The 57671-nt window shown below is 56.0% G+C and carries 52 protein-coding genes (2 of these 52 cut by a window edge); 30 read left to right on the top strand and 22 right to left on the bottom strand.

Annotated features, from left to right (window positions below; translation table 11 throughout):
* Positions 1 to 990, top strand: partial view of an acyltransferase gene (locus DOU50_RS22735; protein ID WP_024909070.1) — the 3' portion only. It extends 6 nt beyond the left edge of the window; only the last 990 of its 996 coding nucleotides appear in the window; the start codon falls outside the window, past its left edge; the stop codon is at positions 988 to 990.
* On the opposite strand, the gene DOU50_RS22730 is transcribed toward DOU50_RS22735, so the two are convergent.
* The 4 genes from DOU50_RS22730 to xylA all read right to left on the bottom strand — a co-directional run bounded on the left by DOU50_RS22730 (position 983) and on the right by xylA (position 5384).
* Entirely contained in the window at positions 983 to 1903 is a 921-nt protein-coding gene (locus DOU50_RS22730; protein WP_148770376.1) for a GlxA family transcriptional regulator, read from the bottom strand. The genes DOU50_RS22735 and DOU50_RS22730 overlap by 8 nt on opposite strands.
* Entirely contained in the window at positions 1903 to 2442 is a 540-nt protein-coding gene (locus DOU50_RS22725) for a cysteine hydrolase family protein (RefSeq protein WP_148770374.1), read from the bottom strand. Before DOU50_RS22725 ends, DOU50_RS22730 begins: the two co-directional genes overlap by 1 nt.
* Before the next feature lie 103 nt (positions 2443 to 2545).
* Positions 2546 to 4000, bottom strand: coding sequence for a xylulokinase (gene xylB, locus DOU50_RS22720; RefSeq protein WP_148770372.1), 1455 nt, complete (start codon positions 3998 to 4000; stop codon positions 2546 to 2548).
* A gap of 61 nt (positions 4001 to 4061) precedes the next feature.
* The gene (gene xylA / locus DOU50_RS22715) at positions 4062 to 5384 is read right to left on the bottom strand and encodes a xylose isomerase (protein WP_086374966.1); all 1323 of its coding nucleotides are present in this window, start codon (positions 5382 to 5384) and stop codon (positions 4062 to 4064) included.
* A 371-nt stretch (positions 5385 to 5755) separates the two neighbouring features.
* Here xylA and xylF point away from each other — a divergent pair, with 371 nt between their 5' ends.
* The 4 genes from xylF to xylR all read left to right on the top strand — a co-directional run bounded on the left by xylF (position 5756) and on the right by xylR (position 10733).
* Positions 5756 to 6748 carry a D-xylose ABC transporter substrate-binding protein gene (xylF, locus tag DOU50_RS22710; RefSeq protein WP_148770370.1) on the top strand — a complete coding sequence of 331 codons (993 nt, stop codon included), beginning with the start codon at positions 5756 to 5758 and terminating at the stop codon, positions 6746 to 6748.
* A 72-nt stretch (positions 6749 to 6820) separates the two neighbouring features.
* Complete coding sequence (locus tag DOU50_RS22705; protein WP_063622828.1) at positions 6821 to 8362, top strand: xylose ABC transporter ATP-binding protein; 1542 nt, start codon at positions 6821 to 6823, stop codon at positions 8360 to 8362.
* Positions 8340 to 9521 carry a xylose ABC transporter permease XylH gene (gene xylH / locus DOU50_RS22700; RefSeq protein ID WP_024909063.1) on the top strand — a complete coding sequence of 394 codons (1182 nt, stop codon included), beginning with the start codon at positions 8340 to 8342 and terminating at the stop codon, positions 9519 to 9521. The genes DOU50_RS22705 and xylH overlap by 23 nt, the downstream gene beginning before the upstream one ends.
* Before the next feature lie 33 nt (positions 9522 to 9554).
* Complete coding sequence (gene xylR / locus DOU50_RS22695) at positions 9555 to 10733, top strand: D-xylose utilization transcriptional activator XylR (protein ID WP_021242460.1); 1179 nt, start codon at positions 9555 to 9557, stop codon at positions 10731 to 10733.
* Between the two features lie 39 nt (positions 10734 to 10772).
* Here the strand turns inward: xylR and DOU50_RS22690 are convergent, their stop codons facing one another.
* Complete coding sequence (locus DOU50_RS22690) at positions 10773 to 11597, bottom strand: protein bax (RefSeq protein WP_032645431.1); 825 nt, start codon at positions 11595 to 11597, stop codon at positions 10773 to 10775.
* A gap of 314 nt (positions 11598 to 11911) precedes the next feature.
* Here DOU50_RS22690 and DOU50_RS22685 point away from each other — a divergent pair, with 314 nt between their 5' ends.
* The 4 genes from DOU50_RS22685 to DOU50_RS22670 all read left to right on the top strand — a co-directional run bounded on the left by DOU50_RS22685 (position 11912) and on the right by DOU50_RS22670 (position 18691).
* Positions 11912 to 13942 (top strand): alpha-amylase, encoded by a 2031-nt coding sequence (locus DOU50_RS22685; RefSeq protein ID WP_148770368.1) that lies wholly within the window; start codon positions 11912 to 11914, stop codon positions 13940 to 13942.
* 241 nt (positions 13943 to 14183) lie between these two features.
* The gene (avtA, locus tag DOU50_RS22680; protein ID WP_148770366.1) at positions 14184 to 15440 is read left to right on the top strand and encodes a valine--pyruvate transaminase; all 1257 of its coding nucleotides are present in this window, start codon (positions 14184 to 14186) and stop codon (positions 15438 to 15440) included.
* A 305-nt stretch (positions 15441 to 15745) separates the two neighbouring features.
* A complete protein-coding gene (locus tag DOU50_RS23930; protein WP_228117547.1) occupies positions 15746 to 16864 on the top strand; it encodes a collagen-like triple helix repeat-containing protein in 1119 nt (372 codons plus the stop codon).
* A gap of 108 nt (positions 16865 to 16972) precedes the next feature.
* A complete protein-coding gene (locus tag DOU50_RS22670) occupies positions 16973 to 18691 on the top strand; it encodes a ShlB/FhaC/HecB family hemolysin secretion/activation protein (RefSeq protein WP_148770364.1) in 1719 nt (572 codons plus the stop codon).
* Here the strand turns inward: DOU50_RS22670 and DOU50_RS22665 are convergent.
* Both DOU50_RS22665 and yiaJ read right to left on the bottom strand, forming a co-directional pair.
* Positions 18675 to 19130, bottom strand: a complete 456-nt coding sequence (locus DOU50_RS22665) for a 4Fe-4S dicluster domain-containing protein (protein WP_061716192.1) — start codon at positions 19128 to 19130, stop codon at positions 18675 to 18677. The genes DOU50_RS22670 and DOU50_RS22665 overlap by 17 nt on opposite strands.
* Before the next feature lie 3 nt (positions 19131 to 19133).
* Positions 19134 to 19952, bottom strand: a complete 819-nt coding sequence (yiaJ, locus tag DOU50_RS22660) for an IclR family transcriptional regulator YiaJ (RefSeq protein WP_021242452.1) — start codon at positions 19950 to 19952, stop codon at positions 19134 to 19136.
* Between the two features lie 224 nt (positions 19953 to 20176).
* Between yiaJ and yiaK the strand changes: the two genes are divergently transcribed.
* The 8 genes from yiaK (at position 20177) to araD (ending at position 27773) form a co-directional block, all read left to right on the top strand.
* Entirely contained in the window at positions 20177 to 21175 is a 999-nt protein-coding gene (gene yiaK, locus DOU50_RS22655; protein WP_061716193.1) for a 3-dehydro-L-gulonate 2-dehydrogenase, read from the top strand.
* 10 nt (positions 21176 to 21185) lie between these two features.
* Positions 21186 to 21653: a YhcH/YjgK/YiaL family protein gene (locus tag DOU50_RS22650; protein ID WP_148770388.1), complete on the top strand. Its 468-nt coding sequence runs from the start codon at positions 21186 to 21188 to the stop codon at positions 21651 to 21653.
* A gap of 26 nt (positions 21654 to 21679) precedes the next feature.
* Complete coding sequence (locus tag DOU50_RS22645) at positions 21680 to 22606, top strand: DUF4862 family protein (RefSeq protein ID WP_090420423.1); 927 nt, start codon at positions 21680 to 21682, stop codon at positions 22604 to 22606.
* A gap of 44 nt (positions 22607 to 22650) precedes the next feature.
* Positions 22651 to 23970 (top strand): MFS transporter, encoded by a 1320-nt coding sequence (locus DOU50_RS22640; RefSeq protein ID WP_024909052.1) that lies wholly within the window; start codon positions 22651 to 22653, stop codon positions 23968 to 23970.
* Positions 23971 to 24065: 95 nt separating this feature from the next.
* The gene (locus DOU50_RS22635; RefSeq protein ID WP_148770362.1) at positions 24066 to 25571 is read left to right on the top strand and encodes an FGGY-family carbohydrate kinase; all 1506 of its coding nucleotides are present in this window, start codon (positions 24066 to 24068) and stop codon (positions 25569 to 25571) included.
* Positions 25568 to 26221, top strand: a complete 654-nt coding sequence (ulaD, locus tag DOU50_RS22630) for a 3-keto-L-gulonate-6-phosphate decarboxylase UlaD (protein ID WP_148770360.1) — start codon at positions 25568 to 25570, stop codon at positions 26219 to 26221. The genes DOU50_RS22635 and ulaD overlap by 4 nt, the downstream gene beginning before the upstream one ends.
* Before the next feature lie 2 nt (positions 26222 to 26223).
* Entirely contained in the window at positions 26224 to 27084 is an 861-nt protein-coding gene (locus DOU50_RS22625) for an L-ribulose-5-phosphate 3-epimerase (protein ID WP_148770358.1), read from the top strand.
* Positions 27078 to 27773, top strand: a complete 696-nt coding sequence (gene araD, locus DOU50_RS22620) for an L-ribulose-5-phosphate 4-epimerase (protein WP_148770356.1) — start codon at positions 27078 to 27080, stop codon at positions 27771 to 27773. The genes DOU50_RS22625 and araD overlap by 7 nt, the downstream gene beginning before the upstream one ends.
* A gap of 56 nt (positions 27774 to 27829) precedes the next feature.
* On the opposite strand, the gene DOU50_RS22615 is transcribed toward araD, so the two are convergent.
* Entirely contained in the window at positions 27830 to 28570 is a 741-nt protein-coding gene (locus tag DOU50_RS22615) for a MipA/OmpV family protein (RefSeq protein WP_048992844.1), read from the bottom strand.
* Between the two features lie 117 nt (positions 28571 to 28687).
* Between DOU50_RS22615 and DOU50_RS22610 the strand changes: the two genes are divergently transcribed.
* Positions 28688 to 29653 (top strand): LysR family transcriptional regulator, encoded by a 966-nt coding sequence (locus tag DOU50_RS22610; RefSeq protein WP_148770354.1) that lies wholly within the window; start codon positions 28688 to 28690, stop codon positions 29651 to 29653.
* On the opposite strand, the gene aldB is transcribed toward DOU50_RS22610, so the two are convergent.
* The 6 genes from aldB to DOU50_RS22580 form a co-directional block, all read right to left on the bottom strand.
* Positions 29650 to 31188, bottom strand: coding sequence for an aldehyde dehydrogenase AldB (aldB, locus tag DOU50_RS22605; protein ID WP_148770352.1), 1539 nt, complete (start codon positions 31186 to 31188; stop codon positions 29650 to 29652). The genes DOU50_RS22610 and aldB overlap by 4 nt on opposite strands.
* A gap of 86 nt (positions 31189 to 31274) precedes the next feature.
* On the bottom strand, positions 31275 to 33122 hold the full coding sequence (gene selB, locus DOU50_RS22600; RefSeq protein WP_148770350.1) for a selenocysteine-specific translation elongation factor: 1848 nt from the start codon (positions 33120 to 33122) through the stop codon (positions 31275 to 31277).
* Positions 33119 to 34504, bottom strand: coding sequence for an L-seryl-tRNA(Sec) selenium transferase (selA, locus tag DOU50_RS22595; protein WP_148770349.1), 1386 nt, complete (start codon positions 34502 to 34504; stop codon positions 33119 to 33121). The genes selB and selA overlap by 4 nt, the downstream gene beginning before the upstream one ends.
* Before the next feature lie 103 nt (positions 34505 to 34607).
* The gene (locus tag DOU50_RS22590) at positions 34608 to 35216 is read right to left on the bottom strand and encodes a glutathione S-transferase (RefSeq protein ID WP_148770347.1); all 609 of its coding nucleotides are present in this window, start codon (positions 35214 to 35216) and stop codon (positions 34608 to 34610) included.
* Between the two features lie 90 nt (positions 35217 to 35306).
* Positions 35307 to 36443: an HlyD family secretion protein gene (locus DOU50_RS22585; RefSeq protein ID WP_048992837.1), complete on the bottom strand. Its 1137-nt coding sequence runs from the start codon at positions 36441 to 36443 to the stop codon at positions 35307 to 35309.
* A 2-nt stretch (positions 36444 to 36445) separates the two neighbouring features.
* Positions 36446 to 36802, bottom strand: coding sequence for a DUF3302 domain-containing protein (locus DOU50_RS22580; protein ID WP_024906600.1), 357 nt, complete (start codon positions 36800 to 36802; stop codon positions 36446 to 36448).
* A gap of 657 nt (positions 36803 to 37459) precedes the next feature.
* Between DOU50_RS22580 and DOU50_RS22570 the strand changes: the two genes are divergently transcribed.
* From DOU50_RS22570 to trmL, 9 genes are all read left to right on the top strand, one after another.
* Positions 37460 to 39367 carry a PTS mannitol transporter subunit IICBA gene (locus tag DOU50_RS22570; protein ID WP_024906601.1) on the top strand — a complete coding sequence of 636 codons (1908 nt, stop codon included), beginning with the start codon at positions 37460 to 37462 and terminating at the stop codon, positions 39365 to 39367.
* Positions 39368 to 39467: 100 nt separating this feature from the next.
* Entirely contained in the window at positions 39468 to 40616 is a 1149-nt protein-coding gene (gene mtlD, locus DOU50_RS22565; protein ID WP_148770344.1) for a mannitol-1-phosphate 5-dehydrogenase, read from the top strand.
* Complete coding sequence (gene mtlR, locus DOU50_RS22560; protein WP_032645094.1) at positions 40613 to 41203, top strand: mannitol operon repressor MtlR; 591 nt, start codon at positions 40613 to 40615, stop codon at positions 41201 to 41203. Before mtlD ends, mtlR begins: the two co-directional genes overlap by 4 nt.
* Before the next feature lie 58 nt (positions 41204 to 41261).
* Complete coding sequence (locus DOU50_RS22555; RefSeq protein WP_048992832.1) at positions 41262 to 41624, top strand: YibL family ribosome-associated protein; 363 nt, start codon at positions 41262 to 41264, stop codon at positions 41622 to 41624.
* 337 nt (positions 41625 to 41961) lie between these two features.
* Positions 41962 to 43617, top strand: a complete 1656-nt coding sequence (gene lldP / locus DOU50_RS22550; protein WP_148770342.1) for an L-lactate permease — start codon at positions 41962 to 41964, stop codon at positions 43615 to 43617.
* A complete protein-coding gene (gene lldR / locus DOU50_RS22545; protein WP_023294814.1) occupies positions 43614 to 44387 on the top strand; it encodes a transcriptional regulator LldR in 774 nt (257 codons plus the stop codon). Before lldP ends, lldR begins: the two co-directional genes overlap by 4 nt.
* Positions 44384 to 45571 (top strand): quinone-dependent L-lactate dehydrogenase, encoded by a 1188-nt coding sequence (gene lldD / locus DOU50_RS22540; protein ID WP_023334042.1) that lies wholly within the window; start codon positions 44384 to 44386, stop codon positions 45569 to 45571. Before lldR ends, lldD begins: the two co-directional genes overlap by 4 nt.
* Before the next feature lie 181 nt (positions 45572 to 45752).
* Complete coding sequence (locus DOU50_RS22535; protein ID WP_148770340.1) at positions 45753 to 47093, top strand: MFS transporter; 1341 nt, start codon at positions 45753 to 45755, stop codon at positions 47091 to 47093.
* A gap of 45 nt (positions 47094 to 47138) precedes the next feature.
* Positions 47139 to 47612 carry a tRNA (uridine(34)/cytosine(34)/5-carboxymethylaminomethyluridine(34)-2'-O)-methyltransferase TrmL gene (trmL, locus tag DOU50_RS22530; RefSeq protein ID WP_109845874.1) on the top strand — a complete coding sequence of 158 codons (474 nt, stop codon included), beginning with the start codon at positions 47139 to 47141 and terminating at the stop codon, positions 47610 to 47612.
* Here the strand turns inward: trmL and cysE are convergent.
* The 5 genes from cysE to DOU50_RS22505 form a co-directional block, all read right to left on the bottom strand.
* Positions 47609 to 48430 (bottom strand): serine O-acetyltransferase, encoded by an 822-nt coding sequence (gene cysE / locus DOU50_RS22525; protein ID WP_008502718.1) that lies wholly within the window; start codon positions 48428 to 48430, stop codon positions 47609 to 47611. The two genes, trmL and cysE, sit on opposite strands and share 4 nt — an antisense overlap.
* Before the next feature lie 74 nt (positions 48431 to 48504).
* Positions 48505 to 49524, bottom strand: a complete 1020-nt coding sequence (gene gpsA / locus DOU50_RS22520) for an NAD(P)H-dependent glycerol-3-phosphate dehydrogenase (RefSeq protein ID WP_032650747.1) — start codon at positions 49522 to 49524, stop codon at positions 48505 to 48507.
* The gene (gene secB / locus DOU50_RS22515) at positions 49524 to 49991 is read right to left on the bottom strand and encodes a protein-export chaperone SecB (RefSeq protein WP_003860835.1); all 468 of its coding nucleotides are present in this window, start codon (positions 49989 to 49991) and stop codon (positions 49524 to 49526) included. The genes gpsA and secB overlap by 1 nt, the downstream gene beginning before the upstream one ends.
* A gap of 32 nt (positions 49992 to 50023) precedes the next feature.
* Positions 50024 to 50275, bottom strand: a complete 252-nt coding sequence (gene grxC, locus DOU50_RS22510) for a glutaredoxin 3 (RefSeq protein ID WP_008502715.1) — start codon at positions 50273 to 50275, stop codon at positions 50024 to 50026.
* Positions 50276 to 50286: 11 nt separating this feature from the next.
* The gene (locus DOU50_RS22505) at positions 50287 to 50718 is read right to left on the bottom strand and encodes a rhodanese-like domain-containing protein (RefSeq protein WP_023309913.1); all 432 of its coding nucleotides are present in this window, start codon (positions 50716 to 50718) and stop codon (positions 50287 to 50289) included.
* Between the two features lie 247 nt (positions 50719 to 50965).
* Between DOU50_RS22505 and gpmM the strand changes: the two genes are divergently transcribed.
* Genes gpmM through DOU50_RS22490 form a run of 3 tightly spaced genes read left to right on the top strand, consistent with a single transcriptional unit; the run spans position 50966 to position 54739 of the window.
* Positions 50966 to 52510 (top strand): 2,3-bisphosphoglycerate-independent phosphoglycerate mutase, encoded by a 1545-nt coding sequence (gpmM, locus tag DOU50_RS22500; protein ID WP_148770338.1) that lies wholly within the window; start codon positions 50966 to 50968, stop codon positions 52508 to 52510.
* Positions 52511 to 52543: 33 nt separating this feature from the next.
* On the top strand, positions 52544 to 53803 hold the full coding sequence (gene envC / locus DOU50_RS22495; RefSeq protein ID WP_265589658.1) for a murein hydrolase activator EnvC: 1260 nt from the start codon (positions 52544 to 52546) through the stop codon (positions 53801 to 53803).
* Positions 53804 to 53806: 3 nt separating this feature from the next.
* Entirely contained in the window at positions 53807 to 54739 is a 933-nt protein-coding gene (locus DOU50_RS22490) for a divergent polysaccharide deacetylase family protein (RefSeq protein ID WP_148770334.1), read from the top strand.
* Positions 54740 to 54773: 34 nt separating this feature from the next.
* Here the strand turns inward: DOU50_RS22490 and DOU50_RS22485 are convergent, their stop codons facing one another.
* The 3 genes from DOU50_RS22485 to DOU50_RS22475 form a co-directional block, all read right to left on the bottom strand.
* Positions 54774 to 55688: a capsular polysaccharide synthesis protein gene (locus DOU50_RS22485; RefSeq protein WP_228117546.1), complete on the bottom strand. Its 915-nt coding sequence runs from the start codon at positions 55686 to 55688 to the stop codon at positions 54774 to 54776.
* A gap of 15 nt (positions 55689 to 55703) precedes the next feature.
* Positions 55704 to 56552, bottom strand: coding sequence for a glycosyltransferase (locus DOU50_RS22480; protein ID WP_024906613.1), 849 nt, complete (start codon positions 56550 to 56552; stop codon positions 55704 to 55706).
* Positions 56553 to 56623: 71 nt separating this feature from the next.
* On the bottom strand, positions 56624 to 57671 hold the 3' portion of the coding sequence (locus tag DOU50_RS22475; protein ID WP_322742068.1) for an O-antigen ligase family protein. Its footprint extends 212 nt past the window's final position; 1048 of the gene's 1260 nt are visible here — the last part of the coding sequence; its start codon lies beyond the right edge, outside the window; the stop codon is at positions 56624 to 56626.

Below are 57671 nucleotides of genomic sequence, written 5' to 3'. Positions count from 1 at the left end.
TCAAAAATTAACTGGATTGATAACCTGCGAGGAATAGCCTGTCTGATGGTGGTCATGATCCACACGACGACCTGGTATGTCACGAATGCGCACAGCATCAGCCCCGTTAACTGGGATATCGCCAATATTCTCAACTCTGCGTCGCGCGTCAGCGTGCCGCTGTTCTTTATGATTTCCGGCTTTCTCTTTTTTGGCGAGCGCAGCGCGCAGCCGAGGCACTTCATCCGCATCGCGGCCTGCCTGGGGTTCTACAGTGCCGTTGCCTTGCTCTATATCACTCTGTTCACCTCAATAAACGCCGGACTATCGCTGAAATACGTGCTGCAAAAACCGGTGTTCTACCACCTGTGGTTCTTCTTCGCCATTATCGTTATCTATCTGGTCTCCCCGCTCATCCAGGTAAAAAACGTCAGCGGTAAAATGCTGCTGGCCCTGATGGTGGTGGCTGGCATTATTGCCAACCCGAATACGCTCTCACAGAAAATCGACGGATTTGAGTGGCTGCCGGTCAATCTCTATATCAACGGCGATACTTTTTACTACGTGCTTTACGGCATGCTGGGGCGTGCCATCGGGATGATGGATACGCAAAAACGCGGTCTGAACTGGCTCTGCGGGGCGCTGTTTATCGCTGGGGTGGCGGTGATTTCACGCGGGACGCTGCACGAGCTGCAGTGGCGCGGCAATTTTGCCGATACCTGGTATCTGTATTGCGGGCCGATGGTCTTTATCTGTGCCGTCTCGCTGCTCACGCTCGCCAAAAACACCCTGAACGCGCGTCCCCTGCCCGTGCTGAGTCTTATCTCGCAGCACTCTCTCGGGATTTACGGTTTTCACGCGCTGGTGATCCACGCGCTGCGCACGAGAGGCATTGAGCTAAAAAGCTGGCCGGCGCTGGATATCGTCTGGATTTTTGCCGCCACGCTGGCGATCAGCCTGCTGCTGTCGATGCTGCTGCAAAAAATCGACGCTCGCCGCTTCGTCAGCTAATGCTTCGCTGCCGGGCGCGATGATACTGGCGCGGGGAGGAAAACCCTGCCGCCAGTGAAGCCTGCTCCACGCCGCGCCCCTGCAATAGCCACTGCTCCGCTACCGCCAGACGCAGTTGCTCCAGATAATCGCGAACGCTAATCCCTAAATGTGACTGAAAAAGCCGGGTGAGATGGCGCGGGCTGACGTGCGCCAGCGCGGCGATATCAGGCAAGCTCCACGTTTTTTGTGGCTCGGCCGTGAGCGCATCCTGCGCCCGATGAATCGCCGGATGAAGATGACTGCGGTAGCGTAGCCACGGGGAGAGCTGGGGATCGTCACCGGAACGGCGGAACCAGACCACCATCTCGCGCGCCACGGCCAGCGCCTTTTCGGGACCGCACAGGCGGTTAATCATATGCAGCGCCAGATCGATGCCAGACGTGATCCCCGCGCTGGTCCAGATGTTCTCATCCTGCACAAAGATGCGGTTTTCTTTAATCGTCGCCGTGGGAGCTGCGGTGCGTAAACGGCTGATAACGTCATGGTGGGTGGTGCACTGCCGATTGTTCAGCAGGCCCGACTTCGCCGCCAGTAAGGCTCCGGAACAGACGCACATCACCGTGATATCCCGGCGCTGAATGACCGGCTGCAGGCGCATCAGCCAGTGCTGGATCTGTAACGCCTGTGGTGTCGAAAACTGAGTGCGGGAGTCGCTCACGCCGGGCAATACCAGCAGGCTCCCCTCAGGAAGCCTTTCCGGTAGCGGCTGGATACCGCTCATCGTCAGGCCTATCGACGTCGGAACGTCCGGTTGCGGCCCAATGTAATGCAGACGAAACGCGTCGCCAGCCAGCACAAAGGTCTCTGCCGGGCCCGTCATATCTAATGACAGCACCCCGGGCAACATGACGAACCAGACGTCGATGCTCATTACAGTGACTCCAGCGTCTCCGCTACCGTTTTAATTTCGGCAAAACGCCCGGACAGTACCGTTTCGGTACGGTGGCGAATTTCCGCTGCACTCAGGGTAATGCCCCTGTACGTCATGGGGAACGTCAGCGTGGCCTCGCTAACAAAGGTCACAGCATAACCCAGATCGGATGCCACCCGGGCGGTGGTTTCGCAGCATTGCTCAGTGCGAATGCCGCAGATAATCAACTGGTTGATATCACGTTCACGCAGCCAGCGATCGAGCCCGGTATCCGTGAAGGCATTATGGACGTGTTTCTGGAAAACCACATCCGGCTGATGACGCAAAAAGGCCATGGGTTTAACAAAGCCGCTTTGCAGCGTGAAGGGGCCGTCTTCATCTACATGGAAAATATCAACGACCGGAATACCGCGCGCCTGGCAGCCTTCAATCAGCCCCAGCATCGCCTGCTGAAAGGCAGGAATGTCGTCCTCCTGCCAGTAATTGCGATGATGGAACGACTGCTGAGTATCAATATTGATGAGTGCAGTGCGTGACATGGTGGATCTCCTCGCCAGTGGGTGTGACACCATACTGGCAAGGAAATAAAGGCACGCACAGACCAAAAAAGGACATCCTCGTGCCGCGGTCGGACAAGCGTGTTTACGACATCAGCGGCAGCAGCAGCTGGTAGATTTTGCGGAACACGTCGCGCCTTTCCGCGTACCGCGCATGGTTTGCCGCGTCAGGGAAATGCGCCTGCTCAAGGGTAAGCTGCGGCAGCAGTTGCGAAAGCGGTTGTTCCGGATGAATGGCTATCTGCGCCAGACGCGCGGCGCCGAGCGCGGGGCCAACATCCCCTCCCGTACGAAAATCCAGCTGCAACCCGCTGATATCCGACAGCATTTGTCGCCAGTAAGGGCTTCGCGCACCGCCGCCAATCAGGGTGACGCTTGCGGGTTTCAGGCCGCAGTCATGGACCACGTCCATCCCGTCGGCCAGCGCATACCCCACCCCTTCCAGAACCGCACGCGCCAGTTCTGCCGGGCCATGCTGATGGGTTAAGCCAAAGAATACCCCTTTCGCTTCCGGGTTGTTGTGCGGCGTACGTTCTCCAGAAAGATACGGTAAAAACCAGACGGCACCCGCAGCGTCATCCGCCTGCTGTGCTGCGGCAATCAACGCAGGAACATCAGCCATCCCGGTCAGCTTCGCCGCCCAGTCCAGGCACGACGCTGCACTCAGCATCACCGACATCAAATGCCATTTTCCCGGAAGCGCATGACAGAAACTGTGCACAGCGCTTTCGGGATTACTGCGATAGCCGTCGCTGACGGCAAAATAGACGCCAGAGGTTCCCAGAGACAGCATCGCCTGCCCTGCCTCAACCATGCCGACGCCCACGGCACCCGCAGCGTTGTCACCGCCCCCGGCAACCACCGGTACGGCAGGCATATTCCAGCGTTCCGCAACGTCTGGCAGCAGTGTGCCTGTTACCTCGCTTCCTTCGAACAGCGCGGGCATGTGTTCACGGGTCAGGTGGCAGGCATCCAGCATCGCCTCGCTCCAGTCACGTTTCGCCACGTCGAGCCACATCGTGCCGGCGGCATCGGACATGTCGGAAGCAAAATCGCCCGTCATACGAAAGCGCAGATAGTCTTTCGGTAGCAGGACTTTCGCCACCTGCCGGAAAATATCCGGCTCGTGTCGCTGCACCCACAGCAGCTTGGGGGCGGTAAAGCCGGGCATCATCAGGTTGCCGGTAATCTCACGAGACGTGGGTACGCGCGCCTCGAGAAGCGCACACTCTTCCGCACAGCGGCCATCGTTCCAGAGAATGGCGGGTCGCAACACGCAATGTTCGCTATCCAGCAAGGTAGCACCGTGCATTTGACCGGCAATCCCCAGCGCTTTCACGTCACGCAGAGAATGCTGTTCACCTAACGCCTTGATTGCACGATCCGTTGCCTGCCACCACTGCTCCGGGTCCTGTTCCGACCACAGCGGATGCGGACGTGAAACCTGCAGCTTTTCCGTCTGCGTTGCTAACACCTCGCCCTGTTCGCTTAACAGGATGGCTTTCACACCCGATGTGCCAAGATCGATCCCGATATACATTACGGTGACTCCTTTAACAGAAATGCCCGGTGGCGCTAACGCTTACCGGGCCTACGTGCTGTTATTTATCGAACAGGTAGTGATTGACCAGATTTTCCAACAGCTCCTGGTGCCCGCTCTGGTGCTGCGGTGCCAGCTGATGTTGTTCAGCGTACTTCGCGATGTCCGCAAGTGATAACTGACCTTTCAAAATTTGCTGGCCCAGCTCACTGTTCCAGCCGCTGTAACGCTTCGCCACGCGTTTATCGAGCTCGCCGTCTTCAATCATACGTGCCGCCACTTTCAGCGCCAGCGCCATGGTGTCCATCGCGCCAATGTGGCCGTAGAACAGATCGTATTTGTCGGTGCTCTGGCGACGCACTTTGGCGTCAAAGTTCAGGCCGCCGGTAGTGAAACCACCCGCTTTGATGATTTCGTACATCACCAGCGCATTCTCTTCCACGCTGTTCGGGAACTGGTCTGTGTCCCAGCCCAGCTGCGCGTCGCCGCGGTTAGCATCGACCGAGCCAAAGATGCCCAGCGCAATCGCAGACGCGATCTCGTGGTGGAAAGAGTGGCCCGCCAGTGTGGCGTGGTTGGCTTCAATGTTCACTTTGATTTCTTTTTCCAGACCGAACTGCTTCAGGAAGCCATACACCGTCGCCACGTCGTAGTCATACTGATGCTTCGTCGGCTCCTGCGGCTTCGGCTCAATCAGCAGCGTGCCGCGGAAGCCAATTTTGTGCTTGTGGTCGACAACCATCTGCATAAAGCGGCCAATCTGCTCGCGCTCCTGACGCAGGTCGGTGTTCAGCAGCGTTTCATATCCTTCACGGCCACCCCAGAGGACATAGTTTTCGCCGCCCAGCTGATGCGTGGCATTCATTGCCGTCACCACCTGCGTGGCCGCCCAGCTAAACACTTCCGGATCCGGGTTGGTTGCCGCACCCGCGCCGTAGCGTGGGTTAGTGAAGCAGTTTGCCGTGCCCCACAGCAGTTTCACGCCGCTTTGCTGCTGCTTTGCAGCCAGTACATCCACCATCTGCGCAAAGTTGTTCAGATACTCTTTCAGCGATGCACCTTCCGGTGACACGTCGACGTCATGGAAGCAGTAGTACGGCACGTTCAGCTTGTGGAAGAACTCAAACGCCACATCGGCTTTGCGCTTTGCCAGTTCGATGGCCTCACCCGGCTGCTGCCATGGGCGGTCAAAGGATCCCACGCCGAACATATCGGCACCGTTCCAGCAGAAGGTATGCCAGTAACAGGCGGCAAAGCGCAGATGATCTTCCATGCGCTTACCCAGCACCAGCTCATCCGGGTTGTAGTGACGAAATGCTAAAGGATTGGTCGTTTTCGGGCCTTCGTAACGAACACGATCGAGTTGGTCGAAATAAGCTTGCATATTGAGCTCCATAATCAGGGTATGCGGCGAGTCGTTGATACAGGAGTAATAGTGAATAGACATTTTGGGTTGCTCAATTACGTTATTTCACACTGCTATTGAGAGAATGCACAACTGTGCGCTGGCTCGCAAAATAATGCGCAGACAAACTATTTTTCGGCGCGGATTCCAGAATCAAATGTAATTAAGACGTTACGTATTTTAAAATCCGATCGCGGTCATAAATTCAGAAATAAACCAAATATCGTAATGAGAAGATAAAAATCTGTAATTGCCAGCCCGCCTTTCCGCGTTAAAAATTTGCTGCGTCTCAGCAGTGAATGTTTCTTTTATCTCAGCAACACATACCCCTACAAAAAGGCCTACTAATTATGAAGATAAAGAACCTGCCCCTAACGCTCTGCACTACGCTCCTGCTTGCCAGTTTTGCCGGTCATGCCAAAGAGGTCAAAATTGGCATGGCGATTGACGACCTGCGTCTGGAGCGCTGGCAAAAAGATCGCGATATCTTTGTAAAAAAAGCGGAATCCCTCGGCGCAAACGTGTTTGTTCAGTCGGCTAACGGCAACGAAGAAACGCAAATGTCGCAGATCGAGAATATGATTAACCGTGGCGTCGATGTGCTGGTCATTATCCCCTATAACGGCCAGGTATTAAGTAACGTGGTAAAAGAAGCCAAACAAGAAGGCATAAAAGTGCTGGCTTATGACCGCATGATTAATAATGCGGACATTGATTATTATATTTCGTTCGATAATGAAAAAGTCGGCGAATTACAGGCACAAAGCCTGATCGACAAAGTGCCTCAGGGCAATTATTTCCTGATGGGCGGCTCTCCGGTGGATAACAACGCCAAGCTGTTCCGCGAAGGGCAAATGAAGGTCCTTAAACCGTACATCGACAACGGGAAAATTAAAGTGGTTGGCGATCAATGGGCCGACGGCTGGCTGCCAGAAAACGCGCTGAAGATTATGGAAAATGCGCTGACGGCCAACAACAACAAAATTGATGCGGTTGTGGCCTCCAACGATGCCACCGCAGGCGGTGCGATTCAGGCATTAAGCGCCCAGGGGCTGGCGGGTAAAGTCGCCATTTCTGGACAGGACGCCGATCTGGCTGGCGTAAAACGCATTATCGCAGGCACCCAAACCATGACGGTCTACAAACCGATTACCGAGCTTGCCAATACGGCGGCGGAAATCGCCGTGGAACTGGGCAATGGCAAGCAACCTAAAGCAGACGCAACGCTGAATAACGGGCTTAAAGACGTTCCGGCTCGCCTGCTCACCCCTATTGAAGTCAATAAAGAGAACATTGACGCCACCGTCATTAAAGACGGCTTCCACAAGAAGAGCGAACTGTAATCCGGCGCGGCCCCTGCTTTGCAGGGGCGCATCACGTTGTACTGTTCTTCCCTCGGTTTATGTGGAGCAGTTATGCCTTATTTACTTGAAATGAAAAGCATCACCAAGCGCTTCGGCACGGTGAAAGCCGTCGATAACGTCAGTCTCCGGTTGAACCCCGGCGAAGTCGTTTCGCTGTGTGGCGAGAACGGCTCAGGCAAGTCAACGTTGATGAAAGTGTTGTGCGGAATCTACCCGTATGGCAGTTACGAAGGCGAAATCGTTTTTGCTGGCGAAGTTATCCAGGCGACTCACATTCGTGATACCGAACGTAAAGGCATCGCCATCATCCACCAGGAACTGGCGCTGGTGAAGCATCTCACCGTGCTGGAGAACATTTTCCTTGGGGCCGAAATTTCCCGCCACGGCGTGCTGGATTACGACACCATGACGCTACGTTGTGAAAAGCTGCTCGCGCAGGTGAGCCTCAGCATTTCACCGGACACCCGCGTGGGCGACCTGGGACTGGGGCAACAGCAGCTGGTTGAAATCGCTAAAGCGCTCAATAAACAGGTCAGGCTGCTGATCCTTGATGAGCCCACGGCCTCGCTCACCGAACAGGAAACTGCGGTACTGCTCGATATCATTCGCGATCTGCAAAATCACGGCATCGCCTGCATCTACATTTCGCACAAACTGAACGAGGTTAAAGCCATTTCGGACACCATCTGCGTGATCCGCGACGGGCAGCACATCGGCACGCGTGAAGCCGCGGGCATGAGTGAAGATGACATCATCACCATGATGGTAGGACGCGAGCTGACGGCGCTCTACCCGAATGAGCCTCACACCAAAGGTGATGAAGTGTTGCGCGTGGAAAATCTGACTGCGTGGCACCCCGTTAACCGCCACATCAAGCGTGTGAATAACGTCTCGTTTTCTCTGCACAGCGGAGAAATTCTCGGTATCGCCGGGTTAGTCGGTGCCGGGCGCACGGAGGCCGTACAGTGTCTGTTTGGCGTGTGGCCAGGGCGCTGGGAGGGCACGATTTATATTGACGGCCAGCCGGTGAAAATCGACAACTGCCAGCAGGCGATCGCCCGCGGCATTGCCATGGTGCCGGAAGACCGCAAAAAAGACGGCATCGTGCCGGTTATGGCGGTGGGGAAAAACATTACGCTGGCGGCGCTCGATCGCTTCTCCGGCGCGCTGAGCAGCCTGGACGATGCCGCCGAGCAGCAGTGCATCCTTCAGTCACTCACCCGGCTGAAGGTCAAAACCTCCTCACCGGAACTGGCCATTGGCCGCCTGAGCGGCGGCAACCAGCAGAAGGCGATTCTGGCGCGCTGCCTGCTTCTCAATCCACGCATATTAATCCTTGATGAGCCGACGCGCGGAATTGATATCGGTGCCAAATATGAAATCTACAAACTGATTAATCAGCTTGTACAGCAAGGGATTGCCGTCATTGTCATTTCGTCTGAGTTACCCGAAGTGCTCGGCCTGAGCGACCGTGTGCTGGTCATGCACGAGGGAAAACTGAAAGCCAACCTGATTAACCAGAACCTGACGCAGGAGCAGGTGATGGAAGCCGCTTTAAGGAGCGAACGTCATGTCGAAAAGCAACCCGTCTGATATCAAAGTCGCCGTTCCGACGCCCGGTGCGTTCGCAGGGCTAAAAGCGCTGAACCTGCAGGTTTTCGTGATGATCGCGGCGATTATCGTCATCATGCTGTTCTTTACCTGGATGACCGATGGCTCGTACTTAAGCGCGCGTAACGTCTCCAACCTGCTCCGCCAGACCGCCATCACCGGCATTCTCGCCGTGGGCATGGTGTTCGTGATTATCTCCGCGGAAATCGACCTGTCGGTTGGTTCGATGATGGGGCTCCTCGGCGGCGTGGCGGCGATTTTTGACGTCTGGCTCGGCTGGCCGCTGCCGCTGACCGTGGCGGTCACGCTGGTATTGGGGCTGGTACTGGGAGCCTGGAACGGCTGGTGGGTAGCCTACCGTAAAGTGCCGTCGTTCATCGTCACCCTGGCAGGGATGCTGGCCTTCCGCGGGATCTTAATCGGCATCACCAACGGCACTACCGTCTCCCCGACCAGTGCAGCCATGTCGCAGATTGGCCAGAGTTATCTCTCAGATAGCGTGGGTTTTACCCTCGGTGTGATTGGGTTACTGGCCTTTGTTGCGTGGCAGTGGCGTGGACGTATGCGCCGTCAGGCGCTGGGGCTGGCGTCGCCAGCATCCACGTCGGTAGTGGGACGTCAGGCGCTCACGGCGGTCATTGTGCTGGGCGCCATCTGGCTTTTAAACGACTATCGCGGTGTCCCGACCCCTGTCCTGCTGCTGGCGCTTTTACTGCTGGGCGGCATGTTTATGGCCACTCGCACCGCGTTTGGCCGCCGTATTTATGCCATTGGCGGCAACCTTGAAGCGGCCCGCCTCTCGGGTATCAATGTCGAGCGCACCAAGCTGGCGGTCTTCGCCATTAACGGCCTGATGGTCGCTATCGCCGGATTGATCCTCAGCTCGCGTCTCGGAGCCGGCTCTCCCTCCGCCGGTAACATCGCCGAGCTGGATGCTATCGCCGCCTGCGTTATTGGCGGCACCAGCCTCGCAGGGGGTATCGGTAGCGTGGCGGGTGCGGTCATGGGGGCATTTATCATGGCGTCGTTGGATAACGGGATGAGTATGATGGACGTCCCGACGTTTTGGCAGTATATCGTCAAGGGGGCCATTCTTTTACTGGCAGTCTGGATGGACTCGGCCACCAAGCGACGGGCCTGATAACCGTATTGTGACTTAATTGGGAAGTGAGCCATGTTTGAAAAGCGTCACCGCATTACGTTGTTATTCAATGCCAACAAAGCCTACGACCGTCAGGTGGTGGAAGGCGTGGGTGAATATTTGCAGGCGTCGCAATCCGAATGGGATATTTTTATTGAAGAAGATTTTCGCACCCGTCTGGAGAACATCAAAGACTGGCTGGGCGATGGCGTCATCGCGGACTATGACGATCCCGTCATCGAGCAGTTGCTGACCGACGTCGACGTCCCGATAGTGGGCGTCGGCGGCTCCTACCATTCGCCCGAACACTATCCGCCGGTCCACTATATTGCCACCGATAACCATGCCCTGGTCGAGGCCGCCTTTCTCCATTTAAAAGAGAAAGGCGTCCATCGCTTCGCGTTTTATGGTTTACCCGCCACCAGCGGCAAGCGCTGGGCTGTTGAGCGTGAGCACGCGTTTTGCCAGCTGGTCGCGCAGGAGAAGTATCGCGGCGTGGTGTATCAGGGGCTGGAGACCGCGCCGGAAAACTGGCAGCACGCGCAAAACCGCCTGGCGGACTGGCTGCAAACGCTGCCGCCGCAAACCGGTATTATTGCCGTAACGGACGCCCGCGCGCGCCACGTGCTGCAGGTCTGCGAACATTTACACATTCCGGTGCCCGAAAAACTGTGCGTGATTGGCATTGATAACGAAGAACTGACCCGCTACCTTTCCCGCGTGGCGCTCTCCTCCGTTGCCCAGGGCACGCGTCAGATGGGCTATCAGGCGGCAAAGCTGCTGCATCGCCTGCTGGATAAAGAATCTCTGCCGCTTCAGCGCCTGCTGGTGCCTCCTGTTCGCGTCGTAGAACGTCGCTCAACCGATTATCGCTCCTTAAGCGACCCGGCCGTCATTCAGGCCATGCACTATATTCGCAACCACGCCTGCAAAGGGATTAAAGTCGATCAGGTGCTGGATTCGGTGGGCATTTCGCGTTCGAATCTGGAGAAGCGGTTCAAAGAAGAGGTGGGCGAAACCATTCATGCCGTTATCCATGCTGAAAAGCTGGAGAAAGCACGCAGCCTGCTCATCTCCACGTCACTGTCGATCAACGAAATCTCGCAGATGTGCGGTTACCCGTCCCTGCAATATTTCTATTCGGTGTTCCGCAAAGAGTATGACACCACGCCGAAGGAGTATCGGGATCGCCACAGCGAGGTGCTGATTTAGAAAAGAAAACGCCTTCCAGTGGAAGGCGTTTTTTTGAGATTACATATGGGCGGCGATTAAGCGCTGGTTATCCTGGTACATGGCGAACAGATAGTTGTTATAGCTCTGTCCCTTCGTCGAATAACCTTTCAGCTTGTGGATCATCGTACTTGCCGTCACTTCCTGGTCCGCTTTACGCAGCTGAGCGCGTGATTTACGGAACGATGAGTAGGCCGGGTGCGTATTCAGATTCACTACGTAGGCGCTGACGGAATCTTTCACAGATTCAAACTGCGAATAGCCTTTCACCTTGCCAGGGGCATTGTTACAACGACCTTTCACGCACTTCATGCCGAAAAGGTTGTTGTTGCTACGCGCAAGCTTAGAAGTCCCCCAGCCGCTTTCGGCAGCAGCCATGGTCGCAACCATGCTGCCCGGGATGATATCCACACGCTCAAGAAGAGCATTCCACGGCACACGACGGGTGTTACCGTTCCAGCTCAGCTTGTAGCGCTGCGTGATATCTTTCAGACGCGCGCGCTCTGACGGCGACCAGCGGCTATCGTACTGTTTGGAGATCAGCCAGTTACGATCCGCAGTAATCGCGGCATTTTGACTCGTGATGTAAGGCATTACCGTCCGGAGAAACGCTTTTTTCCTTGGTGTTCCGGAAGGGTATTTTCGCAAATCAGGAAGTGAACTACTCTTTGCACTATTGCGAGAATACTCTTGTTTACTGCTAACCTTACTACTTGTCGTCTTTATTACGTGGGCTTTCTTACTCGTTGTATCCGTGTGCGTCTTCGCAAGCACCTCACCCGAAAATGCCGTGGTGAGTAACATGAGTATCGCAGCCCCATATCGTCGAATGGGAGTCGATATCATTAGGTCTCCTGGTCGGATGTAATCATCCCAACACCTTATTTTTTTCACAAATTTGAGAGCGGAATCTCAAATCATATCAAAAATAGACTTCAAGAGCACGTATAGAAATAGTCCAATTCCGAAACTATGTCACCTGAAACTTGCTCATAAAAACATCATTTCTGAAAATATGTGTGCGTTCTCGCAGATAACTGCCTAATTTTGCGCAAGATCACTCATCCTCACGCATCCTCCCGGCAGAAAGCGACAGGGGATGAGTTTTTCCCCTCTGCCTGCTGGCACACTGGTCAAAAATGCCGCGACAGGAAAAAGGAATGAAACGCACCGCATTAGCCTTTCTGATGTTACCCGCACTGGCATATGCCGACTGGTCATCGCCGGGGTTTAGCGCATTTAGCGCCGAAGGCACCGGAGTCTTCACCAGCCAGGCAAAGCTTGCGAAGGGTACGCGTCCTCTTACGCTGAGTTTTGACAAGACGTGCTGGCAGCCCACAGGCGCGATAAAACTCAATGAGATGCTGTCGCTCAAGCCCTGTGACGGCACACCGCCGCAGTGGCGACTTTTCCGCGACGGCGACTACCAGATGCGGATTGATACCCGCTCCGGCACGCCCACCCTGCTGCTGACGATTCAGAGTGCCGCAGAACAGCCGGTTGCAAACGTCATCCGCCAGTGTCCGAAGTGGGACGGTAAGCCGCTGACGCTGGACGTCAGCCATACCTTCCCGGAAGGCTCCGTCGTGCGCGACTACTACAGTAAACAGACGGCGACCGTACAAGATGGGAAAATCACCCTGCAGCCAGCCGCCAACAGTAACGGCCTGCTGCTGCTTGAGCGCGCCGAAACCGACAAGCCGGCACCGTTTAGCTGGCAAAATGCCACCGTCTATTTTGTACTGACCGATCGCTATGTGAATGGCGACCCGAGCAACGACAACAGCTATGGCCGCCATAAAGACGGCATGCAGGAGATTGGCACGTTCCACGGTGGCGATCTAAAGGGGCTGACCAGCAAGCTCGATTACCTGCAGCAGTTGGGGGTGAATGCGCTCTGGATAAGCTCCCCGCTTGAGCAGATCCACGGCTGGGTAGGCGGCGGAACCAAAGGTGATTTCCCGCATTACGCCTATCACGGCTACTACACCCAGGACTGGACAACGCTCGACGCCAATATGGGAACTGAAGATGATTTACGCCAGCTTGTCGACGAAGCGCACAAGCGCGGGATCCGCGTTCTTTTCGATATCGTCATGAACCACGTTGGTTATGCCACGCTGGCAGACATGCAGGAATATCAGTTTGGTGCCCTGTACCTGCAGGGTGATGAGCTGAAAAAGACGCTGGGAGAACGCTGGACGGACTGGAAGCCGGGCGCAGGCCAGACCTGGCACAGCTTTAACGACTACATCAACTTTAGTGACAAAGCCGCATGGGAAAAATGGTGGGGTAAAAAGTGGATCCGCACCGACATCGGTGATTACGATAACCCCGGCTTCGATGATTTAACCATGTCGCTGGCATTTCTGCCGGATCTGAAAACGGAATCCACGACGCCTTCCGGATTGCCAAACTTTTACCAACACAAGCCCGATACCCACGCGAAGGCCATCAAGGGATATACCCCGCGCGACTACCTTACCCACTGGCTCAGCCAGTGGGTCCGTGACTACGGCATCGACGGTTTCCGGGTGGATACGGCTAAACACGTTGAGCTTGCGGCCTGGCAACAGCTGAAAGACCAGGCAAGCCAGGCGCTGGCCGCCTGGAAAGGCGCGAACCCGGACAAAAAGCTCGACAACGCACCGTTCTGGATGACCGGGGAATCCTGGGGCCACGGGGTGATGCAAAGCGATTATTACCGCCACGGTTTTGATGCGATGATCAACTTTGACTATCAGGAGCAGGCGGCAAAAGCGGTGGATTGCCTGGCCGATATGGATCTCACCTGGCAGCAGATGGCGGAGAAGCTGCAAAGCTTCAACGTGCTGAGCTATCTCTCATCACACGATACGCGTCTGTTCCGCGAAGGAGGCCAGCGCGCGGCGGAGCTGCTCCTGCTGGCACCGGGCAGCGTGCAGATTTACTACGGCGATGAATCTGAACGTCCGTTCGGGCCGACAGGCTCCGACCCGCTGCAGGGTACCCGGTCAGATATGAACTGGCAGGACGTCACGGGCAAGCAGGCCCTAACCGTCGCCCACTGGCAAACGCTGGGTCAGTTCCGTGCCCGCCATCCGGCGATCGGTGAAGGCAAACAAACCACGCTGTCGCTGAAAGAGGGGTATGGCTTCGTGCGCGAGCACAAGGGCGATAAGGTGATGGTGGTATGGGCGGGTAATCAATAATTATCCCCCTCACCCTAACCCTCTCCCCGCAGGGGAGAGGGAACCGTACGGCGCCGTCTTTTCCCCCTCGCCCCTTTGGGGAGAGGGCCGGGGTGAGGGGAAAAGCACCAGAACTATTCACTACCCAAATCCACTCCCGCCCTATAAAACAACAAATCCGACCACATCACCCGATTTGCACCAGCACGGTGCTAGCGTTATGGTTACCCACTTTCAAAATAAGCTCGACAGATCACCTGCTATGACGTTTTCACTTTTCGGCGACAAATTTACCCGCCATTCAGGCATTACTCGCCTGATGGAGGACCTCAACGACGGGCTGCGCACACCGGGCGCAATCATGCTCGGCGGCGGAAACCCGGCTCAAATCCCGGAGATGACGACCTATTTCCAGACGCTGCTCGCTCAGATGCTGGAAAGCGGCAAAGCAACCGATGCGCTTTGCAATTACGACGGCCCGCAGGGTAAAACCGAGCTGCTGGCACTCCTCGCCGAAATGCTGCGTGACGAGCTGGGTTGGGATATCGAACCACAGAATATTGCACTGACAAACGGCAGCCAGAGCGCGTTTTTCTACTTGTTTAACCTGTTCGCAGGACGTCGCGCCGACGGCACCACCAAAAAAGTGCTGTTCCCGCTGGCACCGGAGTATATCGGCTACGCCGATTCCGGCCTGGAAGAGGATCTGTTCGTCTCCGCGCGCCCGAACATTGAGCTGCTGCCGGAAGGCCAGTTCAAATATCACGTCGATTTTGAACACCTGCATATTGGCGAAGAGACGGGCATGATCTGCGTATCGCGCCCGACTAACCCAACGGGCAACGTGATCACTGATGACGAACTGATGAAGCTGGATGCGCTGGCAAATCAGCACGGCATCCCGCTGGTGATCGATAACGCCTACGGTGTACCGTTCCCGGGCATTATCTTCAGCGAAGCACGTCCGCTGTGGAACCCGAACATTGTCCTGTGCATGAGCCTCTCTAAGCTGGGTCTGCCGGGCAGCCGCTGCGGCATCATCATCGCCAATGAGAAAATCATCACCGCCATCACCAATATGAACGGCATTATCAGCCTTTCTCCGGGCGGCATTGGCCCGGCGATGATGTGCGAAATGATCAAACGCAAGGACCTGCTGCGTCTGTCGAATGACGTGATCAAGCCTTTCTACTACCAGCGCGTTCAGGAGACGATCGCGACACTTCGTCGCTACTTGCCGGAAGAACGCTGCCTGATCCACAAGCCGGAAGGGGCAATTTTCCTGTGGCTGTGGTTTAAGGATTTACCTATCACCACCGAACTGCTTTACCAGCGCCTGAAAAAGCGCGGCGTACTGATGGTGCCGGGCGATTATTTCTTCCCGGGTCTGGATAAGCCGTGGCCGCATACCCATCAGTGCATGCGCATGAACTACGTCCCCGATCCGGAAAAAATCGAAGCGGGTGTTAAAATTCTCGCCGAAGAGATCGAAAAAGCCTGGCGCGAAGGAAATTGTTAAATAATAAGGCTCTTCAAATGAAGAGCCTTATTTTTCCGTGATCTGAATCTTATATTAAGGATATATCCTGTAGCGTTTAATTTATCATCTCTCTTGAGTTTCCTTAGGAATATTCCTTTAATTTATGCTCACTAACTTCTCCGCCAATAATTAAGCATCAGTTAAAGATCTTAACTTATTGTTATTTTGAAATAACCACCTGCAACACCGCAAAATACCTTATTAAGTCACTTTCATGCATATTTAAAAATACTGCATATACTCACTAATACGCCGCTCGGCGTTCTTTTGCGTGGAGTATTCATATGCTACCTAATAATGTTAGTCGCATCAGCGCTATTGCTGTTGCGGTACTGCTCGCGTTCTCTCTTTCTGCCTGTAGTGGAAGCGGTGGCGGCTCTCATCACTCAACGGCCAAAAATAACCCTGCGACTGGAAGCAGCAGCGGCTCAGGTGATGGAAGTGGCTCGACCGCGAGCAATGGCGGTTCGGGCAGCAACGGCTCGGGTACCGGGACAGGCGCGGGTGGCGGAACGGGTTCTGGATCAGGATCGGGCTCAGGAGGCAATGGCAGCGGAGGAACCGGAACAGGCAACACGGGCGGTGGCGGAACCACTACCGCAGGCGCAAATACCATACTGGGTGATGCCGGTAAAACAGTAACCAGCGTCGGCTCTACGGTGGATGGTCTTGGAAGCCAGCTGCCGACAAATAATCCCGTCACGTCAACCGTTTCAACCACCGTCAGCGGTGTTGGCAGTGCTGTGTCCACCGTGGGGACAGGCGTCACGACTGGCGTTGGCGATCCAAACAACGCGAACGGTGTGGGCACAACGGTCAAAGGCGTGACCACGTCGGTCACCTCCCTTGGCAATACCGTCTCAACGGTAGGCACGGGCCTGGCGAGCTCCACTTCCGGAACACCGGTCAGCGGTGTAACTGGCCTGACGGGCAGCGTGGTCAACAGTACCGGGCAACTGGTCAGTAACACCGGCACGGGTCTCACCAACACGGTAAGCAGCCCTGCGGTCACTCAGGTAACAACCGATACCACGACCGTGGCTAACAAGACGCTGGGCGGAGTACAGGGCGTGACGCAAAGCGTGGGCACCACGACGGGTCTCGGCACACCGGTCAACGGTCTGCTGACCCAGGTGGGTAACACCGTGAGCGGCGTGGGGGCCAACGTCAGCAACAGTAATAGCGGGCTTAACGGCGCGGGTCAGGTCGTCCAGAACGTCGGCCAGACGGTGACGGATAGCGGCACGCTGGTTAAACCCGCCACCTCGACGACCGGAGGAGGATCAGGCGCTCTCACAGCTAATGCAAACGTGGCGGCCACGAACAACAGTCTGGGTGCAACGGTCAATACGACCCTCAATACCCTGACGTCGGGCGTTACGGCCACCGCAACAACACATTAACCACCGGTCAAACAGTAATCTGCTTATTGTCATTCTGCGCCCCTGGTTCAGGGGCGCTTTATACGGCGACACTCCCCCTAACCGGGAATGATGAACAGGGATAGCGCGATGAAACACCACTTCCTTTTTTCGCTGACGGGGCTGGTTGTGCTGAGCATGGCCCGCGCCGATACACTGCCCTCTATTATTAACCCTGATAACCCGGCGCAAGTTTCGCGTAACGTTGCCCCAGAACAAACTGAGGCTGTCCCCCAGCCGAAAGTCAAAATAGAAAAACCGCAGTCAACGCTGACGCCTGAAACGCCCATTACCATTCATCACATTCAGTTTATTGGCGGAACGCGTTATCCCTTGCAGGAATTGCTTCAGCCCTTCAGGCCGTACGCCGGAAAAACCGTGCCGCTAAAAACGCTCACGGGGCTGGTAAATGATATTACGGCGCTCTATAAGGCCGACGGTTTTCCGCTCTCCTATGCCTGGCTGCCGGATGATAATTTCCAGCAGGGCAATATTAAAATTGTTCTGGTTGAAGGGTATGTCGCTCACAGCGACATCACCAGTAATAACCCTCATATCGCCGAGCGTCTTAAACGATTGTCAGAAAAAATCATGGCGGAAAAACCGCTGTCACAGGATACGTTCGATCGCTATAGCCAGCTGATGACCCGTACCCCTAACGTTCCGGTCACGGCCAATGCGCAGCTGCCAACCAATATCTATGGCGCGGCGGCGATGCAGATAACCGGTAATCAGGAGCGGAGCTGGAATATCGCTTCCACCATCGATACCCGTAAAGGGCAAGATTTAATGATGCTGAACGGCACGCTCAGCAACATGACAAGCTATGGCGATCAGCTTGGTGTGGCCACGCTTGTACCGTTAGATAGCAACACGCGAAAAAACTATGTCGGTCTCAACTGGCAGCAGTTTTTAAACGATGAAGGGCTGACCATGCAGCTAAAAGGCAGCTATTACCGTGAAGATCCGCGAGATTTTTCTCCCCTGCTCTCTTTGCCGAACAATATCAAAGTCGATTCGAAGCAAAAAACAACGCAATACAACGGGGGCGTGACGTTTGGCTATCCCCTGCTGCTGACGCAAAAATCACAAATTAATCTGACCGGCGGTTTTGATTACACCGACCGCCAGGATGATTATGCCCTGCAGGCCAGACTGCAGGGCAAAACCTATAGTCTGAACTCCGTCAACCAACACGCGCGTTATCCCGCGCTGGAAGTGGGCATTAATGGTGCACATCAATTCACAACCGCCAGCATCAGCGGCAGGCTCAACGTCCGTCAGGGTATTGATGCGATGGGTGCGGATATCGTCTCAGCTCCTAAACCCGATATGAATTTTACGCTCACAAAAAGCTATCTGGACGCTGCCTGGCTGTTTGCCGACAAATGGCGGCTATCAACGTCCTGGGAGGGAGACTGGTCAAATAACACGTTGCCGGAGCCCGAACGCGTTAGCTTTGGTGCCCAGCGCTTTGGCCGTGGATACCAGGACAGTGAAGCAAGCGGTGATTACGGCTATGGCGGGCAGGTAGAACTGCGCTATATCCAGATGCGAAAAGAGAGCACCTGGCTTGCCACAATCCAGCCCTACATCCTGGCCGATACCGCGCAAACCTGGTTTAACACCTCCGGTTTGCCTCATCAACGGCTCGGGTCAGTGGCGACCGGGGTGATGATAGGCGATACGCGCCACTATAGCGTCACGGTGGAGGCGGCAAGACCCGTCGGGGATGTTCCGACAGACAGTCGCAACAGAGACTGGCGCTACAGTCTGACGTTCACGTGGAATTTCAATAAAATGCAGTAAGCTTTTCAGCCCGAATACTGGCAGGATCAACGCAGCGCAGCGCGTGGGTTGGACAGGCCTCCACGCAGGCCGGTCCGCCTTCGCGATGCGCACATAAATCACATTTCAGCGCCTGCGCTCTATTTCCCTCCAGACGAACCTGCATCGCCCCAAACGGACAGGCCACCACACAGCTTTTGCACCCAATGCAGCGCGTCTGCTCAACGAGCCAGGTGCCCGCCGTACGGCTGATGGCATGGGTTGGGCAGACGTTAGCACAGGGCGCGTCCTCGCACTGATGGCAACCCACCGCCGTAGTGTAGGCGTCCCCCTTCACCACCCGAAGGCGGGAGGTGAAAGTCTGTGCGGTGAAGTCGTCCTGATGCGCAACCGCGCAGGCCACTTCGCAGGTGCGGCATCCGATGCATTTTCCCGCATCCGCCATGATAAATCGGTTCATCAGTTACGCCTCGCGCACGTTAAAACCCAGCTCTTTTGAGATAGCCTCTGCCGTTTCGCGCAGCGGTTTGAGCAGGTTCTTCTCACCCACCTGCTTCATGCGCGACGTCGACAGCGAAATGGAGATCGCATACGGGACGCGGCCGTGGATATCAAACACCGGCACGGCAATACAGGAAACGCCCAGCTCGTTCTCTTCTTTGTCCATCGCCATGCTGCGATCGCGAATTTCCGCCAGCTCATCATACATCGCGCTCAGCTCAGTGATGGTGTTGCGCGTCAAAGGTTGGATCTGTTCCTGATGGCTCTCCCAGTAGCTCGCCACGTAATCCTGATGACCAAACGCCATGTAGATCTTGCCCATTGCGGAGCAGTAGAGCGGCATATGCTGGCCGATATAGGCGCGCGTGCGCAGCATACCGGTTGTCGGTTCGAGCTTGTAAATCAGGATCGCGTGGTCGTCTTCCCGGCTGGAGAAATTCACCGTCTCGCCGGTCGCAATGTTCAGCGCTTCGAGGTGCGGAGCGGCCACGTGAATGATATTCAGCGACGACAGCGCCTTTTGCCCGACGGCGATAAATTTGGTGGTCAGGCGATAGCTGCCCGCCGCGGGTGCCGGGGTCACGTACCCGCACGACTGTAGCCCCTGCAGCAAGCGGTGCACGGTGCTCTTATTCAGCCCCGCCAGTTCCGATAAATGCGCAAGTGGACACCCGTTCGGATAGTTGCTGAGGATCTCAATCAGCATCAGGCCGCGAAACAAGCTCTGGCTGCCTGCTGGCCTCTCTTTCTCTTGCGTCATTTCGCTCTCTTTCATGCTCATTACATGGCTCCTGTTTAGCGCGTCCTGATGGTAGCGCAAAGTGTGGGTCAGTTCACGATCTCAACAGAAAAAACACAACCAGTTGATTTTAATCGATTTTGAAAAACATGAATGTCGTTGATCTGACAAAATTTGATCGCTATATTTGAAATCAGATTTCGCATAGTGAAATTTAGCGATAAAAAAGCACTCGCACTTGCCCTTAAAAGAACAGGAGAACAGGGATGAAAGTGACTTTCGAAGAGTTGAAAGCGGCGTTTAATCGGGTTCTGCTCGATCGCGGCGTGAAAGCGGAAACCGCAGACGCCTGCGCCGACATGTTCGCTCGCACCACGGAGTCCGGCGTCTATTCGCATGGTGTGAACCGCTTCCCGCGCTTTATTCAGCAGCTTGATGCAGGCGATATCATTCCCGACGCCCAGCCCAAACGGGTGATGACATTAGGCGCCATCGAACAGTGGGATGCCCAGCGCTCCATTGGCAACCTGACGGCGAAAAAGATGATGGATCGCGCCACCGAGCTGGCGTCCGACCACGGCATTGGTCTGGTGGCACTGCGTAACGCGAACCACTGGATGCGCGGCGGCAGCTACGGCTGGCAGGCGGCGGAGAAGGGCTATATCGGCATTTGCTGGACCAACTCGATTGCCGTGATGCCCGCGTGGGGATCAAAAGAGTGCTGTATCGGCACCAACCCGCTGATCGTGGCTATTCCCTCTAACCCGATCACCATGGTCGACATGTCGATGTCAATGTTCTCCTACGGCATGCTGGAGGTGAATCGCCTGGCCGGGCGCGAGCTGCCGGTCGACGGCGGCTTTGACGACGAAGGTAACCTCACCCGAGAGCCGGGCGTGATCGAGAAAAACCGCCGCATTCTGCCCATGGGCTATTGGAAAGGGTCCGGCTTATCCATCGTGCTCGACATGATCGCCACCCTGCTCTCCAACGGATCTTCCGTCGCGGAAGTGACCCAGGACAACAGCGACGAGTATGGCGTGTCGCAGATCTTTATCGCCATCGAGGTGGATCGCCTGATCGACGGTCCAACCCGCGATGCCAAACTGCAGCGCATTATGGACTTCGTTACCACCGCGCAGCGGTCAGATGAAAACGTTGCCGTCCGCCTTCCGGGGCATGAATTCACGCGCCTGCTGGAAGAGAACCGCCGCGACGGCATCACCATCGACGACAGCGTGTGGGCGAAAATCCAGTCTCTGTAAGGAGTGGGCCATGATATTCGGACATATTTCCCAGCCAAATCCGTGTCGCCTGCCGCAGGCGATTGAAAAAGCGCTTAATTTTCTGCGCACGACGGATTTCACCACCCTGGCGCCAGGCGTAGTAGAAATTGAAGGTCGCAACATTTTTGCTCAGGTTCTCGACCTGACGACAAAGGAACCGCACGAGAACCGCCCGGAAGTGCACCGCCGCTATCTGGATATTCAGTTTTTGGCGTGGGGTGAAGAGAAAATCGGTATCGCTATTGATACCGGCAATAACGAAATAAGCGAATCATTGCTGGAACAGCGCGATATTATTTTTTATCACGACAGTGAAAATGAATCGTTTATCGAAATGATACCCGGCAGCTATGCCCTATTTTTCCCGCAGGATGTACACCGTCCTGCCTGTATTAAAAACAAGGAAACTGCAATTCGTAAAATTGTGGTGAAAGTGGCAATCAGCGAATTAGATTAATTTTCTGATAAATACAGGAATGCGAAATGACCAACACCGGTTTTATTATTGGTGCGTACCCCTGCGCACCCTCGTTTCACCAGAAAGGGGAACAAGAAGAACAAACCTTCTGGCGGGAACTTTCCGACACGCCGAATATTCGCGGGCTGGAACAGCCGTGCCTTGAAAATCTTCATCCTCTTGGCGACGAATGGCTGTTCCGCCATACGCCGGGTGAATGGCAAATTGTGGTCACGGCAGTGATGGAAACCATGCGCCGCCGCGGTATCAACAGCGCATTTGGCCTGGCGTCAGCCGACGAAACGCAGCGTAAAGCATGTATAGACTTTTACCGGCATCTGCACCAGAAAGTTAACGCCGTGAACGCCCGTTATCCGGGCAAAGTGATAGCCCTGGAAATGCAGGCAGCCCCGCAGGCGGGCAATGTTTCCGTCGAACAGGCCACCGAGGCGTTTTCCCGCTCCATCCGTGAAATTACAGGCTGGGACTGGGGCTGCGATCTGGTGCTGGAACACTGCGATGCCATGAACGGCCCGGCACCGCGCAAGGGTTTCCTGCCCTTAGAGCAGGTGCTGGAGGTGGTGAAAGAGACGGATATCAGCGTCTGCATCAACTGGGCGCGTTCGGCCATCGAAGGCCGTAACACCACCCTTCCGCTTGACCATGTGCAGGCCGCGCTCAATGCCGGGAAACTGGGTGCATTGATGTTTTCGGGCACGACCACCCACGGGGAGTACGGAGAATGGCAGGATCTGCACGCGCCGTTTTCCTCATTCTGTGCCGACAGTTTGATGACAACTGAACACGCAAAATCACTCTTTACTGCGGCGAGCGCCGCAACGTTGAAATTCTCCGGTATTAAATTACTGGAAATAAATGCTAATGCTGATGTCAGCCATCGCATCGCCATTTTACGCGACGGTATCAGCGCAATGAATAAAGCAACGCAATAACAATAAGAAAAATTTATTCCGGTTACCTTACTGAGAGATTAACTATGAATATTTCTACTCATGCTCTACATGCGGACATTCCGCGCCAGCGCTGGCTAAGAATCATTCCTCCCATTCTTATCGCCTGCATTATTTCATATATGGACCGCGTGAATATCGCATTTGCGATGCCGGGTGGTATGGATGAAGAATTAGGTATTACCGCAACAATGGCAGGCCTGGCGGGTGGGATCTTCTTTATCGGCTACCTGTTCCTGCAGGTTCCCGGCGGCAAGATTGCCGTGCACGGCAGCGGCAAGAAGTTTATCGGCTGGTCGCTGGTTGCCTGGGCGGTGATCTCTGTGCTTACGGGTCTCGTGACGAATCAGTATCAGCTGCTGGTGCTGCGCTTCTTACTCGGCGTGGCGGAAGGCGGGATGCTGCCCGTTGTGCTCACCATGATCAGCAACTGGTTCCCGGACGCCGAGCGCGGTCGCGCCAACGCGATTGTGATCATGTTCGTGCCCATCGCCGGGATCATCACCGCCCCGCTGTCGGGCTGGATCATCACCGCGCTCGACTGGCGCTGGCTGTTCATCATTGAAGGTTTAATGTCCGTCGTTGTGCTGGTGCTGTGGGCGTTCACCGTGTACGACCGGCCGCAGGAAGCGCGCTGGATTTCAGAGGCGGAGAAAAACTATCTGGTGCAAACGCTGGCGGCGGAGCAGCAGGCCATCGCTGGCAAAGAGGTGAAAAACGCGTCGCTCGGCGCAGTGCTGTCCGACAAAACCATGTGGCAACTGATCGCCCTGAACTTCTTCTATCAGACCGGGATTTACGGCTACACGCTCTGGCTGCCGACCATCCTGAAAGAGCTGACGCACACCAGCATCGGTCAGGTGGGCATGCTCGCCATCCTGCCTTACATCGGGGCCATTGCGGGCATGTTCCTGTTCTCCACGCTCTCTGACCGCACCGGCAAGCGCAAGCTGTTTGTCTCCCTGCCGTTGATTGGCTTCGCGCTCTGCATGTTCCTCTCCGTGGCGCTGAAAGAGAGTACCTGGCTGGCCTATGCCGCACTGGTGGGCTGCGGGTTCTTCCTGCAATCCGCCGCGGGCGTCTTCTGGACCATTCCGGCGCGACTGTTCAGCGCAGAGATGGCGGGCGGCGCGCGCGGCGTGATCAACGCCCTGGGCAACCTCGGTGGCTTCTGCGGCCCGTATGCGGTTGGGGTGCTTATCACCCTGTACAGCAAAGATGCGGGCGTCTACTGCCTGGCCGTTTCACTCGCCCTGGCGTCGCTGCTGGCTCTGCTGTTACCGGCGAAATGCGATGCCGGAGCAGAGCCTAATCCCACGGTGACTCCACACAAGCGTGCGGCCTGATGCCCTCACCCCAGCCCTCTCCCACAGGGAGAGGGAGAAAACCGAACCGTAGGCCGGGTAAGCGAAGCGTCGCCCGGCCAATAAGTGAGATGAAGATGAGTGAAAAAGAGCCCTTCTGGCTGGGTATCGATTGTGGCGGTACTTATCTGAAAGCCGGTTTATACAACAGCCAGGGCAAGGAAGTCTGTATCGAACGTCGCTCCGTCGCCACGCTCAGCCCGCGAGCGGGCTACGCCGAGCGGGATATGCATGAGTTGTGGCAGCACTGCCACGCTACCGTCGCCGCGTTGCTCAAACATTCAGGCGTAAACGGCAACCAGATTAAAGGCGTCGGCATTTCTGCTCAAGGCAAGGGACTGTTTCTGCTCGATAAACAGGACCAACCGCTGGGTAACGCCATACTCTCCTCCGATCGCCGTGCGCTGGAGATTGTGCAGCGCTGGCAGCAGGACGGCATTCCCGAAAAACTCTACCCGCATACGCGCCAGACGCTGTGGACCGGGCACCCGGCCTCGCTTCTGCGCTGGGTCAAAGAGAATGAGCCGCAGCGCTATCAGCAGATTGGTAGCGTAATGATGGCGCACGACTATCTGCGCTGGTGCCTGACCGGCGTGAAGGGCTGTGAAGAGAGCAACATCTCCGAGTCCAATCTCTACAACATGAATACCGGGAAATACGACCCACAGCTTACGCGCTGGCTCGGTATCAGCGAGATTGACGGCGCCCTGCCGCCGATTGTCGGTTCAGCAGAAATCTGCGGGGAAATCACCGCTCAGGCAGCCGCCCTTACCGGTCTCGCGGCGGGCACGCCCGTCGTGGGTGGACTTTTTGATGTGGTTTCCACCGCGCTCTGCGCCGGACTGCAGGACGAGCACACGCTGAACGCCGTGCTGGGCACCTGGGCCGTCACCAGCGGTATCGCCAGTGCGCTTCGCAACAACGAACCCTTCCCGTATGTCTATGGCCGCTACGTGCATCCGCAGCAGTATATCGTTCACGAAGCCAGCCCCACCTCGTCCGGCAACCTTGAGTGGCTCACCGCACAGTGGGGTGACATGTCGTTCAGCGAGATCAACCACGCCGTCGCCAGCCTGCCGAAAGCCGAAAGCGATGTGTACTTCCTGCCGTTCCTCTACGGCAGCAACGCCGGGCTGGAGATGACCAGCGGCTTCTACGGGATGCAGGCGCTACACACCCGCGCGCACCTGCTACAGGCGGTTTATGAGGGCGTGGTGTTCTGCCACATGACCCACCTCAACCGCATGCTTGAGAGCTTTACTCAGGTGCAGGCGCTGCGCGTGACGGGTGGCCCAACCCATTCGGACGTGTGGATGCAAATGCTCGCGGACGTCAGCGGGCTGGCCATTGAGCTGCCGCAGGTGGAAGAGACGGGGTGTTCCGGCGCGGCGCTGGCGGCGATGGTGGGTACCGGTGTGTTCACCGACTTCCACTCAGCACAGCGTGCACTCAAACATGACATCCGGGTCATCGAGCCCGACATGCGCGCCCATGCGGCCTATCAGCGCAAGTATCACCGCTATCAGCTACTGATTTCAGCACTACAGGGCTATCACGCCCGAGTTAAGGAGAACAACCTATGAGCCGACCATTACTGCAGCTGGCACTCGACCATACCTCTCTTCAGGCCGCGCAGCGTGATGTCGCGACGCTTGCCGATCACGTCGATATCGTCGAAGCGGGCACCATTTTGTGCCTGACCGAAGGACTGAACGCCGTGCGCGCCCTGCGTCAGCAGTGCCCGGATAAAATCATCGTTGCGGACTGGAAAGTGGCCGACGCCGGAGAAACGCTGGCAGAACAGGCGTTTGGCGCGGGCGCGAACTGGATGACCATCATCTGCGCCGCCCCGCTGGCCACCGTTGAACGAGGCCACGAGGTGGCCCTGCGCCGCGGCGGTGAAATCCAGATGGAGCTCTTTGGCAACTGGACGCTGGACGATGCGCGCGCGTGGCATCACGTCGGCGTGAAACAGGCAATCTACCACCGCGGGCGCGACGCACAGGCGAGCGGTCAGCAGTGGGGTGAAGCGGATCTCGCGAAAATGAAAGCGCTCTCCGACATCGGTTTACAGCTTTCGATTACCGGCGGTATCACCCCCGCCGACCTGCCGCTGTTTAAGCAGATCAACGTTAAAGCCTTTATTGCCGGGCGCGCGCTGGCAGGCGCCGTCAATCCGCCGCAGGTGGCGCAGGCATTCCATTCGAATATTCGCGACATCTGGGGAGCGTAACCATGCGTCAGCATCCGTTAGGGATTTACGAAAAAGCGCTGCCAAAAGATCTCTCCTGGCCCGAGCGGCTGGTACTGGCGAAAAGCTGCGGGTTCGATTTTGTCGAGATGTCGGTCGATGAAACCGACGAGCGATTATCGCGCCTCGACTGGAGCACCACGCAGCGTGCCTCTCTGGTTGAAGCGATGCTGGAAACCGGGGTGTCTATCCCGTCCATGTGTTTGTCTGCCCACCGTCGCTTCCCGTTTGGCAGCCGCGATGAAACCGTGCGCCTACGCGCCCGCGAAATCATGACCAAAGCCATCAGGCTGGCGCGTGACTTAGGCATTCGCACCATCCAGCTTGCGGGTTATGACGTGTACTACGAAGAGCACGACGAAGGCACGCAGCAGCGCTTTGCCGACGGGCTGGCGTGGGCGGTAGAGCAGGCCGCCGCCGCGCAGGTGATGCTGGCGGTGGAAATCATGGATACCGCGTTTATGAACTCCATCAGCAAATGGAAAAAGTGGGACGACATGCTCGCCTCACCGTGGTTCAGCGTTTATCCGGACGTTGGCAACCTGAGCGCATGGGGCAACGACGTCACCGCCGAGCTGACGCTGGGCATTGACCGCATTGCGGCTATTCACCTGAAAGACACCCAGCCCGTCACCGCGCAAAGCCCCGGACAGTTCCGCGACGTGCCGTTTGGCGAAGGCTGCGTCGATTTCGTTGGCGTCTTTAACACGCTGAATCAACTGAACTATCGCGGCGCGTTTCTGATTGAGATGTGGACTGAAAAAGCAAAAGAGCCGGTGCTGGAGATTATCCAGGCGCGCCGCTGGATTGAAGCCCGTATGCAGGAAGGAGGCATGACATGCTAGAACAACTCAAAGCCGAGGTACTGGCAGCAAATCTGGCGCTGCCCGCCCACCAGCTGGTGACGTTCACCTGGGGCAACGTCAGCGCGGTTGACCGTGAAAGCGGCATGATGGTGATTAAGCCCTCCGGCGTGGAGTACGACGTGATGACGGCGGAGGATATGGTGGTGGTGAATATCGCTACCGGCGAAGTGGTCGAGGGAAATAAAAAACCCTCTTCAGACACGCCCACCCATCTTGCGCTGTACCGTCGTTATCCGGAGATTGGCGGCATCGTGCATACCCATTCGCGACATGCCACTATCTGGTCCCAGGCAGGACAGGATTTACCCGCCTGGGGCACAACGCACGCGGACTATTTCTACGGGGCGATCCCCTGCACGCGCCTGATGACCGCGGCAGAGATTGCCGGAGAATACGAATACCAGACGGGTGAAGTGATCATTAAAACCTTCGAGGAGCGCGATCTCAGCCCGATGCAGGTCCCGGCGGTGCTGGTCCACTCCCACGGCCCGTTTGCCTGGGGTAAAGACGCTGCCGATGCGGTCCACAATGCCGTCGTGCTGGAAGAGTGCGCCTATATGGGCCTGTTCTCTCGCCAGCTCGCACCACAGCTTCCGGTTATGCAGCAGGAGCTGCTCGACAAGCATTATCTGCGCAAGCACGGGGTGAATGCCTATTACGGCCAGTGATGCACTTTACAGATCGTAGGCCGGGTAAGGCGAAGCCGCCACCCGGCTTTACCCCATCAGAAACGCCAGGTCAGGCCGGTCATCAGCGCGAAGCTGTCGTCGCGGTCGATCATCGGGCTGTTCTTCACGTCGTCAGGCAACACGGTGTAGACCGCGCTGGCGTTGAGGTACAGCTTCTGGGTTAACTGATATTTAGCCGCCAGGCCAACGTATGGCGTCCAGCTATCACCAGCGGTGTATTGATCCAGTCCTGAGCGGCGAGACTCGCTGCCGGATACGCCATAGTAGTAGTCGTTATAGCTTTCGTCGCTGTAGAACACACCAACAGAAGGCGTCAGGGTCAGGCGCTCCATCCTGATTGGACGGAAGTAAGATACCTCGCCGATCACGCCACCGCTTTCATCCATGGCATCACCAGAGACCGCCACTTTGATCGAACCCCAGCTCTCATGACGGTAGTACGCGCCGCCGAGGAAGGCAGACGCTTTACGCTCATCCAGCTGCTTCATCTGATGGTCGTCGTTGTCATCAGGATCGAAATGCAGCGGCATCCACGACGCGGTCAGACTGAATTCATTTTTTGCGTCTTTCCACAGGATCCATCCGCCAGTGGTCTGACGAACATAGAAACGATCGCCTTCATAGCTAATTAACGGTACTGCGGTAGTATTTTCGTTATAGCCTTTGTAAGGAGACTCATTAAATACAGCCCCCGCTCCAAGTGAAAAGTCACCGGCCATTGCTGAGGATGTTGCAAATAACGTGGCAGCGATGAGTAAATTGTATTTAATAGTCATTACATGTAATCCATTAAAATGCCAAACAAGCGAGGCGCATAATAATGGTTACAAATTTGCCAATGCAACGCTGCGGTTTATATAATATTATATATAAAATCATATAGATGGGTGCGCATGATGAATAAATTACAGCTAAAGCCACGCGAATTAAAAATTATATCCGTCATCGCAGCCACCCACAGCATTGGTGATGCCGCGGCCCTGCTGGGCATGGCGCAGGCCAACGTCAGTAAATATCTGTCTGATTTTGAAACGCGGGTTGGACTGAAGGTGTTTGAGCGCACCACGCGCCAGCTGGCCCTGACCCAGTTTGGTGAAGCGTTACTCCCTTACGTTAATGCCACGCTGGATAAGAACAGTCAACTCGTTAATTTCATTGCTGATTATAAGCATGAAAAGCGCGGAAAGGTCACAATCTATGCCCCCACAGGTATCGTGACCTATCTCGCGCGCCACGTGATCCATCAGATAGAAGACATCGGTGACATTCGCATCTCCCTGAAAACCTACAATCTGGACCGCAATGAATTTTCAGAAGGCGTTTCCTTTCCTGATGACTGCGACATTTTAATTACCTATGCGCAACCGAAAGACGAAAGCCTGGTCGCCAGCGTGTTGACAAAATATTCCGTTACGGCATTCGCAACCGTTGATTATTTAAATAAACATCCCTTAACGGGACCTGAAGATTTAATTAACCACTCCTGCATTCTTATTGATTCCATGCTGGTCGATGATGCGAACATCTGGCGTTTCCGCGTGCACGGCAGTGATAACGTGCATGACTACCGGGTGACCGGTAATTATATTTGCGACAATACGCAGACGGCCCTGGAGCTGGCAAGAAATAATCTTGGGATTGTTTTTGCACCCAAAGAGAGTCTGAAGAAAGAATTAACGCAGGGAATGCTGGTCCCCTGCTTCCCGCATCAGGAGGAGTGGTGGCTCGATCTGACGGCCATCTTCCGCAAACGTGAATACCAGCCCTGGCGTGTGCAATACGTCCTGGACGGCGTTCTGAACTGCCTGCGCCAGCAAATTGCTCAGGCCGCCCATGGACGGCCTGAGCTGGGCGATTAGAACAGCCCCAGCGGTTTATCGGAGTAGCTGACCAGCAAACATTTCGTCTGCTGGTAATGCTCCAGCATCATCTTGTGGGTTTCACGCCCGATGCCCGACTGCTTATAACCGCCAAAGGCCGCGTGCGCCGGATAGGCGTGGTAGCAGTTGGTCCAGACGCGCCCGGCCTGAATGCCGCGGCCCATTTTATAGGCCAGATTACCGTTGCGGCTCCAGACGCCTGCCCCCAGGCCATACGGCGTGTCGTTGGCAATCTCCAGCGCCTCCTCCATCGTTTTAAAGGTGGTCACGGCCAGCACCGGTCCGAAAATTTCCTCCTGGAAGACGCGCATGTTGTTCTGACCGAACAGGATCGTTGGCTCAAGGTAATACCCTTCCTGCAGATCTCCTCCCAGCACTTTACGGCGTCCGCCGGTCAGAATATCCGCCCCTTCTTTCTTGCCGATGTCGATATAGTTGAGGATAGTCTCCAGCTGTCCGTGTGAAACCTGCGCGCCCATCTGCGTGACGTTATCGAGCGGATTACCGCTGCGGATAGACTCCACGCGGCGAATGGCCCGCTCCATAAAGCGCTCATAGATGGACTCCTGCACCAGCGCGCGGCTTGGGCAGGTGCAGACTTCGCCCTGGTTAAACGCAAACAGCGCAAACCCTTCCAGGGCTTTATCGAAGAAGGCATCCTCTTCCTCCATCACGTCCTCGAAGAAGATGTTCGGGGATTTCCCGCCCAGCTCCAGGGTCACCGGAATGATGTTTTGCGTAGCATACTGCATGATCTGCTGGCCCACTTCCGTCGACCCGGTAAACGCCACTTTAGCGATCCGTTTCGAGGTCGCCAGATATTCCCCTATCTCACCGCCAGCACCGTTGACCACGTTAATCACGCCCGGCGGCAGAAGATCGCCAACGATTTCCATCAGCAGCAGCACCGAGAGCGGCGTCAGACGCGCCGGTTTCAGCACAATACAGTTCCCGGCCGCCAGTGCGGGCGCCATTTTCCAGCTCGCCATCAGTAGCGGGAAGTTCCACGGAATAATTTGCCCGACGACGCCCAGCGGCTCGTGGAAGTGATACGCCACGGTGTCGCTGTCTACCTCGCTTATTCCGCCCTCCTGAGCGCGAATACAGGAGGCAAAATAGCGGAAGTGGTCGATGGCCAGCGGCACGTCAGCCGCCATCGTTTCCCGGATCGGCTTGCCGTTATCCCAGGTTTCCGCCGTCGCCAGCAGCTCAAGATTTTGCTCCATCCGGTCGGCGATTTTGAACAAAATGGCCGCGCGGTCCTGAACGGAGGTATGAGCCCATTTCTCTTTCGCTTTGTGCGCCGCATCCAGCGCCAGGTCGATATCACGCTTACCGGAGCTGGCAATCTCGCACAGCGGCTGGCCGGTAACCGGGGTCAGGTTGGAATAGTATTCGCCGTCGACGGGAGCGACCCAGTCGCCGCCAATAAAGTTGTCATAACGGGGCTTCAGCTTGAGGGGAAAACCATACTCGCCGGGCTGGATACGCGATGAGGGAGGATTGTTTGTCATGACCGTCTCCTTGCTGTTGGTGTACAACAAGGGTAGTTCCGGCTGGCGATTTTCTCGCCAGCCGGTAACGGTGTTTACGACGGAGGTCACGGAGTTTCAGGAAATAACAACGAATCTCGCAATAAATGATCGTTCCCGCGACGGCGGGTAAAGCCGATGCGGTTGAAATACTCCAGGATCTGGATCGCCAGCTTGCGGCCCACGTTCAGCCGGTCGCGGAAATCCGCTGCGCAGGTCGAACCGCGCGCCTGATCCAGCTCGCGGATCAGGTTGGCAAACGCCACAATACGATCGTTACGGTAATAACGATCTTTTACGATCGAGACTATCAGTCCCTGCTGCGCCGCATGGCGCAATACCTGACGCATCACCTGCTCATCGGTGTTGGTTTCCCTGGCCAGATCGCGAACCCACCACGGCTCATCACCAAACAGCGTGGCGACTTTTTGCCATATCGCCTCTTGCTCTGCGGTGAACCCGGCCTTGTGATCCGGCAGATGCAGCCAGCCGTGGTGGCTTTTAATCACCCCGCTTTCGCGCATGTTTTCAATCAGCAGCAGCACCAGCGCGTCGTCTTCCATCGGCAGCGCCATGCGTCGCAGACGCTCACGGCCCGGGCCTGGCTCGTCCTGATGCTGTTCATGGTACGTCGTCAGCGTATTCAGTATCTTACGCTGCCAGTGTGCCGCAACCGGGGCATTAAGCAGACTGTTTCCAGCCTGAATAAAGCCCGGCTGCTGGGTCAGCTGGATTAGGCCTTCCTCGCTCAGCTGGCGTGCCCATGCAAAATCACGCAGACTTACCGCACCGCGATCGAGATGCACCCGCAGCGCGGCGTTATCATCGCTGGCCTGCGCCAGCGCGGCCAGCCACTGCAGATATTCCGGCTTACGCTTGCCGCGTCGGGGTGGGTTAAGCGCCACCACGCGCGCGCCTGCCAGCGTTTCCCTTGCAGAAATGTCACGCAGTACCAGACGATCGTTATCTGCCAGCCAGAGCGGCGAATCGAATACCAGTTCGGCAAGGTCGTTTTCCAGCAGCGACACGCGCCCGGTGATATGGCTGGCCGCGTGGTGAATATGCAGCGGCTGCCACTGGGTCAGCGGCATGTGTGTCTGCAGGGAAACAATGACGCGTTCAGACGGTTCCGGCGGGGCATCGGCCAGCAGCCAGTCGCCGCGGTTAAGCTGCTCTTTTTCTGCATCCCCGGCAATGTTCAGCGCGATACGCTGTCCGGCATGGGCACGTTCAGCGGGCTGGTTTTGCGCGTGCAGCCCGCGCACGCGCATCGGTTTGTTCACGCCCGTCAGCCAGAGCGAATCTCCCACGCTGACTTCACCACTCAGCGCCGTACCGGTAACCACCAGACCCGCGCCTTTGACAGTAAACGCCCGGTCGATCGCCAGACGGAAGCGGTGATGGCTGGCGTGATTGCGCGACGAAAGCTGCTGTAAGTGGTGGCGAAGTTCATCGATACCCCGTCCTTCTGTCGCCACGGTGACAAAAAGCGACGCGTCGGCAAAACCATATTCCCGCAAGGTCGCCTGGACCGTTTCACGTACCTCGCTGACGCGTGCGTCATCCACGCGATCGGCTTTGGTCAGCGCCACGGTCAGCTGCGGGTTGCCGGTCAGTTGCAGGATCGCCAGGTGCTCACGGGTTTGCGCCATGACGCCATCATCGCAGGCCACCACCAGCAGGGCATGATCGATGCCTCCCACTCCCGCCAGCATGTTGGACAGAAACTTTTCATGCCCCGGAACATCTATAAAGCCCAGCACGCGGCCATCAGGCTGGGGCCAGTAGGCATAACCAAGATCGATGGTCATGCCGCGCTTTTTCTCTTCCGGCAGGCGGTCGGCGTTAATGCCAGTAATCGCCTGCAGCAACGTGGTTTTTCCGTGGTCGACATGACCGGCGGTGGCAATAATCATTTCAACAACATCTCCAGAAATCGCTCTTCATCTTCAAGGCAGCGCAGATCCAGCCACATTCGGCCGTCGTAAATCCGCCCGATAACCGGCGCAGGCAGGCCACGCCAGCGCGACGACAGGGCGTCAAGATGGCTGCCGCGCCCGTCACGCGGGGTGAACGTGAGTGCTTCACTCGGCAGCCTGTCCACCGGCAGCGAACCGCTGCCAATCTGCGACTGGCAGGGCTCAATGCGAACGTCAAAATCGGGGTAGTGCGGGGCAATGCGCGGCAGCAGCAGTTCGGCCTGGGCGCGAATCGAGGCGGCATCGCGGCTTAACAGGCGCAGCGTGGGCAGGCGGTCGGCCAGTTTTTCCGGATGGAGATAGAGCCGCAGCGTCGCCTCCAGCGCGGCAAGCGTCATTTTATCGGCGCGCAGGGCGCGCTTGAGCGGATGCTGCTGCAGCTGTGCAATCAGCTCGCGCTTGCCGACGATAATCCCGGCCTGCGGCCCGCCAAGCAGCTTGTCACCAGAAAAGCTGACCAGGCTAACGCCCGCCGCAATCATCTCCTGCGGCATCGGCTCTTTCGGCAGCCCGTAAAGACTCAGATCCACCAGCGAGCCGCTGCCAAGATCGGCAATTACCGGGATATCCAGCTCACGCCCTATTTCCGCCAGCTCCGCCTCTTCAACCGTTTTGGTGAAGCCTTCAATATGGTAATTGCTGGTGTGGACCTTCATCAGCAGGGCGGTATTTTCATTCACCGCCGCGCGATAATCTTTCGCATGGGTGCGATTGGTGGTGCCCACTTCATGTAGCGTGCAGCCTGCCTGGCGCATCACGTCCGGGATACGAAACGCTCCGCCAATCTCCACCAGCTCGCCGCGGGAAACCACCACCTCTTTGCCGCTGGCGGTGGCCGCCAGCATCAGCAGCACCGCGGCGGCGTTGTTATTCACAATGCAGGCATCTTCCGCGCCGGTCAGCTGGCACAGCAGCTCCGCCAGCGCCCGGTCGCGGTGCCCGCGTCCGGCGCCGTCCAGATCGTACTCCAGCGTCACGGGCGCTCGCATGGCCTGTACAACCGCCTCGACAGCCTCTTCTGCCTGCTGCGCGCGGCCCAGGTTGGTATGCAGTACGGTACCGGTCAGGTTAATCACCGGGCGTAACGCGCTTTGCGCTTTCTCATCCAGCCGGCGTTCAACTTCCTGCTCCCACGCCGTGCACCAGTCGGGCAAGACGTTTTCTGACTGAATAGCGCATCGGGCTTCGTCCTGAAGCAGGCGTAACATCTCCACCGTCGCGGTATGGCCGAAGCGCTCAACAACAGCATGAATGCGGGGCTCGCGAAGGAGACGGTCGATAGCGGGGATCTGGCTGTACAGCGAATGATGAGTAGTCATGAAAGCGCCTGGCGAGTAAATATCTTCCCCCCTCCCGACGGGAGAGGGAGTTAACATGTGGAGGGATTGTACCGCCTCCGACGCCGAAGTGTTATAACCCGCGTCAAGCCTTTGGCGGTTCTGTACGGGCAAAGCTCTCGCGGCTAAACAGCGTGTCTGCCAGTTTCACCAGCAGCGGACGGTCGACGCACCAGCCCGGGGAGACGCGGCGGAAGTTGAGATAGCCGATGGCGCAGGCGATGGCGATGGTCCCCAGGTTCAGGCTGTCGGGGTGAATCTTACCCTCCCGGATAAGCTGCTCGCACCTGTCCAGGCTGCGGCTGATTTTTTCCCGCTGGCGTAACAGTTCCGTTTCCGACTGCTGGGCGGCGGGTCTGGCCTGTTCCCGTACGGAGGTTAACGCCGCATCCATAATGCCATCGGCCAGGGCTTCGATTTGCTTCACTGCCAGCGCCGCTTTTGGGTCAGCCGGCAGCATGGCCGGGGCAACGCCCAGCAGCTCGATATACTCGGCAATTATCGGGGAATCGAACCAGTATTCGCCCTCGTCCGTCACCAGCGCCGGGACTTTCCCCAGCGGGTTGTACTGCGCAACGCCGTTTTCCGCGTTGTAGGGCTGTTCATTAATGAATTCAAATTCAATCCCCTTCTCCAGCAGGAGAATCGAGATTTTTCGCACGAAGGGACTGGTATAGCTGCCGATGACTTTCATTGCCTGATCCTTGATGCCGGAAAAAAGTCAGTATGGATCAAGCGATGAAAAAAGGGCAGGTCTGCATGTCGCATTCCTGCCCTGGAAGGATTAGTGATCGAGGTAGAGGTAGTGCATCCAGCTGGTCATACGCAGCAATACTTTACGCATGACCGAGACGTGGGCGAAGTGGTCCGAATAGACCGCCACCTGGGCAAAAATACCGTCTGGCAGCGCATCGACCTCCGCGTTAGGGTTCAGCTCAATGATGGCCTGCACACCATCACTACCCGGAGTGACCGTCAGCGACTGCAGCGCGCCCTGCGCCTGATAGGTCCCCCCCGGCACCACCGGCAGAATACTGGTGAGCTTCCCGGAGAACACCTGGCCCGGCAGCGCGTTAAACACCACTTCCGCTTCATCACCCGGCTTCAGACGCAGCAGCGAGTTCTGACGGAACTGGGCCACAATCTGACGCTTCTGTTCAGGGATAAAGACCATCACCGGACGCAAAGGCAGCGCGGCGGCATAGGTCCCCGGACGGATCAGCACCTGGGTGATGTAACCATTGCTTGGCGCACGCACCACGGTCTGATCCAGATTGTATTTGGCTTCGGCAAGCTGGGCGCGCAAGGAGGCAATCTGCGACTGTTCACCGTTCACCATGCTGTCTAACTGGCTTTGGATCTGCACCTGTTCAGCCACGGAGCCTTTCACCAGCGCATCCTGCGCGAGATAGTTCTGCCGCGCGTTGTCGATATCGCTTTCAGAGAACGGATTCACCTTCGCCTGGCTGCCTTTCAGGTAGCGCTGATAATCTTTATAGAGGCGATCGCGTTCAGCGGAGACGCGCGTGGTATTGGCAACGGCTTCCGCCAGCTGCGCTTTCAGATTATCGATATTGTGCGTCGCGGTTACCAGGTCGGCCTGAAGTCTGTCGACGCGCGCCTGATAGCGGCCTGGATCCAGTTTAAATAACACTTCGCCTTTTTTAATGAGCTGGTTATTTTTATCGGTCACTTCGCTGACCACACCGGTCACCTGCGGCGTGATTGGAATAGAAATAACCGCTTTTTGCGCCGTAAAGGTATACGGGTGGTTATAGTTCATTAACAGAATAAGTCCGGCAACAATAAATACGCCGCCTAATGTTGCGGTGGCAAGCGTCCACTGGTTGACCGGAATTCGGAATATTTTAAAGATGGCCCAGGCAAATGCCACGTAGGTCAAAATAATCAACAGATCCATGATTAGCGCTCCAGCGTGTTCTTATCAGCAGCAGGCTTTACCGCGGCCAGCTTTTGTTCGAGTTCCGCCACGCGTTTGGCGAGCGCATCCATGCCCGGGACCTCATCAGGCTTTGTAATGTGGTTTTGCATACCCCAGCCACGATCTTCGCGGTACAGGGTGGCCCAAATCCACAGGAACGGCCAGATGGCATGGAGCGTAAACAGGCTAATCCACCCTGCCGTGTGAATTGCATCGGCATGCGGATGGTTACGCTTTTTGGCCATATTGTAAGGGATGTCATGAATGGCGATGATTCCGTAAAACAGAACCAGAAATACAAAAATCAATACGCCCAGCGCAAAATAGTTGAGAAACATATTCTCCTCACTTAAACAACGTCAACTCATTAAATTAATAAAACGGTACGCAACCTAATTAATTTTTATAAACACGGGGTTGTGTTCATTATTCCCAGGGCCGGGAAGTATGTATTTTTATAATATCTCCATGCAAGTTTATAAGCGTGTCAAAATATATCCTGAATAATAATAGACTTAACCTTACAATATGAGCGTAATCCACCTTTTAACTTTTCGCCATACCACACATGAAAAGTGGTTTTTTAGCTTATCGTGTCGTGCAATATCATCCTGGCGCTGAATCGCGAATCAGAGTTTGCCGCCGATCACAGCCGGAGAAATCCGCATAAAAATATTTTGTGAAATCAGTCACAATCCAGAAACAAACACATAAAACCAAAACGTGACAAACATCACAGAAAAGGGTGGTTTTTGCCGTATTTCTCGCCATCGTATTTTTTTTGCACACCTGTTTTGTGATTAAGATCACCTCATTGATGTCCACACCCCCTACATTTACGTGACATGTGTCACACAAATTTTCGCTGTCTGGACAGTTGAACGATTCAGTGCCAGATTTCACAGCATCAGAACAGGGTCCGGCTACCTCTGCCGCCTCATTAACAATAAACCTCGGGCCACAAGCCTAAGCGTAAACAGAAGAAGGGGTGTTTTATGTCATCCGATTTCAAGATCAAAGTTCAAAGCTTTGGTCGTTTCCTCAGCAACATGGTGATGCCAAATATCGGCGCGTTTATCGCGTGGGGTATCATCACCGCATTGTTCATTCCGACAGGGTGGTTGCCTAACGAAACGCTGGCGAAACTTGTTGGCCCAATGATTACCTATCTCCTGCCGCTGCTCATCGGTTTCACCGGGGGTCGTCTGGTGGGCGGTGACCGTGGTGGCGTCGTGGGTGCTATCACCACCATGGGTGTTATCGTCGGTGCGGATATGCCGATGTTCCTCGGGGCGATGATTGCCGGTCCTCTGGGCGGCTGGGCGATTAAGAAATTCGACGTCTGGGTTGATGGTAAGATCAAATCCGGCTTCGAAATGCTGGTGAACAACTTCTCTGCGGGCATCATCGGGATGATCCTCGCCATTCTGGCGTTCCTCGGCATTGGCCCTGCGGTTGAAGTGCTGTCTAAAATTCTGGCGGCAGGCGTTAACTTCATGGTTGCGCACGACATGCTGCCGCTGGCGTCTATCTTTGTTGAACCGGCGAAAATCCTGTTCCTGAACAACGCCATCAACCACGGCATCTTCTCGCCGCTGGGTATTCAGCAGTCTCACGATCTCGGCAAGTCTATCTTCTTCCTGATTGAAGCCAACCCAGGCCCAGGTATGGGTGTTCTGCTGGCGTACATCTTCTTTGGCCGCGGCAGCGCAAAACAGTCTGCTGGCGGTGCGGCGATCATCCACTTCCTGGGCGGTATCCACGAAATTTACTTCCCTTACGTGCTGATGAACCCACGTCTGATCCTGGCCGTTATCCTCGGCGGTATGACCGGTGTGTTCACCCTGAGCGTGCTGGGCGGCGGTCTGGTTTCTCCGGCCTCTCCGGGGTCTATCCTGGCGGTACTGGCGATGACGCCAAAAGGGGCTTACTTCGCAAACATCGCGGCGATCTTTGCGGCAATGGCCGTCTCCTTCGTGGTCTCTTCAATCCTGCTGAAAACCAGCAAAGTGAAAGAAGATGATGACATCGAAGCCGCAACACGTCGTATGCACGACATGAAAGCAGAATCCAAAGGCGCGACGCCACTGGCAGCAGGTGATGTCTCTAACGACCTGAGCCACGTACGTAAAATCATCGTTGCCTGCGATGCCGGTATGGGTTCCAGCGCAATGGGTGCAGGCGTGCTGCGTAAGAAAGTGCAGGATGCGGGCCTGACCAACATTTCCGTGACTAACAGCGCCATTAACAGCCTGCCGCCGGATGTTGACCTGGTTATCACGCACCGCGACCTGACCGAACGCGCCATGCGTCAGGTACCACAGGCACAGCACATTTCGCTGACCAACTTCCTCGACAGCGGCCTGTATACCAGCCTGACCGAACGTCTGGTTGCCGCGCAGCGTCACGAAGACAACGAAGTGAAAGTGCGCTCCAGCCTGCAGGACAGTTTTGACGAGAGCAACGCCCACCTGTTTAAGCTGGGTGCGGAAAACATCTTCCTCGGTCGTACCGCGGCCACTAAAGAAGAAGCGATTCGCTTTGCCGGTGAGCAGCTGGTGAAAGGCGGCTACGTTCAGCCTGAATATGTCGACGCGATGCTGGAACGCGAAAAACTGACCCCGACCTATCTGGGCGAATCCATCGCGGTGCCGCACGGTACGGTTGAAGCGAAAGATCGCGTCCTGAAAACTGGCGTCGTATTCTGTCAGTACCCGCAGGGCGTTCGCTTCGGTGAAGAAGAAGACGACATCGCCCGTCTGGTGATTGGTATCGCCGCTCGCAACAACGAGCACATTCAGGTGATTACCAGCCTGACCAACGCGCTGGATGATGAGTCCGTCATTGAGCGTCTGGCCAACACCACCAGCGTTGAAGAAGTTCTGGCTCTGCTTAACAAATAACGGTACTCCTCCCTCTCCCCCCGGGGAGAGGGCTAGGGTGAGGGGAAAACGTTCCTCACCCCAGCCCTCTCGGGTAAAAACATTGATGAAGGTTAACACTATGAAAGCATTACATTTTGGCGCAGGTAATATCGGTCGTGGTTTTATCGGTAAACTGCTGGCAGACGCGGGCATTACCCTGACATTCGCCGATGTGAATCAGGTTGTCCTGGATGCCCTGAATGCCCGTCATAGCTATCAGGTCCATGTGGTCGGTGAAAACGAGCAGGTTGAGACGGTATCTGGCGTCAACGCGGTCAGCAGCATCGGCGACGACGTTATTGACCTTATCGCCAGCGTCGATCTGGTTACCACCGCCGTGGGTCCGGTTGTGCTTGAGCGCATCGCCCCTGCGGTCGCGAAAGGCCTGGCAAAACGTAAAGCGCAGGGTATCGATACCCCGCTGAACATCATCGCCTGTGAAAACATGGTGCGCGGCACTACGCAGCTGAAAGGCCACGTGCTCAACGCTGTGGCAGACGAAGACAAAGCCTGGGTTGAAGCGCACGTGGGTTTTGTGGATTCCGCCGTGGATCGCATCGTTCCGCCTTCCGAATCCGCAACCAACGATCCGCTGGAAGTGACCGTAGAAACCTTCAGCGAGTGGATCGTCGATAAAACCCAGTTTAAAGGCGCGCTTCCGACCATTCCGGGAATGGAATTAACCGATAACCTGATGGCATTTGTCGAACGCAAACTCTTCACGCTGAACACCGGGCATGCTATAACCGCGTACCTCGGAAAATTGGCCGGTCATCAGACCATTCGTGACGCGATCCTCGATGAGAAGATCCGCGCAGTGGTAAAAGGGGCAATGGAAGAGAGCGGCGCGGTGCTGATCAAACGCTACGGTTTTGATGCTGAGAAACACGCAGCATACATCCAGAAAATCCTCGGTCGCTTTGAAAACCCGTATCTGAAAGATGACGTTGAGCGCGTGGGCCGTCAGCCTCTGCGCAAACTGAGCGCGGGCGACCGCCTGATTAAGCCGCTGCTGGGCACGCTGGAATACGGCCTGCCGCACGCCAACCTGGTGAAAGGGATTGCCGCCGCAATGCACTACCGCAGCGAACAGGACCCGCAGGCGCAGGAACTGGCTCAGCTGATTGATACCAAAGGCGCACAGGCTGCGCTGGCGCAGATTTCCGGTCTGGACGCCAACAGCGACGTGGTTGTGGAGGCGGTTAACGCATACAACGCAACCAAATGATGCACAGTGAGGCGCAGGTTAGCCTGCGCCCGGATAACAGATTGTCAGATATGCAGGCAATAATGGAACAAACCCAGGCCTTTGAAAATCGTGTGCTTGAGCGTCTGAATGCTGGCAAAACCGTACGAAGTTTCCTGATTGCCGCCGTCGAGCTGTTAACCGAGGCGGTGAATATCCTGGTGCTTCAGGTGTTTCGCAAAGACGACTACGCGGTAAAATATGCTGTAGAACCGTTACTGGACGGAGACGGACCGCTGGGCGATTTATCCGTGCGTCTGAAGCTGATTTATGGTCTTGGCGTGCTGAACCGACAAGAGTATGAAGATGCGGAGCTGTTAATGGCGCTGCGCGAAGAACTCAATCATGACGGTAACGAGTACACCTTTACCGATGATGAGATCCTGGGGCCCTTCGGCGAGCTGCACTGCGTCACCGCTCTGCCCCCTGCTCCCCATTTTGATAACAGCGACCCTGAGCTCTACGCGATGCAAAAGCTGCGTTATCAACAGGTTGTCCGTTCCACGATGGTTCTCTCCCTGACTGAGCTGATTTCACGAATCAGCTTAAAAAAAGCGTTTCAGAAGTAAGCCTGCTCACATTGGTGTATCCTTCCCTGTAAATTCCCCGTTTTCAGAGTTATTTGTCATGAAAGAAGTCGAAAAGAACGAAATTAAACGCCTGAGCGACCGCCTGGATCTGATCCGTCACCAGATGGCGGGCCTGTCACTGGTCGATTCCGCCGAGAAGTACGCCGAGCTGGAAAAAGAGGTCGCCACGCTGGAAACAGAAATCGAGCGCCTGCGCGAAGTGAAAGGCCAGAAGCTGAGCAAAGAAGCGCAGAAGCTGATGGACATGCCGCACCGTCGTACGATCACCAAAAAAGAACAGGCCGACATGGGCAAGCTGAAGAAAAGCGTCCGTGGTCTGGTAGTGGTACACCCGATGACCGAGCTTGGCCGCGAAATGGGCCTGAAAGAGATGACGGGTTTTTGTAAGACCGCGTTCTGATACTTATCCCCCTCACCCTAACCCTCTCCCCAAAGGGGCGAGGGGACTGTACGGTGCGGTTTTCTCCCTCTCCCCGTGGGAGAGGGCCGGGGTGAGGGCATCAGGCCCCACCCCGCCTCAAATTGGCCCAACCAATCCCCCTTTTCTTTCTCCCCTGGTTCACAATTCCATTATTTCCGCTCACAAAATCATTGCTAGCTCATAACATCTGGTTAACCATTCATTGTCATTAACCCTACAACACAACATTGGCAGGACCACTTTTACACAGACTGTGATGCAGAGATGAGCGGAGACTCACCCGCAGCGCAGGCTGTCTGGTCCCCAGGAGACCTGCATGAGCCTCTGGCAACAAAACTACGACCCGGCCGGCAATATCTGGCTGTCGAGCCTGATCGCATCGCTTCCGATCCTGTTCTTCTTCTTTGCGCTGATTAAGCTCAAGCTGAAGGGCTACCTTGCCGCGACGTACACCGTCGCCATCGCCCTGCTGGTGGCGCTGCTCTTCTACAAAATGCCGGTCGATCGCGCGCTGGCCTCCGTCGTCTACGGTTTCTTCTACGGCCTGTGGCCGATTGCGTGGATCATCATCGCCGCGGTCTTTGTCTATAAAATCTCGGTGAAAACCGGGCAGTTCGACATTATCCGCTCGTCAATCCTCTCCATTACGCCGGACCAGCGCCTGCAGATGCTGATTGTCGGCTTCTCCTTCGGGGCGTTTCTGGAAGGTGCGGCAGGCTTTGGCGCACCGGTGGCGATCACCGCCGCGCTGCTGGTGGGTCTGGGCTTTAACCCACTCTATGCTGCGGGCCTGTGCCTGATTGTGAACACCGCGCCGGTGGCGTTTGGCGCGATGGGTATTCCGATTCTGGTGGCCGGACAGGTCACCGGGCTGGACAGCTTTGAGATTGGCCAGATGGTCGGCCGCCAGCTGCCGTTCCTGACCATTATCGTCCTGTTCTGGATCATGGCGATTATGGACGGCTGGCGCGGCGTGAAGGAGACCTGGCCTGCGGTGATGGTGGCGGGCGGTTCGTTCGCTATCGCTCAGTACCTCAGTTCGAACTTCCTCGGCCCGGAGCTGCCGGACATCATCTCTTCGCTGGTCTCGCTGGTCTGTCTGACGCTGTTCCTGAAACGCTGGCAGCCGGTGCGTATTTTCCGCTTTGCCGACATGGGCGCCTCGCAGGTCGATCAAACCCTGGCCCGTACAGGCTATACCGCAGGCCAGGTAATCCGCGCCTGGTCGCCGTTCCTGTTCCTGACCGCCACCGTGACGCTATGGAGCATCCCGCCGTTTAAAGCTCTGTTCGCCCCGGGCGGGGCGCTGTACGACATGGTGATTAATATTTCCGTGCCGTTCCTCGACAAAATGGTCGCCCGTATGCCGCCGGTGGTGCACGCCGCCACGCCGTATGCCGCGGTCTATAAATTCGACTGGTTCTCCGCCACCGGGACCGCCATCCTGTTTGCCGCTATCCTTTCCGTGGTATGGCTGCGCATGAAGCCTGCGGCCGCGGTGCAGACCTTTGCGGCGACCGTTAAAGAGCTGATGCTGCCGATCTACTCCATCGGCATGGTGCTGGCGTTCGCGTTTATCTCGAACTACTCCGGCCTGTCATCAACGCTGGCACTGGCGCTGGCGCATACCAGCCACGCCTTCACCTTCTTCTCGCCGTTCCTCGGCTGGCTGGGGGTGTTCCTGACCGGTTCCGATACCTCGTCGAACGCCCTGTTTGCCGCACTGCAGGCAACGGCAGCCCAGCAGATTGGCGTATCGGACGTCCTGCTGGTGGCCGCGAATACCACCGGCGGCGTGACCGGGAAAATGATCTCGCCACAATCCATCGCCATTGCCTGTGCGGCGGTGGGACTGGTCGGTAAAGAGTCGGACCTGTTCCGCTTTACCGTGAAACACAGCCTGATATTCACCTGCATGGTGGGGGTGATCACCACCCTGCAGGCCTATGTCTTAACCTGGATGATCCCATGATAGTGATGCCCAGACGCCTGTCCGACGAGATTGCCTCTCGCGTGCGGGCGCTGATTGAAGAACAACAGCTGGAAGCGGGCATGAAGTTGCCCGCCGAACGCCAGCTCGCCGCCCAGCTTGGCGTGTCGCGCAATTCACTGCGCGAGGCGCTGGCGACGCTGGTCAGCGAAGGGGTGCTGGTAAGCCGTCGCGGCGGCGGCACCTTTGTACGCTGGCAGCATGACGACTGGTCCGAGCAAAACATCGTTCAGCCGCTGAAGACGCTGATGGAGAACGACCCGGACTACAGCTTCGACATCCTTGAAGCGCGTCACGCCATCGAAACCAGTACCGCCTGGCACGCGGCCATGCGGGCAACCGACGCCGACAAAGAGAAACTCATCGCCTGCTTTGAGGCCACGCAAAGCAGCGATCCGGATATCGCCTCCCAGGCGGACGTGCGTTTTCACCTGGCGATTGCCGAGGCGTCGCACAACGTGGTGCTGCTCCAGACCATGCGCGGGTTCTTCGACCTGCTGCAATCCTCCGTGAAGCAGAGCCGCCAGCGCATGTATCTGGTTCCGCCGGTGTTTGCCCAACTGACCGAACAGCACGAGGCGGTGCTCAACGCCATTCTGGCCGGTGATGCCGAGGCCGCACGCAAAGCGATGATGGCGCATCTCGGCTTCGTGCACACCACCATCAAACGATTCGATGAAGACCAGGCCCGACAGGCGCGTATTACCCGTCTGCCTGGCGACAGTGATATTTCCAGGGAGAACAAAGCATGATTATTTCAGCAGCCAGTGACTATCGCGCCGCGGCGCAGCGCATTTTGCCGCCGTTCCTGTTCCACTACATCGACGGCGGGGCGTATGCCGAATACACCCTGCGCCGCAACGTGGAAGATCTGTCGGAGGTGGCTCTGCGCCAGCGCGTGCTGAAGAATATGTCTGACCTGAGCCTTGAGACAAAACTGTTCAACGAAACGCTCTCCATGCCGGTGGCGCTCGCGCCTGTAGGCTTATGCGGGATGTATGCCCGCCGTGGCGAAGTGCAGGCGGCCGCGGCGGCGGATGCCAAAGGCATTCCGTTTACCCTCTCTACCGTCTCGGTTTGTCCGATTGAAGAGGTCGCCCCGACCATCAAGCGGCCGATGTGGTTCCAGCTGTACGTCCTGCGCGATCGCGGCTTTATGCGTAACGCGCTCGAGCGCGCTAAAGCGGCGGGCTGCTCCACGCTGGTCTTTACCGTCGATATGCCGACCCCCGGCGCGCGCTACCGCGATGCGCACTCCGGCATGAGCGGCCCAAATGCGGCGCTCCGCCGCTACTGGCAGGCGGTAACGCATCCACAGTGGGCGTGGGACGTCGGCCTGAACGGTCGTCCACACGATCTGGGGAATATCTCGGCGTATCTGGGTAAACCCACCGGGCTGGAGGATTATATCGGCTGGCTGGCGAACAACTTCGATCCATCCATCTCCTGGAAAGACCTGGAGTGGATCCGCGAATTCTGGGACGGCCCGATGGTGATCAAAGGGATCCTCGACCCGGAGGATGCCCGCGATGCGGTCCGCTTTGGCGCAGACGGGATTGTGGTCTCTAACCATGGCGGACGCCAGCTTGACGGGGTGCTCTCCTCCGCCCGCGCCCTGCCGGCCATCGCCGATGCGGTGAAAGGCGATATTGCCATCCTGGCCGACAGCGGCATCCGCAACGGGCTGGACGTGGTGCGCATGATTGCGCTGGGCGCCGACAGCGTGCTGCTGGGACGCGCGTATCTGTACGCCCTGGCGACGGCCGGCCAGGCAGGCGTGGCGAATCTGCTTAACCTGATCGAAAAAGAGATGAAGGTGGCGATGACGCTGACCGGTGCGAAAACCATTAGCGAAATCAGTAAGGATTCCCTGGTGCAGGAGTTAAGCAAATTACCGGCAGCGCTGGCTCCCCTTGCTCAGGGAAACGCGGCCTGACCTTCTCCGGTTACTCCCCCTTTCTCATGCGCCCGAAGTCCCCCTCGGGCGCTTTTTTATGCCAAAAATAACATCCAGATAACATATTGGATAAGAAAATTTGACATCCACCTGCCGCACGCAATTGTATAGACAAGCAAATACAAGAACACAAAAACAACATCAGATCGGAGTGGAGCGTATGGCGTATTCAGGTAAGGTGGATATTCAGCAGGTGATCGACGACAGTCGCTTTTCAGGGTTTCACTGGCTGCTCATTGTGCTGGGCTTTCTGGTTCTGGCGATCGATGGCTTTGATACGGCAGCGATGGGTTACATCGCGCCTACCCTGTCGGCAGAATGGGGGATACACAAACAGGATCTGGGGCCGGTGCTGAGCGCAGCGCTGCTGGGGCTGTCGCTGGGCGCGCTGATTGCCGGTCCGGTATCTGACCGGATGGGGCGCAAGCGGGTGCTGGTCTTTTCGTGCCTGTTCTTCGGCCTTGCGAGCCTGGGCACGGCCTGGGCGCAAAGCCTCAATACCCTGACGCTGTGGCGCTTTCTGACGGGCCTGGGGCTCGGCGCCGCCATGCCGAACGCCATTACGCTGATCTCCGAGTTTGCCCCCCAGCGCTGCCGCGCCATGGCAATTAATACCATGTACTGCGGCTTCCCTCTGGGTGCGGCGGGCGGCGGCGCGATCTCGTCCTGGCTTATCCCCCACCACGGCTGGCGAAGCGTGCTGCTGACCGGCGCGATTGCGCCGCTGATTTTAACGCTGCTGCTGGCGCTGTTTTTACCGGAGTCCGTGAAGTTTCTGGTGCAGCGCGGGAGAGACGTCATGCAGGTCCGCCGCATTGCCAGCCGGTTTGCCCGCGGCACGCTGGAGAGCGTCTCGGGCTTTTTCCTGGCGGAGGAGAAAATCGCGTCTAAAAAAGGGAGCGTGTCGCAGCTGTTTTCCATGCCCTGGCTGCCCGGCACCCTGATGCTGTGGGTGACCTACTTTATGGGGCTGGTCATCTACTACGTTCTGCTAAGCTGGATGCCGACGCTGATGCAGGGGATGGGTTATGCGCTGGCTGAATCCGCCTGGCTCACCTCGCTGTTCACCTTCGGCGGCACCGCCGGCATCCTGCTTGCAGGTTGGATGATGGACCGCTGGGAAGCGCACAGGGTGGTTGCGTGTGGTTTCGTGCTAACGATGGGCCTTATTCTTTTGCTCGGCATTGAGCATAACCATATCGCCCTGTTTGGCGGGTTGATTTTCCTGATGGGGATCGCGATGAACGGCGCGCAGTCGGGCATGCAAACCCTGGCCGCCACCTTTTACCCTACCGAGTGCCGCGCGACGGGTATCGCCTGGATGCAGGGGATCGGCCGCTTTGGTGGCGTGGCGGGAACCATGACCAGCGCGCAGCTTCTTTCGATGCAGTGGCAGGCAGACAGTATTTTAATGATCCTCAGCGTGCCCGCCCTGGTGGCCGCTGCGGCAACCGTCTACAAAATGCTGTACAGCCGCTCGCAGGAACCCGGCGTCGCGTAGTTCCTCTCTTTTCTGCTATTCTGCCCCCGCAATTAAGGGGGCAGCATGCTTAACATCGTTTTATTCGAACCAGAAATTCCGCCAAATACCGGCAATATCATCCGCCTGTGTGCCAACACCGGTTTTCGTCTGCATATCATTGAGCCGATGGGCTTTACGTGGGACGACAAACGTCTGCGTCGCGCAGGGCTGGATTATCATGAATTTACCGCCGTCGTTCGCCACCACGATTACGCCGCGTTTCTGGAAGCCGAGCAGCCGCAGCGCATGTTCGCCCTGACCACCAAAGGCACGCCAGCACACAGCGCCGTGAGCTATCAGGCAGGTGACTATCTGATGTTTGGCCCGGAAACCCGCGGCCTGCCGGCCACGATCCTGGATGCCCTGCCCGCCGAGCAGAAAATCCGTATTCCGATGATGCCGGACAGCCGCAGCATGAACCTGTCGAACGCGGTGTCGGTCGTGGTGTATGAAGCCTGGCGCCAGCTGGGTTACCCGGGCGCCATTCTCAGAAGTTAAATGCCGTCACCATACTCGAAGGTATGGTGAATGCCGTTGAAGTGCTGATCCATGTCCATGGACGGCTTATCGCTGTCTGGTTTACCGACGATGCGCGCCGGTACGCCAGCGGCGGTGGTATGCGGTGGCACAGGCTGGAGCACCACGGAGCCTGCGCCGATCTTCGCGCCGCGCCCGACTTCGATATTGCCGAGGATCTTGGCGCCCGCGCCAATCATCACCCCTTCACGAATTTTTGGATGGCGATCGCCGCTGGTTTTACCGGTACCGCCCAGGGTGACCGACTGCAGGATCGAGACGTCATCTTCAATCACCGCCGTTTCCCCGACGACAATCCCGGTAGCGTGGTCGAGCATGATCCCGCGGCCAATCTTTGCCGCCGGGTGAATATCGACTTGGAAGGTCACGGAAACCTGGTTTTGCAGGAAGATCGCCAGCGCGCGGCGGCCTTCATTCCACAACCAGTGGCCGATGCGGTAAGCCTGCAGGGCATGGAAGCCTTTCAGGTACAGCAGTGGCGTAGAATATTTATCGACCGCCGGGTCACGCGTGCGCACGGCCTGGATATCGCATGCGGCAGAGGCGATCATTTCCGGGTCTGCGGCGTAAGCCTCTTCCACCACCTCACGAATGGCGATAGCAGGCATAATCGAGGACGCCAGCTTGTTGGCGAGCATATAGCTGAGCGCGCTGCCGAGGTTTTCGTGCTTGAGTAGCGTTGCGTGGTAGAAACTGGCCAGCATAGGCTCGCAGTCGGCCAGCGCCCGGGCTTCGGCTTTAATATTGTTCCAGACGATATCCAGTTCTTCACACGGCATTGCTTACTCCAGACGATAGTTAATGACCAGCCAGTTCTGCGCTGGCTGGGTCATTCAGATGACAACGGTTCCGACTAGTTACTGCTGCGCTCGTCCTTGCGCGCACGACCTAATAAGGTCAATGCTGCCTCGCGCGCATTTTTTCCGCAATACAATACCTGATAAATTTCCTCGGTTATTGGCATTTCGACACCGAAACGGTGTGCCAACTCGCGGACTTCTTTGGTATTGCGGTAGCCTTCAACCACCTGACCAATCTTCTCCTGCGCGCCTTTTACATCGCTGCCCTGTCCGAGCATCATGCCAAAGCGGCGGTTACGAGACTGGTTGTCGGTACAGGTCAGCACCAGGTCGCCCAGGCCTGCCATCCCCATAAAGGTGGCCGGATCGGCACCCAGCGCTTCGCCCAGGCGGGACATTTCGGTCAGCCCGCGGGTGATCAGCGCCGTACGCGCATTGGCACCAAAACCAATGCCGTCTGACATCCCGGCGCCAATCGCAATCACGTTCTTCACCGCCCCGCCCAGCTGCACGCCGATAAAATCGGGGTTGCTGTAGACGCGGAAGCTCTTGCCGCAGTGCAGCAACTGTTGAAGATCGTCGGAGAAGGCCTGGTCGGTTGAGGCCAGCGAAATCGCCGTCGGCAGGCCAGCGGCCAGCTCTTTGGCAAAGGTCGGGCCGGAGATGACCGCCAGCGGGATCTCATCACCCAGCGCTTCGCGGGCAACGTCCTGCAGCAGGCGTCCGGTTTCGGCCTCCAGTCCTTTTGTCGCCCAGACAATGCGCGCATCCGGGCGCATCAGCGGCTTAATCTGACGCAGTACGTCGCCAAAGACATGGCTCGGAACCACAATCAGAATGTTGCGGCTGGCCGCCAGCGCGGTCGCAAGGTCGCTTTCAAGGTGCAGGGAGTCAGGGAACGGAACGTCCGGGAGAAACGCGACGTTGCAACGATCGCGCTGCAGCGTAGCGATATGTTTTGGGTCGTGGCCCCACAGGACCACGTCGTGACCATTTCTTGCCAGCGTGATAGCAAGAGCGGTGCCGTATGAACCGGCACCGATCACAGTCATTGACGCATTAACAGTGCTCATCAGGCATCCTGATGTTGTTCAGCACCTTCGCCAGCCTGCTGCTGCAGATAGTTCATGAACAGCGCATCAAAGTTAACTGGCGCAAGGTTCAGTTGCGGGAATGTACCGCGAGAAACCAGGCTGGTGATGCATTCACGTGCATACGGGAACAGAATGTTCGGGCAGTACGCACCCAGGCAATGCGCCATCTGGTTGCCTTCGATACCGCCGATAGAGAAGATGCCGCCCTGCTGTACTTCACACAGGAATGCAGTTTCTTCGCCCAGAGACGCGGTAACGGTCACACGCAGCACGACTTCATACACGTCATCTGCCAGTTGGGTAGATGCGGTATCCAGATCAAGTTTAACCTCTGGCTGCCAATCTTTCTGGAAAACGTGTGGCGCATTTGGCGCTTCGAAAGAGACATCCTTGGTGTAGATACGCTGGATCTGGAAAGTCATTTCGGTGTTGTTTTGTTCTGACATGGAAATACCCTTTTTAATTGTCCTAAAGTCTCTTAGCTCAGCAGCGGATCGAGTCCACCACGGGCGTCGAGCGCATACAAGTCATCACAGCCGCCAATGTGCTGCGCATCAATAAAAATCTGTGGAACCGTCGTACGACCACTACGTTGGATCATCTCTTCGCGTTTAATCGCGTCACCGTCGATCGGCAGTTCCTGGAACGTGACGCCTTTGCTGTTCAGCAGCGCTTTCGCACGATGGCAGAACGGGCACGTCGCTTTGGTATAGATCTCAATATGGGCCATGACTGAACTCCTTATTTACCGCGCACCAAAGGAAGATTTTCCCCGCTCCAGCCGGAAATACCTTCTTTCAGCACCGTTACGTTTTCGAAGCCTGCTTTATGAAGCGCGCTGGCAGATTCCTGTGCCTGCATGCCGGTCGCATCCACAACGATAATCGGCTGGGCTTTGTGTTTTTCAAGCTCACCGACGTTGTTCGCTTTGATTTCAGCTGGCAACAGGTTGATTGCGCCCGCAATGTGACCTTTGCGGAAATCGTCACGCTGACGCAGATCGACAACGACGGCATCTTCTTTGTTAATCAGACGCGTCGCTTCACCACGGGTGATAACCTTAATCTTAGACGTCAGGCTCTTAAATGTGGTGAACAGCACAGCAGCCAGCAGGCCAATCCACGCGATGCTCAGAACCGGATGGCGGCTAACGAATTGCATAATTTCTTGCATGGAGGGTAACTACTCCCGACTAAGTGATAAAAAAAACCAGGACAGGAGTATACCTGTGCGTTCTGGCAAATACAGCCAGCGACCCTAACCTAATCCATTTTCTGCGGCATGCCACCTAAAAAAATGCCTCAAAATGGTCTGGTCAGCACCTTGCCCCTGCGCTTTCTTTGATCTTCTGCGGCTATTTGATCGATTCAGCTGTAGTAAAATTACGCAAATTTTGACTCTTGAGCATGAGGTTGTCGCAATGTCGGTTTCTAAAAAACCTATGGTACTGGTGATTCTGGATGGCTATGGCTACCGTGAAGACAGCCAGGATAACGCTATTTTCAACGCCAAAACCCCGGTCATGGATGCCCTGTGGGCAAAACGTCCGCATACGCTGATTGACGCGTCTGGCCTGGAAGTGGGTCTGCCGGACCGCCAGATGGGCAACTCCGAAGTCGGTCACGTTAACCTGGGCGCCGGGCGTATTGTGTACCAGGACCTGACGCGTCTGGACGTTGAAATCAAAGAACGCACCTTCTTCTCCAACCCAACGCTGTCTGGCGCGGTTGATAAAGCCGTTGCCGCTGGCAAAGCCGTTCACATCATGGGCCTGCTCTCTGCAGGCGGCGTTCACAGCCACGAAGATCACATCATGGCGATGGTTGAGCTGGCCGCTGAACGCGGTGCGGAAAAAATCTATCTGCACGCCTTCCTGGACGGTCGCGACACGCCACCACGCAGTGCAGAAGGCTCCCTGAAAGCCTTCGAAGACAAATTCGCCGCGCTGGGTAAAGGCCGCGTTGCCTCCATCATTGGTCGTTACTACGCCATGGACCGCGACAACCGCTGGGATCGCGTTGAACAGGCCTATGACCTGCTGACCCTGGCAAAAGGGGAATTCCAGTTCGCGACCGCCGTTGAGGCCCTGCAAGCGGCTTATGCACGTGATGAAAATGACGAATTCGTGAAAGCGTCCGTAATCCGTGCTGAAGGCCAGGCTGATGCCGCCATGGAAGACGGCGATGCGCTGATCTTCATGAACTTCCGCGCTGACCGCGCGCGCGAAATCACCCGTGCGTTCGTCAACAGCGACTTCGACGGTTTTGCCCGTAAGAAAGTGGTGAAACTCGACTTCATCCAGTTGACCGAATACGCGGCAGACATCAAAGCCCCATGCGCGTATCCACCCGCCTCGCTGGCCAATACCTTCGGCGAGTGGATGGCGAAGAACGACAAAACGCAGCTGCGTATCTCTGAAACCGAGAAGTACGCGCACGTCACCTTCTTCTTTAACGGCGGCGTTGAAGAGCCGTTCAAAGGCGAAGACCGCATTCTGATCAACTCCCCGAAAGTCGCCACTTACGATCTGCAGCCAGAGATGAGCTCTGCAGAATTGACTGAAAAACTGGTTGCGGCCATCGAGAGCGGTAAGTACGACACCATCATCTGTAACTACCCGAACGGCGATATGGTCGGTCATACCGGGGTGATGGAAGCGGCAGTGAAAGCGGTTGAAGCGCTGGACCACTGCGTTGAGCAGGTTGCGAAAGCGGTTGAGTCCGTTGGCGGCCAGCTGCTGATCACCGCGGATCACGGAAACGCTGAACAGATGCGCGACCCGGCGACCGGCCAGGCGCACACGGCCCATACCAACCTGCCTGTTCCGCTGATTTATGTGGGTGATAAATCACTGAAAGCAGTGGAAGGCGGCAAGCTTTCTGACATCGCACCAACCATGTTGTCGCTGATGGGGATGCCGATCCCTGAAGAGATGACTGGTAAGCCGCTGTTCATCGTGGAATAATCGCTCCCCATGAGGGGAAAGGCGATTTTTTCAATCACATGGGTCGTGAAGCCGCTTAGGTTATCAGTCAGACCTCTGTTTTACGCCAGCGCACTCAGCGCTGGCGTATTGCTGTGCGCCGCATCCGCCCATGCGGATGACCGCGACCAGCTGAAATCTATTCAGGCCGATATCGCCGCCAAAGAGCGTGCGGTGCGCCAGCAGCAGCAGCAGCGCTCCACCCTGCTCGCCCAGCTTAAGCAGCAGGAAGAGGCGATCTCCGCCGCCACGCGTAAACTCCGTGAAACGCAAAACACCCTCGCCCAGTTGAATAAACAGATCGACGAGATGAACGCGTCAATTGCCAAACTGGAGCGCCAGCGCGATGCGCAGGAGCGCAATCTTGCCGCACAGCTTGATGCCGCATTCCGTCAGGGTGAACATACCGGACTCCAGCTGATCCTCAGCGGCGAAGAGAGCCAGCGCGGCCAGCGCCTGCAGGCCTACTTTGGCTATCTCAACCAGGCGCGTCAGGAGACGATCGCGCAGCTGAAGCAGACGCGCGAAGAGGTCTCCACGCAAAAAGCCGAGCTGGAAGAGAAGCAGAGCCAGCAGCAGACGCTGCTCTACGATCAGCAGGCCCAGCAGGCGAAGCTTGAGCAGGCCCGCAACGAGCGTAAGAAAACCCTTTCCGGCCTTGAATCCTCCATTCAGGAAGGCCAGAGCCAGCTGAGCGAAATGCGCGCCAACGAATCCAAACTGCGTAACAGCATCGCCCGGGCGGAAGCGGCGGCGAAAGCGCGCGCCGAAAAAGAGGCGCGCGAGGCGCAGGCCGTTCGCGACAAGCAGCAGGAAGCGTCCCGCAAAGGGACCACCTACAAGCCAAGCGAAAGCGAACGTTCCCTGATGTCGCGTACCGGCGGTTTAGGCTCGCCTCGCGGTCAGGCTTTCTGGCCCGTTCACGGTTCAATTCTGCATCGCTATGGCGAACAGCTGCAGGGTGAGCTACGTTGGAAAGGGATCGTTATCGGTGCGTCTGAAGGTAGCGAAGTGAAAGCCATTGCCGATGGCCGCGTGATTCTGGCCGACTGGCTGCAGGGTTACGGACTGGTGGTGGTGGTCGAACACGGTAAAGGTGATATGAGTCTTTACGGCTACAACCAGAGCGCGCTGGTCAGCGTCGGCACACAGGTGCGCGCCGGCCAACCCATCGCCCTTGTGGGCAGCAGTGGCGGTCAGGGCCGCCCGTCACTCTATTTCGAAATTCGTCGTCAGGGTCAGGCGGTCAATCCACAGCCGTGGTTGGGAAGATAAGTTTTGCTTCAATTTCGTCGAATCGTTTTCTCCGTCGTCAGCACGCTGGCGCTGGCTGCACCGGTATACGCAGGTAAGCTCGCTATCGTGATTGATGACTTCGGTTATCGTCCACACTATGAAAATCAGGTGCTGGCGATGCCGTCGGCCATCTCCGTCGCCGTCCTTCCGAATGCCCCTCACGCGCGTGAGATGGCGACCAAAGCCCACAGCAGCGGTCATCAGGTTCTCATCCACCTGCCCATGGCACCGCTCAGCAAGCAGCCGCTGGAAAAAGATACCCTCCGCCCGGATATGAGCAGCGAGGAGATCGAGCGCATCATCCGCGACGCCTACAACAAAGTGCCGTATGCCGTTGGTCTGAACAATCACATGGGTAGTGCGATGACCTCCAGCCTGTACGGGATGCTCAAAGTGATGCAGGCGCTGGAGCGTTATAACCTCTACTTCCTCGACAGCATGACCATCGGCAACAGCCAGGCGATGCGCGCCGCTCAGGGAACGGGCGTAAAGGTGATTAAGCGTAAGGTGTTCCTGGATGATACCCAGAACGAAGCTGATATTCGCGTGCAGTTCAATCGCGCGGTACAGCTGGCCCGCCGTAATGGCTCGGCCATTGCCATCGGTCACCCGCACCCGTCTACCGTTCGCGTCCTGCAGCAAATGCTGCCGACCTTACCTGCCGATATCACGCTGGTACGCCCGAGCGATCTGCTGAACGAACCGCAGGTGGATACCTCTACGCCAAATTCTGCGCAGCCCGTCCCGACAGCGCCGCGTAATCCGTTCCGCGGCGTGAAGCGCTGTGTACCGAAGCAACCGCCTGAACCGGTCTATGCGACCCGCTTCTTCTCCGTTATCGGAGACAGCATCAGCAACAGCACGCTGGTGAAATACGTCCAGCAGCAATGGCAGGGATGGGGTAAGAAAGCCTGACGATAAAAAAGCCACCGTCATGGTGGCTTTTTTATCACTTCAGTTCGAAAGAACCGTCGAGGATCTGGCTATACAACGTCGGCTGGCCGTTGTCTGTAGTTTGGTATTGTTCTTTGTGCGAGAGCTTATAAATGCCCACGGGATCATTATTTAGCATCGCCATGGCCGTCAAATCAGGTTTCGCTGAGATGAACTGGCGAATCAGAAAGCGATTATTCCCGGTGACCGGCTGTTGATCCATGATCTGACGAAACTGCGGATAGCGCTCGCGCGCATATAAGAAACTGTAATCAATCAGGAAGTATTCAATCAGGATATCGTGGTGTTGCCAGTAGCGATACAGAATATCCCGAACCGTCTTTACCAGTGAGCATCCCTTTTGGGCTGCAAGAAAATAGGCCGTCCAGTAACCCTGGCTCAATGCGTTTTCAGGTGAATCAAAACGTAGTGATGAGAAGGTGTTCTCAAAAAATGTTTCCGGCACCGGCTTCGTCATGAACACCGTGGCGTCCATCCAGATCCCGCCATATTGATACAGCAGCGAACAACGAACAATATCAGAGTATTGCGCCTTACTAATCAGCCCCGCCTGGTATTTCGTTTTGATGTGTTCAGGGAGAGTAAGGTAGTCAGGGATATTCTCATCCGTCAGGATAATGACCTGCGCATCCGGCGTGTTTGCTTGAACAGATGCAATGCATCGCTTCACCAACTCAGGCGCGCTATCGAGCCCCTGGAACCAGCAGATCCAGATGACGCGTGATTGTTCCGATTCAGTTAGTTGCGCAGCGTCAGGCTGAACATGCAGATCATCAATAACGCTAAAAATTGTCTCTTTTTTCTTCCGCTCAAAATGGCTGGCCGCACGCTGAAAAAGAGAAAAACCCGTTTTTTTGTGCCAGCGTCGGGTTTTCTTGATGAGCTTATTCGTTGCATTGAGATTCATCATTTCACCTTAATAAATTCAGAATAGCTCTTTTAGCGTACGGCGAAGCAGTTTCATTTTTAACTTAGCGTCTTTTTTACGCCCTCGTAATAAACAATTCATACGAGTCGATTTAAACCCACGAAAAGACATGAGCTGGAACAAGTTATTACTGCGAGTAACTTCAGACATGTACTGTCGATATTTAAAATAGAGCTTACGGTACGCATTGTATTTTTTAACTTGCGACGTAATCCGATCGCTCCCGTGTTCAGCATCCACCATCGCCGTACTGAAGCTGTACTTGATACCTGGACCATATTTCAGAATTAATTTAATCCAGACGTCGCGATCTTGCTGTTGTTTAATTTCAGGAGAAAATCCGCCTACACCTAACAGTTTTTCTTTAGTGGTCAAGACCTGATTGCCCACCACGTTTTCGCACAAAATATCCTGTAGCGCAATAATCCTTTTATCATCAGTATCCGGATAAGTGCGGTGGGTCTTATCCAGCCGGGCGGGGGTATCCGTCACAAAGGCATACTTATCATCATACCGCTCAGCGAGTTTCGTCAGACGTTCTGGCAGGAAATAATCGTCATCATCCAGCCCCGTCACAAACACGCCGTGCGATAGCGCATAACCCCGGTTACGGCTGAAGTTAGAACCGCTGTTCTTTTCGTTACGTTCGTAGATGAAATGCACAAAACGCGCTTCACACTCCGCGCGCATACGCTCGATAAGTTGAGCGGTTTGCTCATTAGAACAATCATCAACAATAACCAATTCTACCGCAGGGTATGTCTGAGCAATAACTGAACGAATTGCGCGCTCCAGCAACGCCTCTCTGTTGTAGGTGGTGATGATTACTGAAATCAGTTCGTTCATGGCATGCTCGTCTGGTAAAAGGTATTTCTCCATCGGGAGAATACCTTTTTCCCGATGGAGAATCAAAACGATTACTTAATGACCTTATGGTGTTTGTTCTGTTCAAGGAAAACAATCGACATTATCAACGTCAGCATCCAGGCTATAGGGGTTGTTTTTGAATAGAACATCACGCCACCTACTCCGAACATAACAATCGAGACCAGGAAAGCGAAAAGAATAATACTTTTACGGATACGTAATGCATACCAGCCAAGCGATATAACAAACAGAATATAGAGAATAACGCCTGAAGGACCTTTTACAGAAAGGGTTTCAACAATTTCATTATGAAGATGACCACGAATGTGATCCAGTGCACCTGACAGGCTTGGATCTTTATTAACTTCATCAATTATCTTTGCGTTTCGCTCATCAGTAGACTGCCATAAATAACTATTTTTAGATGCAGCTAATCCCACCTTCCACATAGCAAAACGAGCCCCAACAGAAGTGGCACTGTTCGCTTTATCATAGGAAGCGATGTCATTATTAAAGTCATTATAACGCTGTGTCAGACTGTCTTTCATCATAAATGCGCCTGCCAGCAAAGCGATCAGAAAAACAGACACCCCCTTCCACGGAATATGCTTGTCCCGGTACAGCTTAAATACCATCAAGCCGAAGAAAATAATCGGATAGGTCAAAATAGCTGCCCGCGTTTCTGTCGCCACCAGTACCAGGAAGGTAATAAAGAAGTGCGCGAGTATAAACAGCTCTTTCCATCGACTTGAACTGTGTTGTAGCACCAGAATCGTATAGAACGAGATAAACGCAATGGTATAGGCAGCTCCTGTTGCATCAGCTCCACCAGCAAGGGAGAGCGTTACCCTTTGGTTTTCAAGAAACAGGTGCTGGTACCCGGCGTAGACAACAATCATCACCTGCAATGCGATAGCCAGCAGCATATGAATCTTATTGCTACCTACTTTGAGCTGATTACGGTTCACAAACACGAAGATGGAAAATGCTCCGAACAGGCAGATTTTCCCGACTTCAAGATAAGCGCGATATGAGTTGATCGCCGCACTATCAACCTTATACATTCGATACCAGACCAGATCGCAAATCCCGATGATC

The organism is Enterobacter sp. C6, assembly GCF_008122455.1.
Lineage (GTDB): Bacteria > Pseudomonadota > Gammaproteobacteria > Enterobacterales > Enterobacteriaceae > Enterobacter > Enterobacter pseudoroggenkampii.
Note: the sequence above shows the minus strand (reverse complement) of the source record. Positions and strands in the feature narration are given on the sequence as shown.

Coding starts and splice junctions, on each gene's coding strand:
- aldB (WP_148770352.1), bottom strand. CDS start 31,188: ATGACAAACAATCCTCCCTCATCGCGTATCCAGCCCGGCGAGTATGGT.
- DOU50_RS22555 (WP_048992832.1), top strand. CDS start 41,262: ATGAAAGAAGTCGAAAAGAACGAAATTAAACGCCTGAGCGACCGCCTG.
- DOU50_RS22585 (WP_048992837.1), bottom strand. CDS start 36,443: ATGGATCTGTTGATTATTTTGACCTACGTGGCATTTGCCTGGGCCATC.
- DOU50_RS22635 (WP_148770362.1), top strand. CDS start 24,066: ATGAGTGAAAAAGAGCCCTTCTGGCTGGGTATCGATTGTGGCGGTACT.
- xylR (WP_021242460.1), top strand. CDS start 9,555: ATGTTTGAAAAGCGTCACCGCATTACGTTGTTATTCAATGCCAACAAA.
- lldR (WP_023294814.1), top strand. CDS start 43,614: ATGATAGTGATGCCCAGACGCCTGTCCGACGAGATTGCCTCTCGCGTG.
- selA (WP_148770349.1), bottom strand. CDS start 34,504: ATGACTACTCATCATTCGCTGTACAGCCAGATCCCCGCTATCGACCGT.
- yiaK (WP_061716193.1), top strand. CDS start 20,177: ATGAAAGTGACTTTCGAAGAGTTGAAAGCGGCGTTTAATCGGGTTCTG.
- DOU50_RS22725 (WP_148770374.1), bottom strand. CDS start 2,442: ATGTCACGCACTGCACTCATCAATATTGATACTCAGCAGTCGTTCCAT.
- DOU50_RS22690 (WP_032645431.1), bottom strand. CDS start 11,597: ATGATATCGACTCCCATTCGACGATATGGGGCTGCGATACTCATGTTA.
- araD (WP_148770356.1), top strand. CDS start 27,078: ATGCTAGAACAACTCAAAGCCGAGGTACTGGCAGCAAATCTGGCGCTG.
- xylF (WP_148770370.1), top strand. CDS start 5,756: ATGAAGATAAAGAACCTGCCCCTAACGCTCTGCACTACGCTCCTGCTT.
- DOU50_RS22625 (WP_148770358.1), top strand. CDS start 26,224: ATGCGTCAGCATCCGTTAGGGATTTACGAAAAAGCGCTGCCAAAAGAT.
- DOU50_RS22480 (WP_024906613.1), bottom strand. CDS start 56,552: ATGAACGAACTGATTTCAGTAATCATCACCACCTACAACAGAGAGGCG.
- DOU50_RS22580 (WP_024906600.1), bottom strand. CDS start 36,802: ATGTTTCTCAACTATTTTGCGCTGGGCGTATTGATTTTTGTATTTCTG.
- DOU50_RS22640 (WP_024909052.1), top strand. CDS start 22,651: ATGAATATTTCTACTCATGCTCTACATGCGGACATTCCGCGCCAGCGC.
- DOU50_RS22535 (WP_148770340.1), top strand. CDS start 45,753: ATGGCGTATTCAGGTAAGGTGGATATTCAGCAGGTGATCGACGACAGT.
- mtlR (WP_032645094.1), top strand. CDS start 40,613: ATGATGCACAGTGAGGCGCAGGTTAGCCTGCGCCCGGATAACAGATTG.
- DOU50_RS22685 (WP_148770368.1), top strand. CDS start 11,912: ATGAAACGCACCGCATTAGCCTTTCTGATGTTACCCGCACTGGCATAT.
- DOU50_RS22570 (WP_024906601.1), top strand. CDS start 37,460: ATGTCATCCGATTTCAAGATCAAAGTTCAAAGCTTTGGTCGTTTCCTC.
- secB (WP_003860835.1), bottom strand. CDS start 49,991: ATGTCAGAACAAAACAACACCGAAATGACTTTCCAGATCCAGCGTATC.
- cysE (WP_008502718.1), bottom strand. CDS start 48,430: ATGCCGTGTGAAGAACTGGATATCGTCTGGAACAATATTAAAGCCGAA.
- DOU50_RS22705 (WP_063622828.1), top strand. CDS start 6,821: ATGCCTTATTTACTTGAAATGAAAAGCATCACCAAGCGCTTCGGCACG.
- trmL (WP_109845874.1), top strand. CDS start 47,139: ATGCTTAACATCGTTTTATTCGAACCAGAAATTCCGCCAAATACCGGC.
- gpsA (WP_032650747.1), bottom strand. CDS start 49,524: ATGAGCACTGTTAATGCGTCAATGACTGTGATCGGTGCCGGTTCATAC.
- DOU50_RS22615 (WP_048992844.1), bottom strand. CDS start 28,570: ATGACTATTAAATACAATTTACTCATCGCTGCCACGTTATTTGCAACA.
- lldD (WP_023334042.1), top strand. CDS start 44,384: ATGATTATTTCAGCAGCCAGTGACTATCGCGCCGCGGCGCAGCGCATT.
- mtlD (WP_148770344.1), top strand. CDS start 39,468: ATGAAAGCATTACATTTTGGCGCAGGTAATATCGGTCGTGGTTTTATC.
- DOU50_RS22610 (WP_148770354.1), top strand. CDS start 28,688: ATGATGAATAAATTACAGCTAAAGCCACGCGAATTAAAAATTATATCC.
- xylA (WP_086374966.1), bottom strand. CDS start 5,384: ATGCAAGCTTATTTCGACCAACTCGATCGTGTTCGTTACGAAGGCCCG.
- xylH (WP_024909063.1), top strand. CDS start 8,340: ATGTCGAAAAGCAACCCGTCTGATATCAAAGTCGCCGTTCCGACGCCC.
- gpmM (WP_148770338.1), top strand. CDS start 50,966: ATGTCGGTTTCTAAAAAACCTATGGTACTGGTGATTCTGGATGGCTAT.
- DOU50_RS22505 (WP_023309913.1), bottom strand. CDS start 50,718: ATGCAAGAAATTATGCAATTCGTTAGCCGCCATCCGGTTCTGAGCATC.
- DOU50_RS22665 (WP_061716192.1), bottom strand. CDS start 19,130: ATGAACCGATTTATCATGGCGGATGCGGGAAAATGCATCGGATGCCGC.
- DOU50_RS22645 (WP_090420423.1), top strand. CDS start 21,680: ATGACCAACACCGGTTTTATTATTGGTGCGTACCCCTGCGCACCCTCG.
- DOU50_RS23930 (WP_228117547.1), top strand. CDS start 15,746: ATGCTACCTAATAATGTTAGTCGCATCAGCGCTATTGCTGTTGCGGTA.
- DOU50_RS22485 (WP_228117546.1), bottom strand. CDS start 55,688: ATGATGAATCTCAATGCAACGAATAAGCTCATCAAGAAAACCCGACGC.
- avtA (WP_148770366.1), top strand. CDS start 14,184: ATGACGTTTTCACTTTTCGGCGACAAATTTACCCGCCATTCAGGCATT.
- xylB (WP_148770372.1), bottom strand. CDS start 4,000: ATGTATATCGGGATCGATCTTGGCACATCGGGTGTGAAAGCCATCCTG.
- selB (WP_148770350.1), bottom strand. CDS start 33,122: ATGATTATTGCCACCGCCGGTCATGTCGACCACGGAAAAACCACGTTG.
- DOU50_RS22670 (WP_148770364.1), top strand. CDS start 16,973: ATGAAACACCACTTCCTTTTTTCGCTGACGGGGCTGGTTGTGCTGAGC.
- lldP (WP_148770342.1), top strand. CDS start 41,962: ATGAGCCTCTGGCAACAAAACTACGACCCGGCCGGCAATATCTGGCTG.
- DOU50_RS22730 (WP_148770376.1), bottom strand. CDS start 1,903: ATGAGCATCGACGTCTGGTTCGTCATGTTGCCCGGGGTGCTGTCATTA.
- ulaD (WP_148770360.1), top strand. CDS start 25,568: ATGAGCCGACCATTACTGCAGCTGGCACTCGACCATACCTCTCTTCAG.
- DOU50_RS22650 (WP_148770388.1), top strand. CDS start 21,186: ATGATATTCGGACATATTTCCCAGCCAAATCCGTGTCGCCTGCCGCAG.
- DOU50_RS22590 (WP_148770347.1), bottom strand. CDS start 35,216: ATGAAAGTCATCGGCAGCTATACCAGTCCCTTCGTGCGAAAAATCTCG.
- yiaJ (WP_021242452.1), bottom strand. CDS start 19,952: ATGAGCATGAAAGAGAGCGAAATGACGCAAGAGAAAGAGAGGCCAGCA.
- grxC (WP_008502715.1), bottom strand. CDS start 50,275: ATGGCCCATATTGAGATCTATACCAAAGCGACGTGCCCGTTCTGCCAT.